This window comes from Exiguobacterium algae, assembly GCF_018617875.1.
GTDB lineage: Bacteria > Bacillota > Bacilli > Exiguobacteriales > Exiguobacteriaceae > Exiguobacterium > Exiguobacterium algae.
In genome coordinates this window covers 1-57499 of sequence record NZ_JACSKZ010000001.1, presented here as the reverse complement: position 1 = coordinate 57499, position 57499 = coordinate 1, and the positions used below count along the sequence as shown (strand labels likewise).

At 48.3% G+C, this 57499-nt stretch carries 57 protein-coding genes and 1 tRNA gene; 25 read left to right on the top strand and 33 right to left on the bottom strand.

Annotated elements, in window-relative coordinates; translation table 11 throughout:
• Positions 1-82 precede the first annotated feature (82 nt).
• Genes KNP03_RS00280 through KNP03_RS00270 form a run of 3 tightly spaced genes read left to right on the top strand, consistent with a single transcriptional unit; the run spans position 83 to position 2995 of the window.
• On the top strand, positions 83-991 hold the full coding sequence (locus KNP03_RS00280; RefSeq protein WP_214823725.1) for an AAA family ATPase: 909 nt from the start codon (positions 83-85) through the stop codon (positions 989-991).
• A gap of 1 nt (position 992) precedes the next feature.
• Positions 993-2018 (top strand): DUF58 domain-containing protein, encoded by a 1026-nt coding sequence (locus KNP03_RS00275; protein WP_214823723.1) that lies wholly within the window; start codon positions 993-995, stop codon positions 2016-2018.
• Entirely contained in the window at positions 2018-2995 is a 978-nt protein-coding gene (locus KNP03_RS00270) for a hypothetical protein (RefSeq protein WP_214823721.1), read from the top strand. Before KNP03_RS00275 ends, KNP03_RS00270 begins: the two co-directional genes overlap by 1 nt.
• A gap of 43 nt (positions 2996-3038) precedes the next feature.
• Here KNP03_RS00270 and cls read toward each other — a convergent pair whose 3' ends face one another.
• On the bottom strand, positions 3039-4505 hold the full coding sequence (cls, locus tag KNP03_RS00265; protein WP_214823720.1) for a cardiolipin synthase: 1467 nt from the start codon (positions 4503-4505) through the stop codon (positions 3039-3041).
• A gap of 114 nt (positions 4506-4619) precedes the next feature.
• On the opposite strand from cls, the gene KNP03_RS00260 reads away from it, so the two are divergent.
• Positions 4620-5849, top strand: a complete 1230-nt coding sequence (locus KNP03_RS00260; protein WP_214823719.1) for a cation:proton antiporter — start codon at positions 4620-4622, stop codon at positions 5847-5849.
• 47 nt (positions 5850-5896) lie between these two features.
• Here the strand turns inward: KNP03_RS00260 and KNP03_RS00255 are convergent, their stop codons facing one another.
• Positions 5897-6679: a LysM peptidoglycan-binding and 3D domain-containing protein gene (locus KNP03_RS00255; RefSeq protein ID WP_214823718.1), complete on the bottom strand. Its 783-nt coding sequence runs from the start codon at positions 6677-6679 to the stop codon at positions 5897-5899.
• 208 nt (positions 6680-6887) lie between these two features.
• Here KNP03_RS00255 and KNP03_RS00250 point away from each other — a divergent pair, with 208 nt between their 5' ends.
• Entirely contained in the window at positions 6888-7148 is a 261-nt protein-coding gene (locus tag KNP03_RS00250) for a DUF1294 domain-containing protein (RefSeq protein ID WP_240544391.1), read from the top strand.
• A 138-nt stretch (positions 7149-7286) separates the two neighbouring features.
• The gene (locus tag KNP03_RS00245; RefSeq protein ID WP_214823717.1) at positions 7287-8102 is read left to right on the top strand and encodes a helix-turn-helix transcriptional regulator; all 816 of its coding nucleotides are present in this window, start codon (positions 7287-7289) and stop codon (positions 8100-8102) included.
• A gap of 35 nt (positions 8103-8137) precedes the next feature.
• Here the strand turns inward: KNP03_RS00245 and KNP03_RS00240 are convergent, their stop codons facing one another.
• The 6 genes from KNP03_RS00240 to bglA form a co-directional block, all read right to left on the bottom strand.
• Complete coding sequence (locus tag KNP03_RS00240) at positions 8138-8896, bottom strand: glucose 1-dehydrogenase (RefSeq protein WP_214826128.1); 759 nt, start codon at positions 8894-8896, stop codon at positions 8138-8140.
• Between the two features lie 112 nt (positions 8897-9008).
• Positions 9009-9818 (bottom strand): CPBP family intramembrane glutamic endopeptidase, encoded by an 810-nt coding sequence (locus tag KNP03_RS00235; RefSeq protein WP_214823716.1) that lies wholly within the window; start codon positions 9816-9818, stop codon positions 9009-9011.
• Between the two features lie 18 nt (positions 9819-9836).
• Entirely contained in the window at positions 9837-10823 is a 987-nt protein-coding gene (locus tag KNP03_RS00230) for an alpha/beta hydrolase (protein ID WP_214823715.1), read from the bottom strand.
• Position 10824: 1 nt separating this feature from the next.
• Positions 10825-11367: a helix-turn-helix domain-containing protein gene (locus KNP03_RS00225; protein WP_214823714.1), complete on the bottom strand. Its 543-nt coding sequence runs from the start codon at positions 11365-11367 to the stop codon at positions 10825-10827.
• A 141-nt stretch (positions 11368-11508) separates the two neighbouring features.
• Entirely contained in the window at positions 11509-12318 is an 810-nt protein-coding gene (locus KNP03_RS00220; RefSeq protein ID WP_214823712.1) for an MBL fold metallo-hydrolase, read from the bottom strand.
• 97 nt (positions 12319-12415) lie between these two features.
• A complete protein-coding gene (gene bglA / locus KNP03_RS00215; RefSeq protein WP_214823705.1) occupies positions 12416-13852 on the bottom strand; it encodes a 6-phospho-beta-glucosidase BglA in 1437 nt (478 codons plus the stop codon).
• A gap of 138 nt (positions 13853-13990) precedes the next feature.
• Here bglA and KNP03_RS00210 point away from each other — a divergent pair, with 138 nt between their 5' ends.
• Entirely contained in the window at positions 13991-14701 is a 711-nt protein-coding gene (locus KNP03_RS00210; RefSeq protein WP_214823703.1) for a GntR family transcriptional regulator, read from the top strand.
• Positions 14702-14773: 72 nt separating this feature from the next.
• Here the strand turns inward: KNP03_RS00210 and KNP03_RS00205 are convergent, their stop codons facing one another.
• A complete protein-coding gene (locus KNP03_RS00205; protein WP_214823701.1) occupies positions 14774-15487 on the bottom strand; it encodes a hypothetical protein in 714 nt (237 codons plus the stop codon).
• A 506-nt stretch (positions 15488-15993) separates the two neighbouring features.
• Here KNP03_RS00205 and KNP03_RS13535 point away from each other — a divergent pair.
• Entirely contained in the window at positions 15994-16116 is a 123-nt protein-coding gene (locus KNP03_RS13535) for a hypothetical protein (RefSeq protein ID WP_276313786.1), read from the top strand.
• Positions 16117-16308: 192 nt separating this feature from the next.
• Here the strand turns inward: KNP03_RS13535 and KNP03_RS00200 are convergent, their stop codons facing one another.
• The 4 genes from KNP03_RS00200 to KNP03_RS00185 all read right to left on the bottom strand — a co-directional run bounded on the left by KNP03_RS00200 (position 16309) and on the right by KNP03_RS00185 (position 20054).
• Entirely contained in the window at positions 16309-17814 is a 1506-nt protein-coding gene (locus KNP03_RS00200) for a PH domain-containing protein (protein ID WP_214823699.1), read from the bottom strand.
• Complete coding sequence (locus KNP03_RS00195; protein WP_214823698.1) at positions 17811-18335, bottom strand: PH domain-containing protein; 525 nt, start codon at positions 18333-18335, stop codon at positions 17811-17813. Before KNP03_RS00195 ends, KNP03_RS00200 begins: the two co-directional genes overlap by 4 nt.
• Positions 18336-18403: 68 nt before the next feature.
• A complete protein-coding gene (locus tag KNP03_RS00190) occupies positions 18404-18877 on the bottom strand; it encodes a GNAT family N-acetyltransferase (protein ID WP_214823697.1) in 474 nt (157 codons plus the stop codon).
• An 82-nt stretch (positions 18878-18959) separates the two neighbouring features.
• On the bottom strand, positions 18960-20054 hold the full coding sequence (locus KNP03_RS00185; protein WP_214823696.1) for an FUSC family protein: 1095 nt from the start codon (positions 20052-20054) through the stop codon (positions 18960-18962).
• Between the two features lie 187 nt (positions 20055-20241).
• Between KNP03_RS00185 and KNP03_RS00180 the strand changes: the two genes are divergently transcribed.
• The 3 genes from KNP03_RS00180 to arr all read left to right on the top strand — a co-directional run bounded on the left by KNP03_RS00180 (position 20242) and on the right by arr (position 24877).
• Positions 20242-20862, top strand: a complete 621-nt coding sequence (locus tag KNP03_RS00180) for an NAD(P)-dependent oxidoreductase (protein WP_214823695.1) — start codon at positions 20242-20244, stop codon at positions 20860-20862.
• Between the two features lie 16 nt (positions 20863-20878).
• The gene (locus tag KNP03_RS00175) at positions 20879-24265 is read left to right on the top strand and encodes a dynamin family protein (RefSeq protein WP_214823694.1); all 3387 of its coding nucleotides are present in this window, start codon (positions 20879-20881) and stop codon (positions 24263-24265) included.
• A 195-nt stretch (positions 24266-24460) separates the two neighbouring features.
• A complete protein-coding gene (gene arr / locus KNP03_RS00170) occupies positions 24461-24877 on the top strand; it encodes an NAD(+)--rifampin ADP-ribosyltransferase (RefSeq protein ID WP_214823693.1) in 417 nt (138 codons plus the stop codon).
• 181 nt (positions 24878-25058) lie between these two features.
• On the opposite strand, the gene KNP03_RS00165 is transcribed toward arr, so the two are convergent.
• Positions 25059-25427, bottom strand: coding sequence for a PH domain-containing protein (locus KNP03_RS00165; protein WP_214823691.1), 369 nt, complete (start codon positions 25425-25427; stop codon positions 25059-25061).
• 120 nt (positions 25428-25547) lie between these two features.
• Between KNP03_RS00165 and KNP03_RS00160 the strand changes: the two genes are divergently transcribed.
• The 4 genes from KNP03_RS00160 (at position 25548) to KNP03_RS00145 (ending at position 27955) form a co-directional block, all read left to right on the top strand.
• Complete coding sequence (locus KNP03_RS00160; RefSeq protein ID WP_214823690.1) at positions 25548-26744, top strand: cation:proton antiporter; 1197 nt, start codon at positions 25548-25550, stop codon at positions 26742-26744.
• Positions 26745-26888: 144 nt separating this feature from the next.
• A complete protein-coding gene (locus KNP03_RS00155) occupies positions 26889-27185 on the top strand; it encodes a hypothetical protein (protein WP_214823689.1) in 297 nt (98 codons plus the stop codon).
• A gap of 27 nt (positions 27186-27212) precedes the next feature.
• On the top strand, positions 27213-27683 hold the full coding sequence (locus KNP03_RS00150) for a helix-turn-helix transcriptional regulator (RefSeq protein ID WP_214823688.1): 471 nt from the start codon (positions 27213-27215) through the stop codon (positions 27681-27683).
• The gene (locus KNP03_RS00145) at positions 27680-27955 is read left to right on the top strand and encodes a hypothetical protein (protein ID WP_214823687.1); all 276 of its coding nucleotides are present in this window, start codon (positions 27680-27682) and stop codon (positions 27953-27955) included. The genes KNP03_RS00150 and KNP03_RS00145 overlap by 4 nt, the downstream gene beginning before the upstream one ends.
• A 485-nt stretch (positions 27956-28440) precedes the next feature.
• Here KNP03_RS00145 and KNP03_RS00140 read toward each other — a convergent pair whose 3' ends face one another.
• The 11 genes from KNP03_RS00140 to KNP03_RS00090 all read right to left on the bottom strand — a co-directional run bounded on the left by KNP03_RS00140 (position 28441) and on the right by KNP03_RS00090 (position 41112).
• Positions 28441-29130 carry a VOC family protein gene (locus tag KNP03_RS00140; RefSeq protein WP_214823686.1) on the bottom strand — a complete coding sequence of 230 codons (690 nt, stop codon included), beginning with the start codon at positions 29128-29130 and terminating at the stop codon, positions 28441-28443.
• A gap of 136 nt (positions 29131-29266) precedes the next feature.
• Positions 29267-30313, bottom strand: a complete 1047-nt coding sequence (locus KNP03_RS00135; RefSeq protein WP_214823685.1) for an ABC transporter permease — start codon at positions 30311-30313, stop codon at positions 29267-29269.
• Positions 30313-31173, bottom strand: coding sequence for an ABC transporter permease subunit (locus tag KNP03_RS00130; RefSeq protein ID WP_214823684.1), 861 nt, complete (start codon positions 31171-31173; stop codon positions 30313-30315). The genes KNP03_RS00135 and KNP03_RS00130 overlap by 1 nt, the downstream gene beginning before the upstream one ends.
• Positions 31174-31575: 402 nt before the next feature.
• Positions 31576-35265 carry an ABC transporter permease gene (locus KNP03_RS00125; protein ID WP_214823683.1) on the bottom strand — a complete coding sequence of 1230 codons (3690 nt, stop codon included), beginning with the start codon at positions 35263-35265 and terminating at the stop codon, positions 31576-31578.
• Positions 35258-35956 carry an ABC transporter ATP-binding protein gene (locus KNP03_RS00120; protein ID WP_214823682.1) on the bottom strand — a complete coding sequence of 233 codons (699 nt, stop codon included), beginning with the start codon at positions 35954-35956 and terminating at the stop codon, positions 35258-35260. Before KNP03_RS00120 ends, KNP03_RS00125 begins: the two co-directional genes overlap by 8 nt.
• A 199-nt stretch (positions 35957-36155) precedes the next feature.
• The gene (locus KNP03_RS00115; RefSeq protein WP_214823681.1) at positions 36156-37016 is read right to left on the bottom strand and encodes an aldo/keto reductase; all 861 of its coding nucleotides are present in this window, start codon (positions 37014-37016) and stop codon (positions 36156-36158) included.
• A gap of 14 nt (positions 37017-37030) precedes the next feature.
• On the bottom strand, positions 37031-37420 hold the full coding sequence (locus KNP03_RS00110) for a MerR family transcriptional regulator (RefSeq protein WP_214823680.1): 390 nt from the start codon (positions 37418-37420) through the stop codon (positions 37031-37033).
• Position 37421: 1 nt separating this feature from the next.
• The gene (locus tag KNP03_RS13625; protein WP_214823679.1) at positions 37422-38156 is read right to left on the bottom strand and encodes a carboxymuconolactone decarboxylase family protein; all 735 of its coding nucleotides are present in this window, start codon (positions 38154-38156) and stop codon (positions 37422-37424) included.
• Between the two features lie 113 nt (positions 38157-38269).
• The gene (locus KNP03_RS00100) at positions 38270-39031 is read right to left on the bottom strand and encodes a DUF817 domain-containing protein (protein WP_214823678.1); all 762 of its coding nucleotides are present in this window, start codon (positions 39029-39031) and stop codon (positions 38270-38272) included.
• 8 nt (positions 39032-39039) lie between these two features.
• The gene (locus tag KNP03_RS00095) at positions 39040-39900 is read right to left on the bottom strand and encodes a metal-dependent hydrolase (protein WP_214823677.1); all 861 of its coding nucleotides are present in this window, start codon (positions 39898-39900) and stop codon (positions 39040-39042) included.
• 201 nt (positions 39901-40101) lie between these two features.
• On the bottom strand, positions 40102-41112 hold the full coding sequence (locus tag KNP03_RS00090) for a helix-turn-helix transcriptional regulator (protein ID WP_214823676.1): 1011 nt from the start codon (positions 41110-41112) through the stop codon (positions 40102-40104).
• A 116-nt stretch (positions 41113-41228) separates the two neighbouring features.
• Between KNP03_RS00090 and KNP03_RS00085 the strand changes: the two genes are divergently transcribed.
• Complete coding sequence (locus KNP03_RS00085) at positions 41229-42074, top strand: alpha/beta fold hydrolase (protein WP_214823675.1); 846 nt, start codon at positions 41229-41231, stop codon at positions 42072-42074.
• Positions 42075-42091: 17 nt separating this feature from the next.
• Here the strand turns inward: KNP03_RS00085 and KNP03_RS00080 are convergent, their stop codons facing one another.
• The 3 genes from KNP03_RS00080 to KNP03_RS00070 form a co-directional block, all read right to left on the bottom strand.
• On the bottom strand, positions 42092-42508 hold the full coding sequence (locus KNP03_RS00080) for a YhfM domain-containing protein (RefSeq protein ID WP_214823674.1): 417 nt from the start codon (positions 42506-42508) through the stop codon (positions 42092-42094).
• A 370-nt stretch (positions 42509-42878) separates the two neighbouring features.
• On the bottom strand, positions 42879-43355 hold the full coding sequence (locus KNP03_RS00075; protein WP_214823673.1) for a GNAT family N-acetyltransferase: 477 nt from the start codon (positions 43353-43355) through the stop codon (positions 42879-42881).
• An 87-nt stretch (positions 43356-43442) separates the two neighbouring features.
• Positions 43443-44306 (bottom strand): cation diffusion facilitator family transporter, encoded by an 864-nt coding sequence (locus tag KNP03_RS00070; RefSeq protein ID WP_214823671.1) that lies wholly within the window; start codon positions 44304-44306, stop codon positions 43443-43445.
• Positions 44307-44487: 181 nt separating this feature from the next.
• Here KNP03_RS00070 and KNP03_RS00065 point away from each other — a divergent pair, with 181 nt between their 5' ends.
• From KNP03_RS00065 to KNP03_RS00045, 5 genes are all read left to right on the top strand, one after another.
• Positions 44488-44799, top strand: a complete 312-nt coding sequence (locus KNP03_RS00065) for a hypothetical protein (protein WP_214823669.1) — start codon at positions 44488-44490, stop codon at positions 44797-44799.
• Between the two features lie 39 nt (positions 44800-44838).
• Positions 44839-45630, top strand: a complete 792-nt coding sequence (locus KNP03_RS00060) for a class I SAM-dependent methyltransferase (RefSeq protein WP_214823667.1) — start codon at positions 44839-44841, stop codon at positions 45628-45630.
• Between the two features lie 136 nt (positions 45631-45766).
• Positions 45767-48154: an immune inhibitor A domain-containing protein gene (locus KNP03_RS00055; protein WP_214823665.1), complete on the top strand. Its 2388-nt coding sequence runs from the start codon at positions 45767-45769 to the stop codon at positions 48152-48154.
• Between the two features lie 103 nt (positions 48155-48257).
• Positions 48258-48328: transfer RNA gene (locus KNP03_RS00050), tRNA-Thr, on the top strand.
• 123 nt (positions 48329-48451) lie between these two features.
• Positions 48452-49147, top strand: a complete 696-nt coding sequence (locus tag KNP03_RS00045; RefSeq protein WP_214823663.1) for a queuosine precursor transporter — start codon at positions 48452-48454, stop codon at positions 49145-49147.
• A gap of 33 nt (positions 49148-49180) precedes the next feature.
• Here KNP03_RS00045 and KNP03_RS00040 read toward each other — a convergent pair whose 3' ends face one another.
• Positions 49181-49426 (bottom strand): hypothetical protein, encoded by a 246-nt coding sequence (locus KNP03_RS00040; RefSeq protein ID WP_240544389.1) that lies wholly within the window; start codon positions 49424-49426, stop codon positions 49181-49183.
• 155 nt (positions 49427-49581) lie between these two features.
• Between KNP03_RS00040 and KNP03_RS00035 the strand changes: the two genes are divergently transcribed.
• The 3 genes from KNP03_RS00035 to KNP03_RS00025 all read left to right on the top strand — a co-directional run bounded on the left by KNP03_RS00035 (position 49582) and on the right by KNP03_RS00025 (position 50982).
• Positions 49582-49938: a PilZ domain-containing protein gene (locus KNP03_RS00035; protein WP_214823661.1), complete on the top strand. Its 357-nt coding sequence runs from the start codon at positions 49582-49584 to the stop codon at positions 49936-49938.
• A gap of 87 nt (positions 49939-50025) precedes the next feature.
• The gene (locus KNP03_RS00030; protein ID WP_214823659.1) at positions 50026-50673 is read left to right on the top strand and encodes a hypothetical protein; all 648 of its coding nucleotides are present in this window, start codon (positions 50026-50028) and stop codon (positions 50671-50673) included.
• Positions 50674-50712: 39 nt separating this feature from the next.
• The gene (locus KNP03_RS00025; RefSeq protein WP_214823657.1) at positions 50713-50982 is read left to right on the top strand and encodes a hypothetical protein; all 270 of its coding nucleotides are present in this window, start codon (positions 50713-50715) and stop codon (positions 50980-50982) included.
• A gap of 44 nt (positions 50983-51026) precedes the next feature.
• Here the strand turns inward: KNP03_RS00025 and KNP03_RS13530 are convergent, their stop codons facing one another.
• Both KNP03_RS13530 and KNP03_RS00020 read right to left on the bottom strand, forming a co-directional pair.
• On the bottom strand, positions 51027-51155 hold the full coding sequence (locus KNP03_RS13530) for a hypothetical protein (protein ID WP_276313785.1): 129 nt from the start codon (positions 51153-51155) through the stop codon (positions 51027-51029).
• Positions 51156-51221: 66 nt separating this feature from the next.
• Positions 51222-53885 carry a cation-transporting P-type ATPase gene (locus tag KNP03_RS00020; RefSeq protein WP_214823649.1) on the bottom strand — a complete coding sequence of 888 codons (2664 nt, stop codon included), beginning with the start codon at positions 53883-53885 and terminating at the stop codon, positions 51222-51224.
• Positions 53886-54102: 217 nt separating this feature from the next.
• Between KNP03_RS00020 and KNP03_RS00015 the strand changes: the two genes are divergently transcribed.
• The gene (locus KNP03_RS00015) at positions 54103-55137 is read left to right on the top strand and encodes a PTS sugar transporter subunit IIC (RefSeq protein WP_214823647.1); all 1035 of its coding nucleotides are present in this window, start codon (positions 54103-54105) and stop codon (positions 55135-55137) included.
• A gap of 34 nt (positions 55138-55171) precedes the next feature.
• Here KNP03_RS00015 and KNP03_RS00010 read toward each other — a convergent pair whose 3' ends face one another.
• Together KNP03_RS00010 and KNP03_RS00005 are read right to left on the bottom strand one after the other, a co-directional pair.
• On the bottom strand, positions 55172-56212 hold the full coding sequence (locus KNP03_RS00010; protein ID WP_214823645.1) for a lipid II:glycine glycyltransferase FemX: 1041 nt from the start codon (positions 56210-56212) through the stop codon (positions 55172-55174).
• A 187-nt stretch (positions 56213-56399) separates the two neighbouring features.
• Positions 56400-57398 (bottom strand): Gfo/Idh/MocA family oxidoreductase, encoded by a 999-nt coding sequence (locus KNP03_RS00005; protein WP_214823643.1) that lies wholly within the window; start codon positions 57396-57398, stop codon positions 56400-56402.
• Between the last annotated feature and the right edge of the window lie 101 nt (positions 57399-57499).

Sequence of the window (57499 nt, the reverse complement as noted above, 5' to 3'; positions counted from 1 at the left end):
TTTTTGTTTTACGTTCCCCGACAGTATCGGAGTGTGCTATCATTTTTATAAATATTCAGAAAATAGATGGGGGAACTACATTATGGTGCAATCTTGGACGACACATTTAAACGATCAAGTGATCGGTCAATCGAAGGCAATCAAACTCGCCTCAATCGCTTTACTCTCTGGTGGACACGTTTTGCTCGAAGACCGTCCGGGCACGGGGAAAACGACACTTGCCAGAAGCTTGGCGACGTCTGTCTCTGCGGATTTTCAACGGGTACAGTGTACGCCGGACACGCTTCCGAGTGATATTTTAGGAATGGAACTGTTCAACCCGACAACCGGTTCGTTCGAACGACGGACCGGCCCGATCTTCACATCGATTCTTTTGGTCGATGAGATCAACCGGACGACGCCACGGACGCAGTCGGCTTTGCTCGAGGCGATGCAGGAGCGACAGGTGACACTTGGGGATGTGTCACAAAAGTTACCTGACCCGTTTTTCGTCATCGCGACGCAGAACCCGTTTGACGGGCAAGGGACGTTTCCTCTTCCACAGGCACAGCTCGACCGTTTCTTGTTCAAACTGACACTCGCCCCGCTCTCACGGGACTCGGAGCGCCGGTTGATTCGAAATGAGCACTTGCAGACGGAACCGTTCACATTGCAGCGCGAGGAGCTGTTGAAGATGCAGCGGGAAGTACGGGACGTGAAGTTGCATGAGGCGATGGAAGATTATTTGCTCGACCTGATGGAATCGTTGCGTCACCATCGCGACATCGAGGTCGGACCGAGTCCACGGGCGACCCTTGCCTACACGATGGCTGCCCGGGCACACGCTTATATGGAGGGACGGGATTATGTATCACCAGAAGACATCCGTTCCCTCGCCTTACCGATCCTCGGTCACCGGATCGTGTTGACGGTTGAAGCCTCATTGAAGACGAAGCCGTCCAAACTGATCAAATCTGTCCTCGAGACCATCCCGGTCCCATCCGAGGTGTGACATGCAACTTGTCAGCCCGCGCTATTTAGAATCCGGCTATATGTGGCTCCTGTTCGTCGTCGGTGTGTTCACGGCCCTCTACGGGAACGTGTTGATTGCAAGTGTCATCATCGGCTTCAGCGTCTATGCCCTCGTGATGCCTGCCTTCATGTTTCGTTTGGCTGAACACGTCAGGATCGAACTGACGGATGAGCTGAAGCTGTTCCCGGAAGATGATGCGGATTATGCGATTCGTTTGATCTCGACGGCTCCGGTACCGCTCGGTGTCGTCAGACTCTCCGGTTATCTTCATCCGACGGTCGAGTCAGACGGGCATGCGTTTTGGCGTCAAGAGAATTTCGTCGCAAGCCGCAGCACCGTTCCGTTTACGATGCCGCTTCATGCCAAAAAACGGGGACCGGTGCGATTGGAGGCGATCGGGATGGAGATTCGAGACCCGCTCCGCATGTTCTCGTTGTATAAAGAAGACCCGCTTCCTCGTATCGGCTATGTCTTTCCCGAATTTTCGCCGTATCCGATCCCGAAACGTCCGCCTACCCTGCCCGGGGAAGAGATGGTACGACATAGCGCCTACCGGGACCCGGAGACGTTTCAGTCGGTCACCCCGTATCATGGTCAACCAATGCGACAATTGTATTGGTCGGCCTATGCGAAGACGGGCGAACTGTTGGCACGGACCGAGCAGCCCGTTCAGGCGAATGAATATGTCATCGTCCTCGATTTGTTGACGAAAGACGGGCGGGCACTCACGTACCAAATGGAGCGACTCATCTCACAGGCTGCAGCCCTTTGCCGGGATTTTGAGAAAGAGAACGCCAGTTACGGACTGATCGTGCCGACCTTGACGAAAGACGGAATCACGTACGATTTACCACCGGGTAGTGGTGAGGCGCACTTCCGGAAGATCATGACGACGTTCGCCTGTCTGTCCGAGAGTGATTTTCCGCTCTCCCGTTCCCTGTTCGAACGAAAAGTGTCGAAGTATAGCGGCAACCAGTCCATCCTGCGACTTGGGGGTGATGCGTGATGAGATGGTTATGGTGGGTGTTTGCCGCCTTTTATATCGGTCATGTGTATCCGCTCCTGTTTCTGGCAACACTCCGGTTGTCCCGGAACGTCCAGCTCATTGTTCAGACCCTCCTTAGTGTGGGCGCTTTGTACTTCTCCTATGAGATGAGTATCTTATTGCTGTTGTTCACCTATGTGCATGCCTTCATCCGGACGCTCGACTGGACGGACCGCTATGCGATGGCGAGTATCCTGTTCCTGATCACGGACTGGCTGTTCCCTCCGGCGACTCAGCCGCTTGCCATGGTCGCCTTCCCGTTCCTGTTTTTGATTTGGCAACGTAATCTCTACTATCGTCGGGACTACAAGCGGATGGTGACGACGCTTTTTGCAGGGCTCGGTCTTGGTTTACTGGCCGCGCTATTGATTCGCACCGTAAAAGAGCTTCTGTTCGGGAACGTCATCTTATGGATCCGTCCGTTCTTCCTTTGGATCGGCAGCTGGTTCGATGGGATCGTCCTGGACCCGAATGACCGGGTCAATCGGTTCTTGATGCCGAGCAATCCGAACTTGGACGGGGAAACGATGTCTCAGGAGACCTTGCTCGAATCCGCATCCAACGAGACGTTGTTCCTGATCGGATTCTTCCTCTTCGCACTCGTGATCGGGGTGGTGTTGTTCGTCTATCTGCAAAAACGACGGGATATCCATGAGGAATTGATCATCCCGGTCCGAAAGCGACTCCAGACAGAATCGGAGAAGCGGGTCGTCCGCTCTCCGCGGCATGTCCGTTTGCTCGAGACGGCCCGGAAATTGGAACGGTCCCACCCTCGAAAGCGGGAGGAGACGGTATCCGACTGGTTGATGCGCATCCGCTTTATCGATTACGCCACGTACGCGGAATGGCTCGAGGCGGCTGAGTATGGGGAGAAAGAAGCCCCGCAGGACGTCACCGAATCATTCGAGCGACATGTGACCCAAATGAAGAAATCATGAATTCAGCCGATGATTCGGGGTAACCCGGACCATCGGCTGTTTTTTATAAGATCGGACTTAACAGGCGTGAGACGCTTTCCTTGAAGCGGATCCAGCGCGTTCGCGTCTCGTAACGCTCGACCGTCAACTGTTCGGACCGTTCCTTGTCCCGTTCAAACGCATCGATAACAGACTGGGCGACATCCCGGTCGAAGACGAGAGCCGAAATCTCAAAATTCAAATGAAAGCTCCTCGCATCGATGTTCGTCGTCCCGATCGAGGCGACCTCGCCGTCGATGACGAGTGTCTTCGCATGTAAGAACCCTTCTTCATACGTATACACGTCTGCGCCGTAGCGGACGAGCTCTGCCGCGTTTGCATAGGTCGCCCAATATACAAACATGTGGTCCGGCTTGTTCGGGATCATGAGGTTGATTTTCGTTCCGGCCATGAGCGCGATACGACATGCGTCGAGAAAACTCGCATCGGGGATGAAGTATGGGGTCTGGATGTAGATGCTGTCCTTCGCCTCGGTGATCATTTTGACGAGCATGTTTTTTAAATGCTCGGTCGAGGAATTTGGACCGGAAGTGACGACCTGTACCGGTGAGTCGTGCGCCTGGATGTGCTCTTCTGGCCAGACGAAAGCTTCTTTTTCCTCTTTCGCTTTCGTCGGTACCGAGCGGTTCCAGTCGAGGAGGAAGCGCTCGAGCAGTTCCCGTACGGCCTCGCCGTAGATGCGTAAATGGACATCCCGCCAATAGCCGAAGTGCTCGTCTTTCCCGAGATACTCATCGCCGACGTTAAACCCTCCGATATAACCGAGCGACCCGTCAATGATACATAATTTTCGGTGGTTCCGGTTGTTGACACGAAAGTTGATGCCCAGTTTCGACGGGAAAAAGGATTTGACTTCCCCGCCATGCTCGAGAAGGGTCTTGAAATGCGCACGCTTCAGTCCCCTTGAACCGACCGCATCATACAGGAGTCGAACCTTCACCCCTTGTTTCGCCTTTTCGGTCAGAAGTCCAATCAAGGATTGGCCGAGCGGATCGTTTTGGATGATGTAATATTGGATGTTGATTTCCCGTTTCGCCGCATCGATATCCTGAAACAGCTGTTCGAACTTGACCTTCCCGTCATGGATGACGGTGATATCGTTATGGAACGTCATGAGTGCGTTCGTCGAAACGAGATTGAGACGTGATAACCGGCGGTGCTTCAATAAGAGAGGATGATGGAACGGCCCGTCGGTTCGGTCGAGTTGATCCAATTGAGATTCGACGTGGTGATGGTACGCCTCCCGTTTTTCTTCCTCGACCTCATAAAAGTTTTGCGATTTGATCAGACGTCCGAAGAAGATGTACACAAAGAATCCGATGAGCGGCAAGAAGAACAGTACGAGGAGCCAGGCCCATGTCGTCCCAATGTCCCGCCGTTCAAAAAAGATGATGGTGATAGCAAATGTCAGATTGAGCAGTAATATCAACCATGTCAGAATGATGATGATGACGCCGAGTGTCACTTCCATCGCGATAACCCCTCCCTTTCTTTCAATTCTTACCCGAAAATGGACAAGCTTAGCAGATGAATTGTGACGAAAGGGGTATACATTAGTGTTGTGCTTATGAAATGGGGTGACGACATGGAAGATATGATGATCGGCTTTAGCTTGCTCGTCTTAATTGGTGCACTCTCGCAACTTGTAGCATGGCGTTTTGATTTCCCTGCCATCCTCATGATGACCTTGTCCGGTATTTTGATCGGACCGATTTTTGGCTGGCTCGACCCGGTCGAGATCCTTGGGGATACGTACAGCCCGCTTATCTCGATTGCGGTCGCTTTGATCTTGTTTGAAGGGAGCCTCAGTCTGGAATTTCGTGAGATCGATGCGTTGCGCCGGTATATTTTCCGGCTGGTCACGGTCGGGGTGTTCATCTCATTTATCACGAGTTCGCTGATCCTGATCTTTGTAGGGGATCTGCACTGGCTGCCCGCGTTCACGCTCGGGGCATTGTTCGTCGTGACCGGGCCGACCGTCGTCATCCCGCTTCTTCGACAGGCGAACCTGCAACCACGAGTCGCGAATATGTTGAAATGGGAAGGGATCATCGTCGATCCCCTTGGTGCGTTGCTCGGTCTGTTCGTCGCACGAATCGGCTTTATTTTTTATCAGAATGACGGTCTGTCGAGTCACCTTCCTTTTTTCTGGTCCTGTTTCCTCGGTATATTCTTTGGGATCCTGGTCGGTCACCTGTTGATCCGGCTTTTCGGGAACGAGAAGGTGCCTGAATATTTGCGGACGACCTTGACCTTCAGCGGGGTATTGATCGTCTACTCGATGAGCGAATGGGTCATGCATGAGGTCGGGTTACTCGCCGTGACGGCGATGGGACTGACGATGGCCAACTCGAAGTATGGGCATGCGCGGATCCTGAAGCAACTGCGTGAGTTCAAAGAGAATATCTCTATCCTACTCGTCTCGACCGTCTTTATCATTCTGACGGCGAGCCTGTCCCCTGAGAGCTTAATCGACTTGATGGACTGGCCGCTCTTGTTGTCGATTGGTGCCATCTTGTTCATCGTGCGTCCGTTATCCGTTCAGCTGTCGTTACTTCGTTCTCCGCTCACGATTCAGGAACGTGCATTGATCAGTTGGATCGCCCCGAGAGGAATTGTTGCCATGACCGTTACGGGATTTTTCGCTCAGGAAATTACCGAGCTCGGGATTGAAGATGCGGATAAGATGCTTCCGCTCACGCTTGGTCTCGTCGTCTTATCGGTCGCTTTACACGGATTGACCATCAAACCGCTGGCGAACCGTCTCGGCTTGACGAAAATCAAAAATCCATGGGAAACCAACAATAAATCATGACAGCAAAAAAGACACCGCCCGATGGCAGTGTCTTTGATGAGCTTGAATTAGTTCAAGACTTTAATTGTGATTGTTTTACGGCCGAAGTTGAGCGCTTGCTCTTGTGTCGGCATCAAGATATCGATACGGTTCCCTTTGATGGCACCGCCAGTATCTCCTGCGATTGCTTCTCCGTAACCTTCAACCCATACTTTAGAGCCGAGCGGGATGACAGAAGGGTCGACCGCGATGACTTTTTGGTTCGGGTTCGAACGAACGTCGATTCCTGTAGCTGTGATACCAGAGCATCCAGCACAGTATGGTGTATAAGCAGTTGCTTCAACAGTCAACGTTTTACCTGAAGCAGGTGCTTGCGTTTGTGTTGTAGATGCTGCTGTTTTCGTTACTGGTTTAGAAGTTGATGTTTTTGGAGCAGTTGTCGCTGCGTCATTGGCGACTGAAGCTGCTTTGGCACCCTTCACAGAAAACTCTTGTCCTGGGAAGATCAAGTCAGAATTAAGACCGTTCCAAGTCATTAGTTGGTTTACTGTGATGTTGTGGTTCAACGCGATGCGATAAAGCGTATCACCTGATTTTACTGTATACGTCTCAGACGAAGATGAAGCTTTCGCTTGTGATTTAGCAAGCTTCAATACTTGGTTCGGATAGATCAAGTTCGACTTCAATCCGTTTGCTTCTTTGATAGCATTCACTGAAGTGTCGTTGTTAATAGCGATTCTATAAAGTGTGTCACCTGATTTTACTGTGTGTGTTGATGCTGCCGAAGCTGGAGCAGCGACTCCGAAACTAAGGCCAGCGAGTGCCGTTAGTGTCAATAGTGGTTTTTTCATAAGAATATTCCTCCCTTTTCTAACGCCCCCTTACTGTAACACCTCTATATTTCACAGCGATTACAGGCTGATATGAGTGTGTTATCAGTTCAGTTACAGAACATTTTGAGTGGATTAGAAGTTTCAGAATATTGTTTTATTCTTCATAAATGGCTTTATAGAGCCATTTCAAGATATAATAGAGGCAGAGAGAAGGAGGTTTTGGTCTTTGGAACTATTACTGCTTTATTACATTGTGACCAATTTACTAGCGTTTATGTCATTTTTAATCGATAAACGGAGGTCTAAAGTCGGGGCGTGGCGAATTTCGGAACGGTCTTTGTTGACTTTTGTCTGGATTGGTGGGGCTTTTGGGGCTTATCTTGCGATGCGTCTCTTCCGTCATAAGACACTGAAACCAAAATTCTGGATCGGAGTGCCGCTTGCGATTCTCGTTCATGCCGGGTTGACCGCTTGGATGATCTTTTGAGGTTCATCCACCCCATTATATAGAAGAAAGTCGTTTTGATTCATGTCAAAAATGTTCGATTCGTCTCGTCAAAGGATGAATTCGAGGTATCGGTCCCGTGAAATGAGATAGAAAATGTTATTTGATTGAGGTGTAAGGATGGGAATAAAAAAATCAAATATCCACTGCCGAGAATGGAGAGGTGAGCAAGCTTACTTCGCGAAGATTCAGTTTTCCTCCCGCTTCATCATGTTTTACCTAAAAGATGGGCAAGCGATTCTCTCAATAAACGGTATAGAGGTGACGTTACGACAAGGGATGGGACTTCTACTTGCGACCGATCAATGTTACCAGGTGCGTCGTTTGAGTGAGGAGGCATACATGATCGGGTTGGAGGTAGAGCCGAGCCATCTGTTTGCTCCTGAGTTGGCCGCTCATTACGTCGATCCATTTTTACGGTCGAATCGAAGTCACTGCCTGCTAACAACTTCCGACCGCGCACAACATTCGATCTTGAAGACGATTGAGAAGGCAATCCGATATGTCGGGTCGGACGGGCCGTTTTCCTGGATGGATGCGACGCTTCAACTTGCGGTCGTATGGAGATATTGGATCCAGCAACCCGTTTCATCTGAAAGAAAGCATCGTTCGAGCCATCTTCAGGTCCATGCGATGGTCACATATATCGAGGATCACTTATCAGAAAAAATCACGTTGACGCAGATATCCAAGGCAGCCAAGCTGAGTCGGAGTGAATGTTGCCGAATCTTTGCCCGCTATTCAGAAACGTCACCGCTCGCATATGTACAAGGATGCAAGATGGACCGTGCCGCCAATGAACTGCGACAGACTGACACCTCTGTCGCAACAATCGCGAAACGATACGGGTTCAACAGCGCCAGTCACTTCGTCCAGTCGTTCAAGAAACATCACGGGCGGACCCCGCTTGCCTATCGAAAACTTGAATCTACATAAAAAAAGAGTCGACCACGTGTCGGCTCTTCTTTGATTTATCGGGCAGTCCAACCACCGTCTGCCTTCAGGACGTCACCGTTCACGAAGCTCGAGTCATCGGAGGCGAGAAACAAGGCGACAGTGGCAATTTGTTCCGCCTCACCCATCGGAGCCTCCCCTGCCCCTTGGATGGCTTTCATCCCAAGCTCACTTGGGGCGGTGATGGTGGCACCGATATTTGTGTTGACACCACCTGGTGCGATGGCATTTGCCCGAATGTTTCCGAGTGTCCCGTACGTGGCGGCAATGTTTTTGGTGAGTCCGATGAGCGCGTGTTTCGAAGCGACGTATGCGGCCCCGCCGCGGGTCCCGAACAGTCCGCCGACCGAGGCGTTGTTCACGATGACCCCGCCGGTCTCTTGTTTTTCCATCACATGGATCGCGGCACGGGCGAGTTTCATCGGTCCGGTCAAATTGACCCCGAGGACCCGGTCCCATACCTCGTCGGTGACCTCCCCGACGGTCAAGAAGTTATCCATGATTCCCGCGTTGTTCACGAGGATATCGAGTGAGCCGAACGTTTTCGTTGCCATCTCGACCATGCGATCGATATCGTCTTGTTTCATGACGTCCCCGGTCACGCCGACGACATCCCCGCCCGTTTCTTTGATCTCGGATACGACCGCCTCGACCGAATCCCCGTTCAAGTCGACCGCGACGACCCTGGCGCCTTCCTTGGCGAACAAGTTGGCGATGGCCCGTCCCATTCCCGATCCTGCCCCAGTGACGATTGCCGTTTTACCTGATAATTTCACCATTCATTCCTCCCCATTACCATGAGTGTGTGCAACATGTTCAGCGAGTGATAGGTGTTCGTCCCAACACATATCACTTCTTTATACCCGAATTCACGCACGAATGATGAGGTCAATCAGTTGGGGAAGCCATGTGTTCCTTCGTTTGTATCGGGTGGAGTGTGTATAAGGAGATGCACCCGAGAGCGAGCAGGGCGAAACCGATCCATCTCCCGATGTCCGTTTGCCAATATGGAAAGAGAGCGGCGGCTGTATTGGCGATCGCGTGCAAATAAATCATCAAGACGAGATTTCCGCGTGTCTTCATATATAGCCAGGTGTAGTAGAAGGCAAGGAGCGTGTTTTGCAATAGGAACTGCCAAATCGGAATGTTCGATTGGACCGTGCCGCTCATAAAGAACAAGGGGATATGCCAGAAACTCCAAACCACGCCGAGCAGGAGGGTGGCTCTCAGAGGAGATGTCTGTTGTAACAGTCTCGGCAATGCGAACCCTCTCCAGCCGAATTCTTCCCCGAGCGCCCCGCCGATGAAGAGGATTTGCAGGAACACGAGCGGTGCCATCTGCCAAGATAGCGGACGGATCGGTTCGAAGTTCGGCAAGAAGAGGAGCATCAGCCCGTAACTGAGTCCGGCCGTCGCAAAAAAGAAGACGGGGATGGCGAGCAACCATCGTTTTGCGAAGTTCAGGCTTAGTCGTGTTCTCAATTCTTCTTTGAACGATGCGCCACCGCGAAATCTTCTCTCGAGCGATAGTCCGACGATGCTCGGTGTGAAGCTGGCCATCAGCGAAACAATCAGGAGGACGCTCGGTACGTCTCGGCCGTTCGAGTCAAAGACAGCCGGCGTCCAGAGAGTCCACGTGACGATCATCGTGATGACAAAATATAACGTCAGTTCTCGCTTCGTCCTTGGTTTAGACATCTCATGGTCCTCCTCAGTTCATAATGGATTGGATTGTAAAACGGGATGGTCGATTCGAATTCCGTTCTTGAGTGACCACGATGCGATCGACTGGATCAGTTCGGGATGGAGCGGTTGACCGATCTCGTTCCGGTATTGCTTTTTCACGTCTAAGATGCTCGTTCGTCCGGTAAAAGACTTCAGCATATGGTCCATGTCGGAAATGACTTCCGTCTCAATCCATTCAGAATTCAAGTCGTCCACCTTTTCAAGATTCCGGTAGTCCGTCTGGACATCTTTCTGCCCGGTCACGGCGAGTATCGGGATCGTGACAGCCTTCATTTTCATCAGCAGATCTTCATCCGAGTAAGTCAAATGTTGTCGCAGCCACTTCGCCGGGAATTTCACGAGTTGTATGCGAATCGTGTCCTGATCGGTCGCCGTGACCCGCTCGAACAATTTCTGTTGCTTTTGGACGACTGCCTTCTCAGTTAATACACGGGACAACAACTTGCCTTTGAGCCCCTTCGTTTCCTGTACTTCTTTCAACAAGAACTGCGCCTGTTCCTCCATACTTGTTTTTAAAGACGCACCGGCACCGGATAATAAGATCAATCCGGCAACCGACTCTTGCTCCGCTGCTAACGTGGCCAAAATCGCCCCTTCACTATGTCCGACGAGAATCACCCGGTTTGCGTCCACCCCGTCCTGCGTTTTTAAAAACGTGATGACGTGCTTGAGGTCCTCCACTAATTCAGTGACACCGGCCGTCGTACGATTCCCTCCGGTCTTTCCGACGCCGCGCTTATCGTAACGGAGGGTGATGAATCCGAGCTCCGTCAATTCCTCTGCCAAATCGCGATACAGGTTCATCTTGAAGCCGACCCCGCTCCCATCTCGATTCATACTGCCTGTCCCGCCGATAATCACGGCTGCCGGATACAGTTCTTGAGCCGCCTCCGGTTTCGTGAGGGTGGCCCCGATCGTCACTTGCCCTTGGATGAGTACTTCTTGATTGTTTGTCATCTTATGACTCCTTTTCGTTTACCGGCATGAATGCGTAAGAATACTTTCGAAGCGTTCTGCCTTCGTTTGTTTCCTGATGCATCGACTCCTGAATCAACGCATGCATGTTTTGAATGAACTGATTGCTCTCTTCATCCGTCAGATAGAGCGGGATACTGCGAAAACCGACTTTGTCCGCCTGTAGATCGATCGTGTCCCGTTTCAGATAGGATCCGAAATCCATGAGAAGTGACATCGCGAACGTATAACAGATCATGTACAGTTGCTCGCGGTCCCCTTCGTCGACGATTTTGTTGACGGCGGCAAGCGGGTTGTTTTGGATTGCATACACCTTTTCGTACACGCCTCGCACCTTGTTCTCGGAAACGACTTTCAAGATCTCGTCTTGGACCATCTTGTTGACATGACGATAGAGGCTTGCTTGCGGAACGTCCGGTAGTTCATTGGCGATCTGCGCTGTTGTCGCATCCGGATTCATCAAGACGAACTGAAAGATTTTCATCCGGACTGGATTGAGCAGGCTCTTTAACACTTCTTGGTTCATCATCACCCCTCCTTTGTTATCACTATTGATAATGTTATCGTTATTGATAATATTATCTGTTCGTTGATCCGAAGTCAAGGAATCACGAACAAAAAAACACCACGATGCCGAAGTGTGGACATCAGTGGTGTGTGAATACAGTCATCGGACGTGATTCGAACTCTCCGTCAAAATACTGCGGATCATGTGGCGTGAGTCGTAATCCCCATTCGAGATGCGGACTAGCGGGGAAGGTTCCGGGAACAAGCGACGGTTGATTTCGTCGACCGAATCCCCTTTTCGTACGGCATCCTGAACCTGGTCTGTCAAGTGTTCCAAATAATCCAGTTTTTTTGTCAGCTCGACTCGCCCGTCTTTCAAATACCCGGCATGTTGACAGTAGACTTCCTCGAAATCAAGGGCGAGTACACGCCGCAGGGAGCGGATCTGCTCTGGGACAGACTCCTCAGGAATCATCACCTTCGGATAAGGATAGACGAACAAATCGCCTGAGAACAATCTGCCGTGCTGTTGATCGTACAAGACGACATGATGCGGTTCATGACCCGGTGTATGGATCACCTGATACGTGTGATGCTCTGACTGGACGGTATCCTGTTCATAACCGATGGGACGGAACGTTTCCGGTGAACCCGAGAACAAGGCGCGATATTTGGGGATATCGAGACCTTGACTACATAGATCGATGGCCGATTCGCGTATGTAGATGGGCATGCCGTATTGCTGTTCTAGCCAGGCGGCGGTCCCGATATGGTCTTCATGCGGGTGCGTGATACTGACCAGATCGATCGGGACGGATTGATAAAACGTTTTTAGCTCGTCAAGCATCGTCCGCGTGCCCGTGTCGATGAGCATGCCGTCGATGTAATAGACATACATGTTCATACTGAACGGTCCCCGTTTCACATGTGCCTGAACCGCCGTTACTTCCCCGTGTGTAGCAAGCTTCATTTCATTTCCCCCTCCACTGACCTATCTGATTTCAGTATATAGGAAAACAGCGAAGAACCTAATGGAAAGTTTAGGTCTTCGCTGTATCATTCAATCTTTAGAGGTCTTCCCCGTTCGTTGCGATGACCCGCTTGTACCAGTTGAACGAGTCTTTCTTCATCCGTTCCATTGAACCGTTCCCTTCATTGTCACGGTCGACGTAGATCATTCCGTATCGTTTCTTCATCTCTCCTGTCGTGAACGAGACGATGTCGATGATGCCCCAAGGTGTGTACCCAATCAAGTCGACCCCGTCATAGAGGACGGCCTGCTTCAATTGTTCGATATGCGCCTTCAAATAATCGATTCGGGCTGCGTCATGAATCTTCCCGTCGACAATCTCATCGACGGCACCAAATCCATTCTCCACAATGAAGAGTGGAATTTGGTACCGGTCATAGAGTCGGTTGAGCACATAGCGGAGACCGACCGGATCAATCGCCCAGCCCCAGTCACTCGATTGGATATACGGATTCTCAACACCGTTCGGTAAACCACCGTTCACGATATCTCCGCTGTTGTCCGCAATGACGTCACTTTTCACGGTCGTCGACATATAATAGCTGAAGCCGAGGTAATCGACCTTTCCGTTCTGTAAGATTTCTTCGTCCCCTTCAAGGATTGGGATGTTGTACCCTTCCCGCTCGAACTCGTTCAAGGCGTAACTCGGATAGAACCCACGTACTTGAACGTCCGGGAAGAAATAGCGTTGACGCATCATCTCTTCTGCGAGCATAACATCGTCCGGGTTTGACGAGTACGGATAAATCGGAACGTGAGAGACCATGGCGCCGATCTCAAAATTCGGATTGATCGCTTTCCCTTTGGCGACGGCGAGGGCGCTCGCAATCAGTTCGTGATGTCCGGTCTGATACATGACTTCACGCGCGTTCTCCCTTTCCTCTAGAAGGACACCGGAATTCGTCCAGAGGAAGAGCGGATTGTTGACGTCCATCTTGTTGTTGATCTCGTTGAATGTCATCCAATACTTGACCTTGTCTTTGTAACGGTCGAAACAGACCTCTGCAAAACGGACGAAATGCTCGACGACCTCCCGATTTCGGAAGCCACCGTATTCACGGGCAAGGTGGAGCGGCATCTCGAAATGAGAAAGCGTGATGATCGGTTCGATGTCGTATTTGAGCAGTTCGTCGAATAGATCGTCATAAAATTGGAGACCCGCCTCGTTCGGTTCTGCATCATCGCCGTTTGGGAAGATGCGACTCCAACCGATCGAGGTGCGGAGGCACTTCAATCCCATCTCGGCAAAGAGCGCCACGTCTTCTTTATAACGATGGTAAAAATCGATTGCCTCGTGGTTCGGATAGAACGTGTCCGGTTCAATCTCGTCTGTGATGCGTCGAGGCACCCCGTGTGCACCGGCAGTCATCACATCGACGACGCTCGGTCCTTTCCCGTCAGCATTCCAACCACCTTCGAATTGATGGGCGGCAAGGGCGCCGCCCCATAAAAAGTCTTTCGGTAAAGTCTTCACTCTCTGTTCCTCCTTTTCGAATCATACACGTCAAGTATAATTGTACCGGTACAATTATACAAGGTCGGTATATTTAGATCCTTGTTCACATCGTGTCATGCTATAATGGTACCAGTGAATATAAAGCGAGGAATGGCCATGTTAAAATACCAGCAAATTGCAGACGAGATCGAACAGTACATCAATCAACACGATTTGAAACAAGGGGATAAGTTACCCGTGCTCGAGCAACTGATGCGACAATATGCGGTCAGTAAAAGCACGATCACCAAAGCGCTAGAACTGCTCGAACGAAAAGGCGTCATCTTTCAACTTCGGGGAAGCGGGATTTTTGTGCGCCGACATAACCGGCCAGGATATATGAGTTTATTCTCCACGCAAGGATTCAAAAGGAATCTCGGCGACCGCGTCCTGACCTCGGACGTACTCGACCTCTCCATCATGAAGCCGGATGAAACGGTGTCTCAAAACCTTGGGATTTCAACAGAAGCCGATGTCTATCACATCGAACGGATCCGTTACGTCGACGGCGAATTGTTCTGCGTGGAAGAATCTTTTTATGTGAAAGAAATCGTCCCATACCTGAATCGGGAAATCGTGACAGACTCCATCTTCGATTACATTCAAAGCGCGCTCGGCATCACGATCGGGTTTTCCGACATGTATATGCAGGTCGGGCGATTGCAGGAGAAAGAAGCGAGGTTGCTTCAGTTGAACATAGGTGACCCGACTTTACGGATCGAATCCATCTTTCACTTATCCAATGGGACACCCTTTGACTATTCCCGTATCACGTATCACTATGAACATTCCCAGTTCGTCATCCAGGCGAACGGACCCTATCTATAAAAAAATCCCTCATGCTGTGGCATGAGGGATTTTCATAATATATGTTGGAATCATCGAGTCTGATTCCTATGTTCAAATCGTTTTTCGTCTCCGGTACACCAAATACCCGAATGGCAACATCGCAAGAAATGCGAAGCCAAAGTAGCGAGTTGTGTTCGACTCAGAATTCGTCTCTTCCGAACTAGTCGATCCACCCATCATTCCCTCTTCAACCGTTCCTGTCGGATTCGCTCTCTCTTCGATCAAGAAGGACTGGTAGTCTTCGACTGAGATGGCGTCTCCTCCGATTACTTCTTTCGATTTGGACGTCAGGGCCGTTAACGTGTCCCCGTCAAAGTCGAACCAGGCAGACTCTTTCGCGTCTGAGATCAACTTCCCTTTTACATCCATCAGCGCTGCCGGTGTCTCTTCATCTGAACCAAACGTTGAGAACGCATATGTATCCGCTGATTGTTCGTACGTGCCGATGACGTTCACGGGTTCACCATCTTGTAAGACGGTAGCGACAAATTCTTTCGTCGGGACGAATGTACAGGTTTCTCCGGTATTATAACAAGCAGACGACGGGATATACGTTTCTTGAAGCGGCCCGAATGCAATCGCTTCACTGTCCGTCATGTGATAACCTGTCGGGTCATCGCCATGGATATGATCTAAGACGATGTCTTTAAAGTATTTCTTTGCAAACCGTTCTGCGGAAGTCTCCGTCATGTCTGCAGATGCTGGGGCGGTTAGACAGAACGTGAGTCCGAGTGCTCCAATTGTGCCAAATAATGCTCGTTTCATCATTTTTCCTCCTCATTCTTGATGACTTTTTCAGTCTGTCAAAAAGTCACGTTTAGAAAAATCTTTAATGACGCATTTTTAGATTGGTGGTTGCCGATCGGGTCATGGATCAAAATCGAATCATGTCACTTCTTTTCGCATAAAATTGACGGGTTCACGTGAACGACTCATAAATTGTGAAAAGGTGTTGATTCAGTATATATTATCCACAACGGCAACGCATTTTCTAGATTAAGGCAATTATATCATATAATACTTTTACAGAATTGAATTTTCTACATATTCTGTCCTGTGCATGCTGTAGAACGGGTCCGTGTATACACGCTACGCCTTTCTACCTAGCTTGGCTACTGACTCCATCGAAAGGTTCATTTTACAAAACAAGAACAAACGTTCTCTATTTTAACGCATTTTTTCCTTCGAATCTGCTATAATGAAAGGGCAGGTTAACGCAGCAATAGTGGGGTCAGCCGCCAAGTCCACGATGGAGGAAGGCGGTGGTGCGGATGGAACAACTATGGACCTGGGTCGGGGATTATGTCATGATCCCGATCCTCGCTCCGATCATCGTTCACTTGGTTATCCACCAATCATCCGATCGTGCAACGTCTGAACGCACAAAAAAATGACCCCCTCGGCGCAATGAGATGGGTCACTTTCTGATTCACTAACCATTGTGGCGGCTGAGACCACTCTTAAAGTGGTAGCCTGTAAGCCAGAGGTCGGTGTGTCCAGCACCGGTCTCTTTCTATTTGCATCATACCATACTTTATCCTTGATTTCAGTAGTAGAAACCTTATTTGAACAAGAATTCATATGGCTCAACCGTGGTTTTCTTCCCCCTCATGTTTTATGGGTTGTTCGGTATATCGAGAGAACCACTCGAGCATAGCATCGGCATCCTCTCTCGGGATGTCCGCGATGGATTCGGTCGACAACAGTCCGCCGCGAGTCGAGAACTGAACATCACACAAGTTGAAGCGACGCTGCAAAGGCGTTTGTGTCACCTGAATCTGTTCGATCCGTGGTTTGTCGGTCAAGAATGAACGGACATTGAACGCCCCGCTTCTTAACTGGATGTAGTCTCCGGTGCGTGCGTATTTGGTCGTGACGTAACTTAAAAAACGGCCGCCGATGATGATGCCCCATAAGAAGAGGAGCCACCAGCCGTATTCGCGATAGAAAAAGAGGACGACCCCGGTGACCGCGATTCCTATCCAGCTCATCCGAAACAGTTTGATCCAAAGGGATCGTCTCGGTAACCGTTGGAGCGTCTCGGACCATTGGAACTGATCAAAATGTTCCCGGAGCACCTGTAACGCGTTTTCGCGTTTTACAAAAGGCAAGATTGTAGAGGATTCATTTTTCACTTCTTCCATCGTACCCGCTGCGACAAGTTCTACCCCGACGATATGGAACCAACGACGGATGAACGTCTCTTTGATTCGGATGGCCTGAATCTTGTCATACGGGATTTCCTTCGCTGAACGATTCAACAGTCCTTTTTCCACCCGGATTCGTTCCCCTCTCCGTTCAAGTCGGAAATTCCCGTACTTCAACAAATTAATCGCCATCCCGATGACGACTGAAAAGATCAAGATACTGATGACGAGAATCCCGATCCCGATGATTGAGGCATGGAGGACATAGTCTTCGACCTGATTGAATGCTCCGTCCAAATTGATGAAATCATCGATCGATGTGATGATTGTAGACGCCACTGGAAAGATGGCAAACACCGAAAGAGATGTGATAGAGGCGATGATGATCTCACTGATCGACAACGAATACAAGAGACGACTCTCCGGTTTTTGAGTCGGGATCGCCTGTGTACCATCCTCTTCTGACGTTTCGGTCCGATCACGACGTACACGTGACTGCTCGAGCAGGTTCTCTAAGCGTTTCGCCTCATTTGGGAACACACCTGCCAATTTGAACGATGCATCGTCACTGTTCGCATTCGTGTCAAAAGTTAACTCGACGACTCCGAGCAGTCGATAAAAGAACGGACTATTGGAATGGACACTTTGTATCTTATAGAGCGGAAGTGACTTCTCCCGTTTGATCCAGTTCCCTTCTGTCACGTACATCGTTTTCTCATCGAGGGCATATCTGAAGTTGCGCCATCCGAAAAATTTTTGAAGCAGGTCGATCCCCAGAAAGACGATGACCCCGATTCGGATCAGGATCCCGAACGTAGATTGCCAGTCATTGTTCAAAACGAACAGAATCACAAAAGGGATGGCGACAGATTTCAACGTGTCAATGACTCGTAATAAGTAGACGCGTTTCGGGAGTCGGCTCCATGAGAGCGTCGCCTCGGTCATACGACTTCCTCCTCTTCGATCCGGGCATACATCGCGATTTGCTCGCGTAGTGACTGGGCGAATGTTGCTTCGATCGCATAGATGTCATGCGAACCTGCGGCTGTGCCAATCGTAATGGTCTGGAGACCAAATTTTCGTAGCAATGGTCCCTGCTTCGCATGAACGTACTGTACTTTCGTCATTGGAATCAAAACATCATGTGTTATCAGGACTCCGTAATGCAGGCGAACCTCCAGCGGTTGGACGACATACGAGAAGCGTTCCTGCTTCCATTTTTGTAACCAGATGAAATCGACGAGACTGTAAACCAGGACCAAAGCAAGCAATCCAAAAAAGATCGATTGTAGCCAAACCGGCCACTCAAACACGATCGAAGTGGTGACGAGGGCGATTGTCGCAATCACCCCCAATAGATAGAAGATGCTATTTGTGATCCGGAAAACAGATCGGGCCTGGGTTGGAAGCGTGCCACTGATGACCTGCGAAGTCTGTTGGTCCGGTGTTGTTTCTGATTCAGACATATTGAACCCCTCTTTCAGTTAAAGATAATGTAGCTTTACTAATGTTACGGTATGTATCGAAAAAAGATTCAGTCAGCGGACACATCGAGTCGATAAATCGAATCGTCATGCTCCATTTCTACAAATTGAAATCCCAATTTTTTCAGTAACTGCTGCGATGCCATGTTGTCACGGTGTGCCCCGGCTAGTATCTCGTTGGCTCCGAGTTTTTTTAATGAACGGATCAATTCGGACACGACTTCCCGGACATACCCTTGCCGCGAATAAGTTGGTGAAATCGCAAAACCGATCCAGTAAGACGTCCCGACTTGTAATACATACAGATCTCCAATCAGCTTATCCGATGCTCGATGAATGATTGCCAGTTGTCCACCATTTGTTAGATCAAATTCATCGAGTAACGTTGAGATGTACGACTCGTAAGACAACCCTTTGAACCCTTGATAGCGCATCCAGTCTAGATCGTTTCGGTATGTCATGAACGCTTCGATGTCACGAAGTTGAAACGGTCTCACCTGACAACGTTCTGTTAAAAATTCCATCTCCTCATCCTTTGCCTGTAAATATTGAACTCTCCTTCTACTTTACTAGAAGAACAACAAAAAAACCGCCAAAAAGGCGGCTTCAATCTTCAAAGAACCAACGTTTTCTCGGTTCGACCTTTAAATTGTCCCCGTGTTTCTTCATCTCGGTGACCAGGTAGCGCTCGAGTTCATTCATCGCCTTGACCCAATCCGTCATCGTGGCGACGAGCGGTACGACGGTTAGAATGAGTTCTTCCTCTTCTGCACGCATCTTCTCGATCATCAGTTTAGCGAAATCAAAATTCTCATGGATGAGATCCTCTTCTCGATCGATGATATGTTCGTTTTCTAATTCGTATGCGGAGAAGAGTCGCTCATGTCGTCGCAACAAGTGACGAATATGGCGATACAACTCATCCCGTAATTCCGTCGGCAGTTGTTCGATTGTATGAAAATCATGGTCGAGTTTTTCAATGACATGAAGCGCTGCCCGGTTTGTCTCGATCATTTTTGATTTCAATACGGCTCTCCTGTAGATGGGTGCCTTTTTCTTTTCGAGCCAACGATTCGCTTTGATCTCTTCTTCGAAATACGCGTAGGTCTGTTTCGATTCATTATGCATTTTTTTCGTATCAGCCAACGACTCGAATGAGGAGCGACCGCCATCCGTCTCAGCGAACAAACGCGCAATGCGAACGACCATCTGGAACACATCCGTCACCTGCTGCTCCAACTTTCTTTCATATCGAGGCGGTAACAACAAGGCGTTGACGAGCAAAGCCACCGTGACCCCCATCATGATCAAAAGATACCGCTCCCCGGCGAACCGCCAAATCGGCATATCCGATTGACTGGCACCTTCCATGATCAGGATTGTCGTCAAGATGACAGTCCGTGTCGTCGATTCTAAATTTAAAAAGAGAAGGATGGAGATGGCGATGATGATGACAAAACCGATCGCAATCGGCGTCGGATTCGGTGTCAATAACAAGGAACCGACAGCAAGGAGTGCCCCAATCAAGTTCCCTTTCATCTCTTCGATCAAGCGAAGTCCGGTCTGATAGACAGACGGTAGTAACGCCAGCGAGGCGGCGAGTGCGGGCACGACGATTTGTTGGAATTGAAATGCTTCTGCGATTAAAAGTACGATTGCGACCGATAGCCCGGTCTTGATAGTTCTAGCCCCAAATTTCATGCGGTGTCGACACGTCCGTGTCTTCCTCCTTTACACCTGACCTATTCATTTTTTGCCAACATCTTCACTCATGAAACGTCTCACTGACTTTTCAAGCGGAAATAAGCCATTTGTAGCAGTTTTGTGAACGCTTACGTGGTATGATGGCGTTGGATATTTTCTTTCATCTTGATGGGGAGGGGTTTACTTGTCAACCATAGCTTTATTCGGAGGAAGTGGCCGTACGGGGAAACGCATCCTCCAATTGCTGCTCGAAAAAGGGCACGATGTCCGGCTTTTATCGAGACATCCGATCAACGAACTTGAAAACATGGTCGAAATCATTGGGGATGCGACCAATCCGGAAATGGTGCATGAGACCGTGCAAACTGCCGACGTCGTCATTTCCGCTCTAGGAACGGACAGAGATCGCGTACTCTCACGTTTCACACCGCTCGTCATAGATGCGATGAAACAGCACAAGGTCAAACGCATCATCACCGTCGGGACTGCTGGAATTCTAAAGGCACAGGATAGCAATCACTACCGGTTCCAAACGAAAGAATCGAAGCGGTCGATGACGACTGCTGCCGAAGACCATGCGCGGGCATATGAATTACTAGAAGATTCAGGCTTAGCCTTCACGATTGTGTGTCCGACCCAGTTGATCGAGGAACCGTCGACAGGTAACCTGATCATCACGCAGGATGTGCTCGGGACAATGCGCTCGGGACCGGTCTCAAGAGATGACGTGGCAAACCTCGTGATTTCCTGTTGGGAAAATCATGAATACATCGGTCATCGTGTCGGAATCACGACGGAATCATAAGTAGGGGATGGGGATTATGTACGAACAGAGAGAAAAATTGGCGCGACTCGCGCACTGGTTTGAGCAAGAACAGATGATGGATGCGGCACGTTTAGCGCGTACTGCATTACGTAAGGTGTCTCGAGACGAAATCTGGATCGCGGTATGTGGACACTTCTCAGCCGGAAAATCGACGTTGTTGAATGATTGGCTCGGTGATGGATTTCTCCCGACCAGCCCGATCCCAACGAGTGCGAACATTGTCACGTTACGCGGTGGAGAAGCTGCTGCATCGGTTGCCATCAATGAAACGGACTGGATTCAACTCGATGAGTCAAATTTGCTCCAAATTAGTGATTATTGCAAGGTAGAAGAAATCAAAGAAGTCGAATATACGATTGAGTCCTTCCCTTTCAGTGACCGTGTAGTCCTGATGGACACCCCAGGGATTGACTCGACGGATGAACGACACCGTCAGGCGACAGAACAGTCGCTATTTTTGGCGGACCATCTTTTCTTCATGATGGACTACAACCATGTCCAATCCGAACAAAATATCGCACTCATGAAACAGTTCAGTCGTGAAGAACGTCCCTACTCGATCATCATCAATCAGATCGATAAACATGATGAGACGGAACTATCTTTCTCTTCTTTTAAGCAATCCTTGGAGAAGACGTTTGCTCACCATGAAATCGAGCCTGACGAAACGTTCTACATCTCACTGCGTGAGCACGACCATCCGGAAAATGAAGTGGAACGTCTGCGAGAATATGTGAACCACGTCATCAACATCTCGGAAAACCAAAAAACTGAGCGTGCCGAGAGATTGATCGACACGTTGCTCGTCCGGAATAAACAAGCAATCGATGAGACACTCGCGCAACTGCCTACTTTCGAGAAGAATCCGAAAGAGATGCAGTCCCGCCTCCTCCGTTTGGAGAGAAAACGTGAATGGTGGACTAGTTTTCGCCGGGAGTTCTTTAAACATCAGACCCCAATCGTCGAAAGTGCCCCCATCATGAATTATGAGTTCCGGGAGCTCCTCCGGGATTATTTAGAAAGTTGCTCCCCTTCTTTTAAAGTCGGTCTGTTCTTCTCCAAAGAGAAAACGAAACAGGAACGGATGCAACGTGAAGACATCGTCCATAAAGAATTGAACCGGCTGATCGATATGAACCTACGACCTCATCTGATCAAGTATGCAGAAGACATCGTCCGTGACCTGAAACTCCCGGAGACGCTCTTGCCAAACGGCGATGTGCTCCCGTTTGCCCCTGTCTCATTGATCAAGGACCAGGTAAAAACAGGTGCTTCCCTTAGTGGGGATACCGTTCTTCAGTTCAGTCGTGATATCGAATCGGCCCTCTCGATGTGGGTGACGAAAGTGTCAGAACCTTGGGTGATTCAAGTCGAGGAGTTCTTGGCAACAGAATTGTCAGCACGATTGAAAGAATTTTCTTCTGAGGAAAATGACCTGTATGAAGCGCTCGATACGCTTGCGTTGCGTCAACGATTGAATGAGCGTTTGAAATCTATTCAACACGTCGATCAAATTCAATTGTCGGATGAAGACAAGCTACGACTTGAGCAACGGCACTATGTAGCAACACAGTTGCTGCCTCAAAAACCAGAGGATGAATCGGAAAGAGAGCTTGCCTCGACTTCCCTTTTGAGTGATACTATCGACTCTTCTTTATTTAATTTTTCTTATGAGTATGCGGTATGTGAAATATTTAAAGACCATCCCTTATTCCGTAACCGTGTCGCCTCATTAAGAAAGAAAATCCAGCGGGCCGAGCATGAACGGTACACACTCGCCGTATTCGGTGCGTTCTCGGCCGGAAAATCATCGACGCTCAACGCGTTGTTCGGTGAGACCGTTCTTCCGACTTCCCCGAACCCGCTCACTGCGTCGATCACAAAAATCGTGCCACCGGACGGTCGAGAGCATAAGACGGCACGTATCACCTTCAAATCGGAAGAAGAGCTCGAACAGGAGTTACAAGGATACGGCGCGACCCTTCATTCGCTGCAAGTCGATCATCCATTTGTGAACGCGGTCAGACACGCCCCCCTCTCCTTCCTCGGGAAGACGGAGATGGTCGACTATGAGACGTTTTGTGCATACGTGTCAGAAGAAGTGAACAGCTGTATCGTCAAAGAAGTGGAACTTTACCTCGATTCCCCATGGGCAGAGCGAGGAATCGTCTTCGTCGACACGCCAGGTGCCGATTCACAGTTCAACCGCCACAGTGAAGTTCAATTCGGCTATATGCGCGATGCCGATGCCGTCTTGTTCGTCACTTACTACAACCACGCCTTCACCGAGGCGGACCGGGAACTCGTCATTCAACTCGGACGGGTTCAAGGTACAGGGGACCATGAGATGTTCTTCCTCGTCAACGCCTCTGATTTGGCAAAAGATGACGAGGAACGCTTGAATGTCACGGACTACGTATCCAGTCAGCTGACAAAACTCGGCGTCCGAAAACCGACGGTGTTGCCGATTTCCAGTCGAAATGCGATGAGAGGACAGGATGCGGGATTCGATCGATTCGTGTCCACGCTCGAACGTTTTATCGATCATGATTTACGGCAGACGAACGCCTTACGAATCAAAGAAGAGACGGCGAACCTCCTCGAGTCGTTCGACCAGGTGTTGCGCGAGGCTGAAGAAGACGCCGAGCATAAACAAATCCGTCGAGACCGACTCGTCAAACTGCTCGACGCCCCACCCCGCCTCCCTGTCGTCTCAATGGTCGACGTGTTCGAACGGGAAGCCAAAGAGCTGCTCGCACATCTCGAGACACGCTCTCTACTTCGCCTTTCGGATTTCGTCAAAGAAACGTTCCATCCGGTCGAGGTAGACGGGTCGAAAAAGAGCCTGGAGCGTGCTCTCGGGCGAACGCTTGATAAATATGCCTATGATATCCAACAAGAGCTTCAGGTGTTCCAGTACCGTCTGGAACGGTTCTTGAAACGGGAGCTAGAAGAAATGATCAAGCGCGTCTCGCTCGGATTGCACCCGGTCGTCCCGACACTCGAATTTGAAACGGAGCTTGACCTCGAATGGTTACGTGGAGCGGTAGAACCGGTTCAGTTTGAGACGACACCGTTCAAGCCGGTCTTGAAGCAGTTTAAAAACGGTAGCCAATTCTTCGAAGGAGACGGTCGGACGAAATTAAAAGATGAGTTGACGGCACTCCTTCGCACAACAATTCGAGATCGTCTCGAACGAATCGCCAGTCGACAGGTTGAACGAGCGAATGAAGAACTCACACACTCCGATGCCTTGATCAATCAACAATGGATGGACCAGCTTCAGGAAGTAGCCGAGGCGGAACTATCCCTTTTCACCGATGATCATGCGTTCGATGAGATCCGTACACAATTAGAGGCAATCCAAAACGCTTCATTGTGATGGCTAGTCGTTATCCGATCTATGGCAAAGGACCACAAGACATGTCTTGTGGTCCTTTTTCCGTTAGGAGCAGCCACAACATGACTGCGCCTCCCCACTATAAGTATATCCTGAACTTAAAATTCATAACAGACTGTAATTCAAATCCGACACGGGATATACTCGTCCTATCAAAGGAACAAAGGAGCGAGAAAGATGCCAGAACAGTCGAATACACTTGATCGTGCCCCGTTCTTTCATGGGACGAAAGCCGATCTGACAATCGGAGACCTGCTCGAGCCTCTACGTCAGTCGAACTATCAGGAGAAGTTGTCGAACTATGTCTATTTCACTGCTACATTGGATGCGGCAAAATGGGGAGCCGAACTGGCCAAGTCGGGCGCACGAGAACGAATATACATCGTCGAGCCGACCGGATCATTCGAGAATGACCCGAATCTGACCGATCGGCGTTATCCCGGGAACCCGACGCGCTCATACCGCACAAAAGATCCGCTACGAATCATAGCCGAGCTCGGTATATGGGAGCGCCATACGGACGAACTGATTGAGCAGATGAAGGAGTCGATTGAAACATTGCGACAATCCGGAAAAGACGTGATCGATGACTGACTACCTGTTTCAATCATTTTATTTATTTTAATTATGGTAATTGAAATAATATCATTTTCCGTACATGAACTACGTAACCATCACTTCAACATTTGCACACCATTTGGGCATCTACTTTGTGAAACAGGCACACGGTATTCGTAAACAGTTAAGAGACCGAGGTATGCCTCGGTCTCTCACTTTATAGAATCGCTTCAGCCAAAAGTCGGTCAAACTTTCTGACGTCGACTTTTTTGTTCAGATTAATTTTGATCGTCCCCGCTCGCGTGAAGAGCTGCACCTCAGAGTTCAGGTCAAACATCCTCCCCGCATTTTCGGTCGAGTACATATTGATTGCCCCGTAAGGCAACGAATAGATTTCAATTTTCTTACCTGTCATGCCTTGCGCGTCCCGTACGATGAGGCGTTTATTCGTGAAGACCGCCACATCCCGCACCGTCTTGTATGCCGCAACGGCTTCCTCCCCGTCAATGAATGAATCGGTAATTTCTTCTGGCACCTCACATTCAGAATAAAACGTCCACGACAAATCACTTAATGGATTGCTCATCTTCATTCCTCCCTGATTTGGAATATGAACCTACTTCCTACATTCCACGAAATTCGTTTCATTCAACCTCGAATGGGAACATTATGACTAGAATACATGCTACGTCGAGGAGGAAGAAGAATGATCGCCCAGCTGATCATGATATTACTTGCCATCGGATATTACATCTATCTGATTGATTCCAAACGAAATTATTTTCCTGTACCAGTCATTCTTGTTCTGATCGGGATTGCCTTATCTTATGTACCGTTTTTTGATTCCATATTCATCACAAAAGACATGATTTTCGAGGTGTTCTTACCTGCGTTACTCTTCACCTCAGCTTACCAGTTCCCGTTCAAAGACCTGAAAGACAACATCGGGATCATCGCCATCCTCAGTACGATTGGACTCATTTTGACGGCACTGCTCATGGGGTACGGGACGTACCTGATCAGCGAGTGGTTTATTCCGCTCACACTGGTCGCCTCGTTTCTCCTGGCGTCGATCCTGATTCCGACAGACCCCGTGTCGGTCACGGCCATTCTAAAACGCAGTTCCGGTGAGAAACGGATCGCCGATGTCGTCGAAGGTGAATCGATGGTCAATGATGGAACGAGTGTCGTTATTTTCACCATCTTCCTGACGATGTTTTCGACAGGTGAATCGTTTTCACTCGTTTGGTTTTTAGAAGAGTTTCTCATCGTCTCCCTCGGGGGAATCGGGATCGGTGTGGCGTTCGGCTTTCTATTGAAGACGTTGCTCGTTGTCAGCTTTAAAAAACATGAATTGGTCATGCTGACCATCGTCGTCGCCTACGGCGGTTTTTATGTAGCGGACGCTCTCGAGGTATCCGGTGTACTGGCCACGGTCACGTCGGGAATGATGCTGTCACATGAGCTCGGAAAAACGAAAGAAAATGATTCGGTTAAAAAGCATTTGGACGGTTTTTGGGACATCGTCATCCCAATGCTGTTAGCCCTACTGTTTTTACTGATCGGCGTGGAAGCGACACAATATCTTTCGCCCTCTCTTTGGGGTTTTGCCGTTATCCTGTTTTTCCTGTCGATTCTAACACGTTTTCTTGTCGTCGGCGGGCTCGTCTATACCGTCCCGGCATGGCGAAGAGAGTTTCAAAACGATTTGACCGCTACTTCCCTACTCACCTGGTCTGGAATTAAAGGAACGATGTCCATCGCACTCGTCCTCTGGCTCGAGGCAGAAAAAATCGATGGCTCCGGAGAAATGATCTCCCTCGCATTCGCGGTCATCTTACTTTCTCTCATTTTACAAAGTATCGGTGTCTATCCTTTGACGAATTTTTTGAATCGAAAATAGACTATGTCAAATCCGTGCTTCAAAAGAAGGACGGATTTTTTATGGATTGACACGCTACAATTTAAGTGTAAAATTACACTTAAGGGAACATATGACATCACAGGTCGAAATATAAGGGAACGATGACACTGTAGGAGGGCTGAAATGGAAAGTCGGAAGATTCCAATGATTTTTACGATCATCCCGCTCACAATCGCGCTAGCGGGTTTGGCATTATGTTGCACGCCGACTGCAGTTCGAATTGGCGCATTGTGGCAATTGTTCGTTTTTGCTGTAATTGCGATGGCCGTCTATAGTTTCACGTATCAAATTTATGTCACAAAACGATTTACATATCGCCGCTACGTCTTATTTTTTATAACCTGTAACATCACTCTCTATTCATGCTTCCTACTCATTTCATGGTTTTTGCTCATGCTGAGTACGGTCGACTGGACGTAATCACTTTCAAAAAAGAGGAGGAAGAAGATGAACAAATCTGCATTCATTCAACTCGTCTCGAAAAAAATCAAACTGGTCCGTACGGAGTATCATTATTCGCAAGATGAGATGGCCGAAGCGATTGGCGTGTCGAAAAAAACGTTGATCCAAATTGAAAAAGAACGGATTGAAGCGAACTGGAGCACGGTCGTCACCGTCTGTGCCTTATTTAACGAGAGCGAAATTTTAGTCAATGCGATCGGAGATGACCCGATTGCGTTTGTAAAGCTCATTGCAATGGAATCGTCATTCGAACCGCAGTCAAGAACGCTTGGTGGGAAGGTGTGGTGGAAGAAAGTTCGACAGGAAGGGCAGTTCGTCTTGCAGCAAAACTTAATCAGCGGTCATTACCGTATTTTAGATTCAGAGCATAGACGCTGGTATAGTTCGTTTGACTTTGAAGACGCCGTTCAAGCGTTGAAAAGAATGAATGAGGAGACGGGACGTGTTACAGAGTGAGGAAAGTGAGAGCCCTTCCCTATACGTTTATTTTTTTAGCGTTGAGTCTTGTCATCATCGGACTAAATCGGATCGGTCAAGATGATAAAAATATTTTGTTGATCTATCTGAATCCGATCTTAAATCATATTGTCTATGAAGAACCTTATCGTCAGTTGATTTGGAACGACGGACCAACGTTGTATATGTATCTCGCCCATTTGCTCACATTCTTGTTATTCGGGGGAATCATTGATTTGATCAGACATTTATTTCTTTCCAAGGGGAACTAGGCAATCCCCTGTTTTTTCTTTTCACTGCGTGGGTTGAGTGATCTTTGAACCACCTCGGTTGTAATACATTCCGAACATGACTTTGAGTAGAATGACATTCATGAAATAACGGGTGAATTTCACACCTTTAAGGAATTGAAAAAAATCATCGTGCCTTCTTCAAGTTTTGATCGTATTTTGGGGATTTGTTGCACTGTGTCTCGGCCTGGCGCTGGCGAATTTAGGGTTTAACTTAAACTGGACAATCGTTTTTTCCTCATTCCGCCAACCCTCATCGCGTTTGGTCCACTGCACGGGCTGACGGGATTTATCGGTCCACAGCTTGGTATGAACGCTTTCTGTGCCTGGGTTAGGTTTAGCTTTTGCGGGTTTTGGATTGGAAAGAAGCTTCGGGATATCCGACACTCCAGAAAGCCACGAATACGAATCAGTAGTCGCTTCCATCGATAAAAAAATGGTCTGTCTGACTGAACAGGCCATACATCTCATTCGTCACGTTTTTGAACAGTCATACGCCCCTCCTCGTCCATATTCAAGACAATCCGCCCTTCGACTTCAAGTTGAATCGGGCTTGGAATCGCTTTTTTCGGAGAGAACAACCAGAGACGACCTGATGGCACTAATAAGAGATACGTGTCATCGTTCGGAGCACCGAGGAAGTTGAGCTGATCAGGGTCGACGTCTTTTCCGTCACTCCGCTGAATGGGTATGGCGGATAGTTTACGGGCAACAGCTAACGGGTCGTCCGTCGTCACACTCATTTCCGCGATCCCAAGCAGGTCACCCATTGAAAATCCATCTGATTGACTCATCGGATTGACAGCATGTCGCGCAATCAACTCGACAACATTTTCGTCTGCATCATAGAAATAAAGAGACGTGGCGTCCATCCCTTTAAAATAGATTTCATCTGCCCCACCTTCCGTTAAAAGAGGAACACGTGATTGGATCCAGTGCTTTGCCTCATTAAAACGATTTGCCGGGATATTGATGGCAAAATGATATTGTCGCTTCTGATTCGTTGACGCCTGTTGAAAACAGAGGATGTCCTCACCTAAAGCGACTTGAAATCGCGTCGCGTGATCACTGATGACGGTAAATCCAAGACGCTCTCGATAAAACTGCTTCATTGCATCAAGTTGATTCGTGAATAGTGTCGCTTTAGCAATCCTCATCAAAATCCCTCCGCAGTTCTCATAACTCTACATGATGACTTTTCAGTTTTCTACCCTGATTGACTTTGTGATACACCCAATTGATTGTTCCTTTCCTCACTCAATTGATCAATAAAGCGGAAAACATCAGGTGATGTCATCCGCTTTTGTCTTTCTTATCATGTTCAATCGACCCCTTCATGTGAACAAGGGTAAACGGACCAGCGAGTGAAGACGAAGCTGCCTCAGTTTGAGAAATCGAGACTTCTGTGACCGCGTCTTCTTGTCGTCTTAGTCGAAACGCCCGTTCGACCCGGCTCGTCAAAAGATTCACCAGGAAAACGAGTGCCGCAAGAGCAATCGCCGGAACAAGAAATAGATGATTATTCATCCAAGTGGTAGATGAAAACTGTTTGAAGTAGTAACCGAACATAGAAGACCACTCAAACAGTGCCGGCATGATTCCTTCAAATATGATGACCGTTCCTCCGAAAAATATGCCGAACAGAGACAAATGAATGAGAAGCATAAGCGTTTGCACAAACTGCTGCATGAACACGATCACTAATGTCGGGATCAGATGCGGCATCATATGTAACCTCACGCGATGCAATACGCTCCCGCCCAATGTCTCGGCGACAATCATGAATTCTTGCTTTAGCAATTGACGGACCTCCGTGATAAGATACAGCGTGACCGCGGGTAAACCTAATAAGACAAGGATGAGGATCTCAATCGTAACCGGCTTGAATAAAGGCGGGATCATAGTCGAATCGGCATAAATAAAAGAAGGATAGAGCAGCATCAAAGCAACCAATGAAATCGGGAGAATCAAAAAACCTTCTAAAACCATCTTGAAGTAATGGTTCAACCTGTCACTTCGGAATGCGAGCGGGATCCCGACCACTAACCCAATCAGCATTCGCCCGAAGGCGACAACCGCACAAATGCCTACCGTCCATTTAAACCCTTCAATCATCATTTGAAACAAATCATTCCCTGCGCGATCGGTGCCGAGCCACTGATCGAGAGAAGGCTTCAAGGGAGATACAGCAATCAACTTCCCTTCGTCAGAATAGCGGATCATAATTTGAGCGACTTCTCCATCTCGAAATATCGTATTACCGATACTCAATAACAGTAAACTGGTGAAGATAACAAACCCGATCAGAAAAATAGGGTCACGAATCAGAACACGTCGCATCAAACTCCTCCTTTCCAAGCATTCGGAATCAACCATTCAATCACTAAGTCCAACAGAAAGATCGGAATATAAATAATGAACAAAATGACGAGCAAAATCTCCATTTGCGGGTTGATTACGGCGAAACGGAACAAACCCTGTACGTTATACAAATATTCGACGATCAGGAGACTCGATAAGATCGTGATCATGTTCGAACGGAAGAAAAGATAAAAACGGTAAACCAAATTCGGCAGCAAATGCTTCCAAAAGATACTGGTCGGCCGAACCCCCTTCGCTCGGGCAAGTTCTAAAAACGGTGTCGTCTCCTGTTCGAGAACATGGAAGGTCAACCATTTGATAAAGAAAAAGAGAATTGTCATGGTCAATGTCAAGATTGGCAACAATCGAATGTACTCAGCAAATCCGCCGGCAATCTCAATCCTTGCAAACCGATTCGTTCGATTTAACGTGAGGGCGAGAAACTGTAGAAAGACAAGCCAAAACAAATCGGGCACCATTTCGAGCGTCTGACAGATTGTCTGTAAGACGTTTCGAACGAGTTTCCCACTTCGATAAAAGAAATAGGCATAAAACAAGGCGATCAACGTCGAAACGATAAGTGCCGTCGCAAAAATAATCAAGGTTTCCCGGATGAACGGCGCTAAATCCGGAAGTAGCGGTAACACTTGTTGAGAAGTCCTGTTATAATACGTAATTTCATCCAATTGACTGAGCTGGTGGAATTGTTGTAGAAGCGCATCCCAATAGTTCATCGGTACAAATTTCAATTCTACGATGAGTGACGGTAAGGCACTAATCGCGAGGAGTATAAAGAGCGTAACGATAAACTGAACGGATTTTCTCGCAAAAAAGATCATTCTTTCCCCTCCTTCATTAAGGACAGTTTGCAATGCAATCACTGTTAAAACGTGACTACATGAACCGTTTAATCAAAAAAAGTTGATTTATAATGCATTATATAAGTACACGATGTAAGGATCATGTACTTTTTTGATTTTACCACATGAATAATGGAAATAAAAACATTATTCTGAAAATAACAGACGATAACATACGCGACCTAAATGATTCGCTCGGACAAACTTAAAAACGGTATAGATTTTTAGAGAGCTATTCTTTATTCCAATTTCATTTCATGTAAAAGCTTCAAAGATTTTTTATCGTTCTCTCCAGAACGCATCATGTCGTCTCAAGTAAAATAAAAACGTGTTCAAAGTACAAACCCCACTTTGAACACGCATCCAATCAGCCTTTAGTCTTTACTCCATATCGAAAGCAATCACGTATTCCGCTGTGACGAGGTCCCCGTTCACAATGAGTGCGGCACGGTTAGAATCTTCTGGAACCTCGTACGTTAAGATGATCAAGGACGTGGACGGGATACGTAACCAGGAATTGTGTTCCCAGCCTCCCCGTTCCACTACTGTGAACGACTTCACTTTATGTTCTTCCCCCTTGACGTCCATTAATTTAAAACCAGGCGGATAATATTTGATCATACTCCCTTCTGAATCACTGTCCGATTCTGGTGTGTTTCCGCGTACCGCTAAAGAAACCAATTTGTATCCTGGCTTGGCAGGTGGAACCTCTTCCGGCGACTCGACAATCTTTTCGATGCTGACGAGTTCGTCCCGATAAGCGGGATCGTCAAATTCATAATAGCGGTACGCTTTCTCTCCTCGCTTATCGATTTCTTGAGCGGGATTCAATAAAGAATCTGATACGTTCACACCGATCACATACTCACCGGCCAAAATCTCTCCATTGATGATTAGCGCGGCCCGCTCTATATCCTTCGGAACTTCATAGGTGAGAACAACTTTCGTTACTGTAGGGATCCGTAGACGAATCTTGTGCTCCCACCCTCCCCGTTCGATTACAGTATGCGCCACTTGCTTATATTGAACTCCATCTTGATCCAGGAGGGGATAGCCTTGTGGGAAGAAATTGACATAACCGCCTTCCTCCTCCTCATTTTCAAAGGATATATCCGCAGTGAGCGGAATCGAGATCAATCTATTTCCTGTCGAGGCAGAAGGAACACCTGGAGGCGGATCGACAGGATTGCCGATCGTGAAAAACTCCTGGTCATAGGCAGGGTCGCCTGCCACGTAATATCGGTACGCCTCCTTCCCTCTCTCTTCAATTGCATCGTTACCTGATGTTGGCTTTTCCTCTGTTGTCTTGGATGGCTCAGACACCAGATCTTTCAATTTTTCTCCGGAAGTACCTTGGACGGTTTCATTTCTCCTTTCCTCTTTAAGAGGGGCTGCACCCTCAGGGAGCGCAAAGAAGAATAGCGTCAGGACGGTCGCCCCGAGCCCACCTGCAACAGTGCCAAGAATCCATTTGAAACGTTTTTCAGTACGTTTCGTGTTCACTTGGGTACCGCGCATCGCCTGGTAAGGCATGACCTTGACGGCCATCTGAGCCGGAAGGAATGCCCCGACAAGTCCCGTCAGAATCGGAACGAGAAGTGTCGCCGTCAAGAACAATACCTCGGTGAAAGGCAGTGAACCGTATACGTTCCAGACGAGGGCTCCTGCGACCATCAAACCAATAACTCCGGCTAAGAGACCGAGCAATCCGCCTTCGACGAGGACAAGCCCCCTTACGTACGAAGAACGCCACCCGGTCGCCTTGAGTATTGCAATTTCACTTCTGCGTTCGTTGATGTTTTGCCACATGACCTCCGTCGTTGTCAGCACGGCGATAAGGAGTGACACACCCATTGCGACATAATGCATCATCCCGACCTCGAGTGCGACATACTCACCAAGGAGCGAGGTGAACATGACACCTTGCAGACGGACCGAGACGAACAGGAAGAACATGAACAGGCTCGTCGGCACTGCGATTGCGAGAAGAGTCAAAAGTGTGCGCTTCCATTGCGTCACAAGTTGGTTGAAGGCCATCCCGAACACTCCCTCGGACCGAACAAAGCGCAAACCACGCGTCGTCGCACCGGAGCGTAACGCTTCGTACGGTTTGATTTGACGAATCATCACCATCGGGACAAGGGCGCCACAGAGATAAATGCTAAGCCCCGCGCATCCGATCAATATGACACGCAAACCGGTTGTCGTCGTATCTCCGGCGAGGAGAAACGAGCCGAGGATGGACCAGGAAATGAGCGCTACGACACCTCCGAGCAGGGATGCCTCGATCAAGAGAAGACGCGATAGTTGACGAGGTCCCCAACCGAGTGAGAGCAGTACAGCGAACTCTTTCTTCCGGGCATACAACATGATGACGTTCGAGGTGAACACATACAGAATCGCAACAAGAATGACACTCGCGATGACGCCGCCCATACCCATCTTCGTCTCCTCAAAGATTGTGAACGAGGAACCTAAACGGATCCACGGCTGCTGAACCCAGCCGAGTGCCTCACCTTCTCTGAGACCCGGCAGATAGGTCAGTGCCATCTGTGGAGACGACCCGAGCGTAATATCGGTGATGAGCCCCGTCTTCTCCTCGATCTCCTCGGCGACGGCCTGGAGTGTTGCCTCACTCTCCTCGTTCAGCTCATCGACCCCGCTTACGTTGACACGGATTGCCGAAATCGGTTTGTCGCCTATGATGGCCGCGGCCGCTTCGAGTGTCGTCAGGACAAGCGGCGGTCGCGTGAGGAACCCACGGTCGTTGTTGAGCGGTAACATCTGTTTCACCGGGTTGACCGGTTCGTCATTGGCATCGATGACCCAGTCGGCTTTTGCAGGAAAATAGGTTTCCATCGGCAAGTCGGTGAGCGGATCACGTGCCATGTCCAATTTGCCTGGATCGAAGACCCCGATATAGTTCATATTCACTTTCGGCCAAGTTGCGCTCGTCTCCCCGAACATATTGAGTGGACGATACAACTGCTTATATGGATAGATACTGTCTTTTGGCACCTCATATGGTTTTACCTGATAGGCGAACGGCCAACGGTCTGAATAGGGACTTTTCACAGGTTCATAATCAAGACTCGACGGACGAAACGCCAAAAAATCAAATCCACCCGATTCATTGGTTAAACGAAATCCGTCCTTGTTCATAAAAGACTGGATCAATTTCTCGTGCAAATCGCTTGTATTCATTTGATCGAGGCGATTCGTTTCTATTCCGGGAAGTGTGTCTAGGAAGGCCTCTCCGCCAGCATCCCGTACTTTGTCTGCAATCTCAGTCGTGTCCGAGGTGTCGAACGGAAGTTCTACCTCCTCAAGACGATATTCCATCGTCGCATCCACAAACATCTCAGAACTCATCAAGGCAGGGATGTGAATGATCCCCTCTTGGACCTCTGTCTCACCTGACTGTTCAAAATAGCGACTGATTCCTTCTTTCTCGATGATCGCCTCGTCTAAACCGACAAGTGCCGCTTCGGCAGCGGGATCGATTCCAGCAATCATAAAATTCGACCCATAGGCTGCCACAAATTTCCCTCCGGGCATCGTGGGACTGAGACCATAATTCGGATCAGCCTCCGTCGGTCGCCAGCCCCCTAAAAAGTAAGTGGACGATTCCTCGGTTTCAACCTTCGCCCCTGTGTTCGTCCGTTCAGTGAAACGGACTCTGTACACAACAGGTTTACTCATATCAAACTCGCCAAAGTCTTCAAAGTAATGATGGGAACCGATCATCGCAATCGGTGCCGCGACCTCGATGTCGCGGATTTGTTTGATCTGTTCGTATTGTTCGAGTGTGATCCCACCATCCAGACCACTCATATAGTTTGGTTCGAGGAGATTCATTTCCTCGGTCACACTTCGCGTTCCCGGTGGTCGGACGACGATATGATAAGATGACTTCCATCGCTTCTCGAGTTCGGAGACGACCGTCCCTTTATTCGACTCCGTGAGTCCGACAAGGTACGATAACCCTGTACTGACGATCAAGACGCCGACGAGGAGCAGAATGAACCGCTCCTTGTTACGCCACCAGGAGTTCCAGATGAACTTAAGCATGTCCCGCCAACCTCGTGTCGATCACCTCGATGATTTTACCGTCCTTCATCCGTACCTGAACTTCAGCCCGTTCAGCGATACTCGGGTCATGCGTCACACAGATCACCCCACACCCTTTTTCTCGATTCAACTCGCGTAACAAATCGAAGATGACCTCGCCTGTCTCCGAATCAAGATTTCCTGTCGGTTCGTCCGCGAACAACCATTCCGGTTCATGGATAAGTGCTCGCGCGACAGCAACTCGCTGTTGTTGACCACCCGACAACTGTGAAGGCAGAGCATCTGCTTTTTCGCTCAACCCCACTCTCTCTAATAGACCGAGTGCCCGCTCTTTCGGGTCATAGTCAACCTTCCGACCAAATAGCGGTGCCATCACGTTCTCGATTGCTGTCAGCGTCGGGATGAGGTGGAACTGTTGGAAAATGAATCCGACTTTCTCAAACCGAAAATCGGCCAATTCTTTGGCGTTCAACTGATTGATTATTTTGCCATTGAAAAATAATTCCCCTTCGGTTGGAAGGTCCAGAGTACCCAGAATACTCAAAAGCGTTGACTTCCCGGAACCTGAAGGACCGGTAATCGAAACCAAATCTCCCTCTTGAAACGAAATTGATATGTCTGATAAGGCGTTTGTGGTAACCCCGTCTCCTGAAAATGTCCGTGTTATATTTCGGCATCGGAAAGAGCCCATATTTTTCCTCCGTTCCTTACTAACTTTATTTTCCACTTAAACAGATTATAACAGCTATCAATCAAAACATATCATTATATTTTGATTATTCTGTCATTTAAAGGGTGATGATTACTTTTTCATTCATATGAAGAATGAACAGGATGGCATACAAAAAGCCAGAGATATAGAATGTCTACATCTCTGGCTCTGCAAAAATTTATTTGAGTTTACCGCCGAATACCGGCATGACGCGTGCCTCGCCGTAATCTTTGATTTTTTCGACGTGCTTCAATGTTTCCATATCCTCATCCGAAATCGTAAAGTCCAGTATTGCATTTGTTTTTAAATGCTCAACCGTCTTCGTCTTCGGCAATGGCAGGAGACCTAACTGCTGGTCATATCGGATACAAAGCTGCGCCACCGAAACATCATATCGGTTTGCCATCTCAACTAATTGTTCGTTGTCAAGAACTGCCCCATGAGCAATTGGAGAATATGCCTCAACGAGAATTCCTTTAGATTGAGTATAGTCGATTAGATCGAACGGGGTGTTGCTGATATGAGCGAGCACTTGATTGACCATCGGTGAAATGGATCCGTTCTCGAGCAAGTTGTCCAAATCTGTCTCAATGAAGTTTGATACTCCGATCGCGCGTAATTTTCCATCGCGATAGGCTTCCTCGAGCGCCTTCCATGCCTCAAGGTTGCCTTCATAAAAGCGATCTTCTTCGCCAAATTCCATCCAAGGCTGCGGGCTGTGGATGAGCATGAGATCAATATAATCGAGACCCATTTTTTGAAGAGATTCGTCAATCGCTGCTTTTGCTTCCTCGTATGATTTGATTTCTGCAGCAAGTTTCGTCGTCACAAACACCTCGTCTCGCGCAATACCGCTCTCACGAACGCCACGACCGACCCCTTCCTCATTTTGATAGGCTTGTGCCGTATCGACGTGTCGATATCCAAGTTTCAGCGCTTGTTTCACGACCTCTGTCACTTGATCATTGTCAATCATCCACGTACCGAGCCCCAGTTTCGGAATCGTAATCCCGTTTGATAATGTGTATGTTTCATGCATGTTGATTCTCTCCTTTATTCGTCGTGATTTGCTAATTTCTCCGTTTGAAAGGCTAACATATTCTCTTCATAGCCTTCGATCTTTTCATCCAACTTCGCAAGTGTCTCCTGCATGACTCTGATTTTCTCAACCAACTCATTTCGTTGATCAATCAAAATCTCTTTTCGTGTCGTAATGCTGTCCGCGCCTTCCTGAAAGAGCGACACATATTCAATCAGACTCTCGACGGACACTCCTGCCTCACGCATGCATTTAATAAACGAGACCCAGTTCAAGTCGATTTCAGAATAATCCCGATAGCCGCTCTCATTCCGTGTAACAGGGGGAATGAGTCCGATTCGTTCGTAATAACGCAACGTATCCGTCGTCAATTCGAACTTTTCCGCAGCTTGTTTAATGTTCATGTCAACCTCCTGATTCTAGTGATCCATAGATTGCCTCGCTGACCGGTTCTAACCACTTGGCTTGCCCTGTCGTGATTGCAACATGCTCGAACCACTGATCCGATTTGGCCCCGTGCCAATGTTTCACCCCGTCTTGTGTCAGGATGACGTCACCTTTTCGCAAGGTCTGCGCCTCTTTACCTTCTTCCTGATACCAACCTTCACCACCCGTGACGATCAAAATCTGATAGCCAACGTCATGGATGTGCCAGTTGTTCCGCGCCCCTGGTTCAAACGTGACGTTCCCGATGCTTAAGCCGATCTCCTTGTCAAACTGAACAGGATACAAATAACTCTTTCCTGTGAAAAACTCACCATAAGGGTTTGGTTCGCCCGTGTCGAACAGTGTACCAAGGTCTTGTGGTATGTCCATCTCCTCGTCTTTGAAGATGTCTTTTGCCAGCATGAACGCACTCCAGGCTTTTGGCCACCCCACGTAAAATGAAAGATGGGTAATCGACTCTGACACTTCTTTCCCTGTCAAACCGTTCTCTTTCCCGCGTTGTAAGTGAACAGGCAGTTGTTCAAATGCACCGGACGCAATGAGTGCTGTAATCGTGATCAGACTCCGGTCCCTTGCGGACAACACCTCTTCCCGACTCCACACCTGACCGAACAAGACATCATCATTCAACTCCGCGAACTTCGGTGCGAACGCTCCCAGTTGTTCTCGTCCTGCTGTTACTTTCTTTCTCATTACGGCTCCTCCTTCAATCCAATTGATTACCTTACACGTTGAGCCTACACCTTGAAGTTCACTTCAAGGCAAGAGAAAAATTAAAAAAACTCGACAACATGTGTCGAGTCTGTTCATCCTGAAGTTGTTTTAATCCGTTTCTGCCACGCCACCAGGAGGATACTGATGATGACAAGCAAGAACCAGGACGAGAGTTTTCCGAGGTCAACGATAGACCAGCCGTTCAATTGACCCGGATAGGCCCAGCCGTTATAAAACGTAACGATGTTTTCAGCCAGCCAGATAAAACAGGCGATCAGGAAGAAGGCGAGAACGACCGGCATTCGAAACACGCGATCGTCGAGACGGTACGTCACAACCGCACGTCCAAAAGCTAGGAAAATCAGTCCAATCAATAGCCAACGTAAATCAAGCCAAATGTGATGCCAAAAAAAATTGAAGTAAATGGCTAAGCCCAATCCGAAAGCGAGCATCGGAGGGGGCATCTTCGTAAATTCCAAATCAAGGCGACGCCAAGATTGCACGACGTAACTCCCAACACTCGCATACATGAAGCCTGCATATAGCGGGACGCCCCACACCATCGTGAACGCCTCATCCGGGTAACTCCACGAGCCCATCTGTACCTTGAACAGTTCAAGCCCGAGACCGATCACATGAAACCAACTGATCACTTTCACTTCTTCCATCGTCTCGAGTCCTGTCTTCACCAAAATCACCTGAACAAGCAAACACCAGATCAATAACACGTCATAACGCGGAATTGGAAGGTCCACCCATTTCGTGACCGCGAGCGCACCGAAGATGGCAACAGGGAAGATGCAGCTGAGTGCCTGCTCATAAGCGAAGATAAAGAGATACCGTATACGTCCCATCGGTTGCCCTACCTTTCTATGTATTCATACAGGAATGAAGATTCCCCGTCGTAAAAGCGCGGGTCAAATACACCAAGCCGTTCTTCGTTCGCCACAATGACAACGAACGGCGACCACTCCGATAAAGTGAGCGCTTCTTTGTTTGCCTCAAACAACGGTTCTAAACTGACCTGTTCGTCACTCATCAACTCATATTTCAAGGCGGCATCTTGATAAACCGAATCCTGGTAGAGCGATACGTTCTCGCCTGTCTTCGTGATGACGGTGAACCGTGTCGGGATGAACGACGCCGAGAGTGCCACCTCGTCATGCTCGTCTGCGTATGACTGATACAGGTAGGTCCCCTGTGCACTCTGGATGAGGACATAAGCGACAAGTGCAGCCCATCCGTAACGGTATACATGATGACGAACGTCTCGTTTACGTGCAAGCAACCACGTGACGAGGAAAATCATCCAAAAGACGAAATCGACGATGGGGATGACGCCGAATGTCACCCGGACGTCTGAAACCGGCTCAAAATAACCTGTCCCCCACGCATTGAACAAATCGGAAGTATTATGTATGAACACTGACAGGAGCGCCCACCAAAAGTATCGTGAGTCCGTCACACGAAATAGAAGGCGTACCAGTATGTAAATCAGAAATGCAAAAATCGGGACGAGAAAAATCGAATGCGTAATCCCGCGATGCCACATCTGATACATCCCTTCTGTATCCCAAAGTCGTGAAATCACATCGCTATCCGGGATTTGACTCCCGACGAGCGTCGTGACGAACAAAGCTCGTTTTTCATGTTGTTGTAATTCACGTTTATCGGCTGCTCCATATAGAGTCAAGCCAAACAACGTATGCGTAATCGTATCCACGTCCTACCTCCATAGCGAAAGAGACACCTTCCCAAAATACGGAACGATGTCTCTTACTCGTTAATTCTCTTTATCCATTTTCATGGCACGTCTTGCGACAATGGTTACGAAAATGACAGCGACAATCGGAATGATCAAAGGCATCCAGTTCAACATCCGCCTGTCCCCTTTCAATAAGTGTCGCAAGCAGTATAGCACAACTCAACGTTCCATGGATTCGTGGATGCTCGTTTTCGCGTATGTGTCCGCCATTGCTTCGACGGTTTCTTTCATATGGTCACGTAACGAGAGCGGTTCGATGACCTCGACCTGTGTCCCGAGAGATAACAACCAATAAATGAACCCGTCCGAAACCGCTGCGTCAAAGCGAATGAAGAAGCGGTCATCGTTTTCAGAGATGGATACGTCTTCACCGAGTTTGTCAAACAGGACCGGCAACACCCGCTCATCAACTGACAGCACGATTTCCTCGTCCATCCCATTGTACATGTTGAACGATTTTTGATAGTAGTCCTCTGGTAAATGGCGCTTCGGACGAACCAGGCCGTCTTCAACGATTTCAGAGTTGACGATCCGGTCGACACGATAATTTCGGATCTCACCGATGGACTCATCGATCCCGATCAAATAATATTGTTCATGATTCCAATGAAGGTCGATCGGGTTGACGATATAACGTTCCCCATCCCGACGGAGCGGGAATTTCCGTTTTGCCACGTCAAAACCGACCACGTCCGTATATTGGAACGAGACGGCTTTTCGCTCATGGATCGCCCGCTGGATCCGGTCGATATGATATGGGATTTGCCCATGTTTTTTCTTCGGCGTCTTAATAATCGATTGGAGAGTCTTCGCTTCCTCGTCACTCGTCAGCATTTGAAGCTTCTCGACGATTTGGTCCGTCACTTCCTCTGAAATAAACTTCGCCGCTACAATCGCATCGACCATCATGCGAAGCTCGTGGATTTCAAACAGACGTGCAGAATGCCAATATTTTTTGGCGAGTCCATTCTTTTCGAGTTCATCCTGAACCTCAAACCCCGAATCGTTCAATGCCTGGATGTCGTCTTTCACCGATTTTTTTGCTAACTTAGAAGTATCTCCGATTGTTGACAAATATTCGAGTAGGTCTTCTAACGTCTTCGGATGCGCTTCATCTGTTTTCCGTTCAAAAAACCGTCTCACTTCAAGTAACCGTTCTCGGTTCTTCACGGTCTTATCCCCTTTCATTTCTATATGTAAATTATGTATAAACTGACATTATCATTTTATTTCCATGAAATAAAGTTATTTTCCATTACAATCTGTTTAAGGAGGCGAATCGTACGTTGAAATACTATGCACACGTTGGCGGAGCGAAAATCGAATATATCGACAGAGGTCAAGGACCTGCTATTTTACTGATTCATGGTACGCAGTCCTCCAGCCTAGAGCCTTACCACGTGGATGGTCTTGTTTTGGCCGGTTTTCGTGTCATCGTTCCTTCACGTCCCGGATATGGGGAGACGCCTTACTCCTTTTCCGCGAGTCCGCAACAGTTCGCAAAACAGTTACGGAGTTTGATGCATGTGAAAGGTGTACCGAACTATCACGTGTACGGGATTTCAGCCGGCGGGCCTACGGCGATCGAACTCGCAGCGGACAACCCTCGTGCCATGAGCCTCACGCTCGCAGCGGCGGTGACGAGTGAAGTTGACTTCCCTTATCGAGACTATATCAGCCGAAACATCGCGCAGCCTGCGTTTATCGCCTTCCAGTATGTCATGAAGCAGTTTCTATCCCGTGCCATTCATAAACACCCGTTCGAGGCGACGGCACGGATGATCCATTCCACGAGTGAATTGGCACTGGAAACGATTCGCGAAGAGGTATCGCCTTATGACATCTTTTTACTGAAGCGTGTAGCGAACCAAATGGCTTTTGGTCTTGGCGCACAATTTGATTTAAGACAACATGTCCCGGATACCGCATTGCTCGGTGTATCCTGCCCGACCTATATCATTCATTCGAAACATGACCGAGCCGTCCCGGTCCGTCATGCCTATCACGCAAAACGATTGATCCCACACGCTCAATTGTCGATTCTAAACAGCCCTGGTCATTTGATCTGGGTGGGACGTCAAGCACGAAAGAATGAACGGCACATCGAACGGTTCATTCGCATGAATTCATGACAGAACAATTTTGTCCCCTATTCCTCTACACCGAGTACGTTGATTAACCGGTTCGTCACATGCGCCGGGACTCGATAAAGAAGGTGTCGATGTTCGGCGTTCTGTAAACGACTCCACTCGTCTTTTCTACCGAGCCATAAATGATACCGCTCGTGCATGTTTCCTCTCCAATGCAGTTCGAGGTCAAAGTCCGGATTAGCAGTCGTATTCGCTTCGTCTGATTCAACCGTACTCCGTAACATTTCAGCAAATACCTTGATGTCATGAAATTGCGTATAAGTGACTACAAATTGAGCATTAAAGCTACCGGGACCTGTCGACTCGGCAATTTCGACCCGTTCCATCTCCTCAAACTCTAAAGCCACACTCCGATTACCACCATACGGCTTGGTGATGGATCTAATCGAAGTGATGATACCAAGCAATCGACTCATTGTTCTTCACGCTCCTTCTCATATGATTTATTACGACCAAATCGAGAAAAGGTTCCAAAAAAACTGAGAAATTGCTCATCACAGGTAATAAACGAACACCATTTTGATCAGCACAAGCAAGTCGATGCTCGGGCGTCCCCGATTTCCGAAATGTATCCCCTATGTATTCTACTCTCTATTAAAAATGAAGGAGGGGCAGAATGAAGGGTGAACACGGGCAGGCGAAACTCCTGAAGGGACAGCAAACAAAGAGAGACCCCGCACGCGGCTCCCTACATGCCTCTAGGAAAGCGAGCCTTGCCGGATTGGGCACAAAAAAAGACCGTAGACCCATGCTTTGTCTACAGTCTGAGCTGAGCAAATGCTCAGCTTAGTGGTTTACAACATATCTTTTTTTGAAGTTCAAATAGTAGAGGCCATGACGTTTCTCGAAACCATTCTTCTCGAGAACACGGCGCATCGCTTCTTGATGCGGGCTCGTCGGCGGAATACCTGCGCGGACGGTATGTCCCTCTGTTAAGTCGGACTGTTCCAATGCGAGGCGCAGTCCTTCTGTCGCGTAACCGTTTCCTTTATAGTCATCAAACACCATTAAATCGAGTTGATAAACTCGCGCCAGCTTCAAAAGTAATACTTTTCCGACCAATTGCTCTCCGACGAACAAGTCGTAATAGTAGTCCTCGCCATAGCTGTGCTCTTCCGCATGATAAAGATGCTCAGTGCCCATCTCGACAAAAATCCCTTTTAATTCTTCGGCTGAAATGCCATATGAGTTCTCCCCATACTTTTTAAAATGTTCATATTCGATCTCGTCGATTTGACGAATAGGTTGACGCACGATTCTCATCCCGTGCCCTCCTTAGCAATTAGTCCAAAATCTATCCTCATTCATTATAAACGAACGGGGTCACAGAGCGCAAAACATAACCTGATTTTAGATCGGTTCGATATGGATATGGACCGAGTCGACGGCATGCTTCGTATCCAGCTCACGCTCGATTTCGTCACAAAGCGCATGGGCGGCATCGACTGTCAGTTCTCCGTCGACGGCGATGGTCACGTCGAGCATGACGTGATTCCCGAGATGTCTTCCTTTGATTTCGCGAACTTCTTTCACTTCTGTGAACTGTTCGATTGTGAGTTCGTACGATTCCACGAGTTGCGGCGGGAATCCGTCAGACAGTTGATGGGTCGCGTCCAGAAAAATTTGTACAGCCGTACGTACAATCAATCCGGCAATGAGTACGGCGAGCACCGTATCCATCCAAGGGAGACGGAAATACGCGAACAGGACGCCAAGCGTCGCACCAAGCGAGATGAGCGCATCCGCCAAATTATCTTTTGCTGCCGCTTTTAAAGCCAACGATTTTGTCTGTTTCGCCAACGACAGGTTATACCGGTGGACCCCGAATAAGACGACGGCACTAAAGAATGCGACAACAGCAGCAATCGGGTTCGGTTCTGCATAGGCCCCATTTATAAGGTTTGAAAGACTGGTAATAAAGACGAACACCCCGACTGCCACCATGATCAAAGAAGCCACGAGTGCGGAAATCGTCTCCATTTTGGCATGTCCGTATTTATGTTCGGCATCTCTTGGAAGTGCTGCCACCCGAATTCCGATATACACTGCGACCGATGCGATGATATCGGTCGTATTGTTGAAACCGTCTGCGAGAACGGCTTCTGAATCATACACGTACCCGACGAATACTTTAATCATAGATAATAGGATATAGGCCGTGATTGATACGATGGCGCCTTTAAGCGCCTTTGGCGGATGATTTGCGGTTTCCATCCCACCACCTCCTTGTTAGCTCAGTTAGTATAGCAGGTGAACTTCATGTGGGCATAGAGAAAAAGTGTTTCACTCCCTCAAAATAATTGGGATATATTTCCGGTAGTTTCGTAATCCATTTTTTATGGTAAAGTAAACAGGAAGAGACCCTAGGGTTAAACCGCATGAAGAGGTGAAACAGATGTTTACAGAACGAGATGGAATCAAATTACGTTTGGAACAAATTGACAGATTGTTGATCGATTTAAATCGTGAGGCAAAACAGTTGATGGCTCGTCTCCGCGAATTAGATGCAAGTGGCGAAAACCCACCAGAAGTGACATTGAAACCTGAAGAACGCGACACGTTGAAATCTTCAATCGATGAAACGTTAGAAGCATTGCAAAGTCGCTCGAAACGACCAGTGAACGCAAACAATGAGAAGAAAAAAGAACTCGCTTCTCACAAAGCATTGATTGATGAATTGTCGGATTTACTCAGCAAGAAAAAATGAGACGCACCCGCGTCTCATTTTTTATGGAGGAGCAACGATATGTATATTGTAACCACATGCCTGCGCCCGACGGATGAGGTGTTAGCCCGGGCCCATTCTCACGCCGCCACCTACGATATCCGATTCGTGGAACGTCGGAAGCAGTCCATTCAGACCTTGATGGAACGATTCGGTCAAGGTGTGCTCGTCTTTGACAAACGTCGAGTAGAGTTCACACCATATGGTGCTGAAGAACCATTCTTCTTTCACCCTTCAAGTTCAGTCTTCCGCATTAAACAATTGGTACGAGGTGGCCACGATCCGTTGGTCGATGCGGCTAATATAAAAGCGGGGGATCATGTACTCGACTGTACGCTCGGACTCGGTTCGGATAGCATCGTCATGAGTCACGTCGTCGGTCCGACTGGAACCGTGACGGGATTAGAAAGTGAGTTTATAACTGCACAGCTCGTCCAGGAGGGCTTGGCCGTCTGGGTCGAAAAAGACAACGCCGTCAACGAGGCGATGCGACGGATTCAGGTGATCCACCGAGAGGCTCTTGACTATTTAAAGACGTGCGAAGACGGACAATATGATGTCATCTATTTCGATCCGATGTTTGAGAAGACGATTTCAGAATCCGTTCATCTCAATCCACTTCGCGCAATCGCGAATCCGACGCCATTACATGATGAGGTCATAAACGAAGCGTACCGTGTTGCCAAAAAGAGAATTGTATTAAAAGCCCATTTTGAAAGTGAAGCGTTTGAGAAATATCATTTCAAGAGATTAATTCGCAAAACTTCCAAATTCCATTATGGATTTATCGACATCGAGTCTTCGCCTATTTAGTCATCTAGCACTAAATAGGTCTAAAGACTCTTTTTTTGAATATTATTTTCTGAATATTGACATAAATCAGACAAAAGTCTAACATTTACATCAAGTTCACACATTTTCCCATTATTTCTTTTTAGGAGGTTCACAGATGAAAAAACGTTCCATTCGTCGTACGACGCTTGCCGCGTTGATGACGTCCGCGATGACGGTCAGCATCGTGCCGACAGTTGGCGCTGCTCCTCTCGCCGTCGCACCAACGACATCGACAGTCGGTGAGCAAGCACCTTTTGATCACAACATCATTGACGAGGACAGACTGGCGAAGGCACTCGAAGAACGCGGTGTCATTGCGAAAGGATTGTCTGCCACAGAACGCACGAAAGCGGTCAAGGCATACATCGATCAAAAGCAAGGAGCTGCAAAACTGGCTCACAAAGATGAACTAAACGAAAAAGCTGCTGCTGCCAAAGAGAAGATACATACACAGTTCGAGAAAGAAACGAACCGTCTCCTCGATAAAGCGCAAAAAGGCCAAGCGAACTACCGTAAAGGAAAACCGACCGGTCAAGTAAAAGTTGACCCGGCGAAACAATCCTCTTACAACGGAGCTGTTCGCGAAGACAAAGTACTCGTGCTTCTTGTCGAGTACAGCGACTTCAAACATAACAACGTGACACAAGACCCTGGTTATATGTACAGCGACAACTTCTCTAAAGAACATTACGAGCAGTATATGTTCGGCGATCAGGAGTTCGAGTTGTTCAACGGCGATAAGGTTCAAACGTTCAAGCAGTATTATGAAGAGCAATCCGGCGGCAGTTACACGGTCGACGGTGAAGTTTCTGAATGGCTCTCTGTTCCGGGTACAGCCGCTGATTACGGTGCGGACCGTGCATCCGGCGGACACGATAACGCCGGTCCGGGACCACGCCAGTTGGTCAAAGACGCTTTGAACGCGGCGGTCGCCTCCGGGATTGACCTTGCCGAGCATGACCAATACGACTTGTATGACCTTGATGGTGATGGCGACTTCAACGAGCCGGACGGCTTGGTCGACCACTTGATGATCATCCATGCCGGTACTGGTCAAGAAGCTGGTGGCGGTGCACTCGGTGACGACGCTGTATGGTCACACCGTTGGGTACTGAACGGTGTTTATCGTGTCGAAAACACGACAGCCGCTGTTCCTTATTGGGGTGGTAAAATGGGGGCATACGACTACACAATCCAACCTGAAGATGGTGCAGTCGGCGTATTCGCTCACGAATTCGGTCACGACCTCGGTCTTCCGGATGAATATGACACAGTCTATTCTGGTCAAGGCGAACCGGTTCAATCATGGTCGATCATGAGTGGCGGTAGCTGGGCAGGTAGCATCGCCGGTACACAACCGACGAGCTTCTCGCCACAAAACAAAGAATACTTCCAAAAAGTAATGGGCGGTAACTGGGCAAACATTACCGAAGTCAACCTTGAAGACATCACAGCTCAAGGATTTGTATCGAAACTCGACCAATCGGTAACGAAATCGAAAAATCCAGGGATCATCAAGGTCAACCTTCCAGACAAGCAAGTAAAAGGAATCGAACCGGCTTACGGCGATTACTACTACTACTCGACGAAGGGTGACGACATCCATACGGCAATGGTGACACCGAGCGTGACACTAGGTGCGGACGGCGTGCTTGCCTTCGATACACGATTTGAAGTGGAATCAGATTATGACTACTTGTACGTGGTTGCGAGCAGCGGCGGTCAAGATGTCCTCCTCGACGTCATCGGTGACGATGTCAACGGTGCGAACGAGTCAGGATACCCTGCTGAGACGACAAACGGCGCATGGGTCAACAAATCGTACGACTTGTCTCAGTTCGCTGGACAAGACGTTCAAATCATCTTCGAGTACATCACAGATGGCGGTGTAGCGATGGAAGGATTTGCAGTCGACAACTTGTCGATCAAGTCTGAAGGGGCTACGCTCTTCGCAGATGATGCTGAAGGTGCAGAGGCAGTCACACTTTACGGCTTCGAGAAGTCTGACGGTTTTGACTCAAAACCTCACTACTACTACCTCGAATGGCGTAACCATGCCGGATCAGATATCGGTCTCTTGAACGGACGTGGAGTGAAATACAACACTGGTCTCGTCGTTTGGTATGGCGATGACTCGTTCTCAGACAACTGGGTCGGCATTCACCCTGGTGAAGGCTTCCTCGGAGTCGTTGACTCACACCCTGAAGCCATCATCGGGAACTTGAAAGGTCAAGAAACAGTTGCTGGCAGCACACGTTACCAAATTTCCGACGCGGCGTTCAGCCTTGACGATACACTCGCTTGGTATGTCGATTCGCCAAGTCGCGGAATTTATGACTATGCTTCACAACCTGGCGTTAAGCAGTTCAACGATGCGAACTCTTACATCAACTCGCTTATCCCAGACGCTGGACGTAAGCTTCCGAACTACGGTCTCGTCGTAGACGTAGTCGGTGAAGCATCTGATAACTCAGGTGGCGCTGTTTGGATCCGTAAACAATAATTCTTTCCATAAGGTCTGCGTTGTTCTTTTGAACAATGCGGACCTTATTATTTTAAAAAAGCTTGAAAACCCGCCCGATCCTGTGTAACATAATACGTGTAACGCCTCTGTAGGTTAGTGGCAGACCTCAGCAATGGTAATGCTGCAGCACGAGTTCGATTCTCGTCGGAGGCATTTGATCAGCGACCTTCCCTGTTCAGGGAGGTCGCTTTCTTATGCTTTCTTGACAAGATTTCGGAACGTCATTAAACTTGTAAAGTTGAAATCATTTAGTTTACTAAGGAAGGAGCATGATTCATGCTAAACGAATGGTTATGGATTCCTTCTGCCTTGCTCACTCTCGGTCTCCTCGTCCTAAGCTATAAGCTGTTTGGGCGGGTCGGACTGTTTGCGTGGATTGCGATGGCCTCGGTCGTCGCCAATATCCAAGTGACGCAACAGATTGTAATCGGTGGATTTATCTTCACGTTAGGAAATATCGTCTATGGATCGCTTTATTTAGCGACAGACATCTTGAACGAGAAATATGGGAGAAAAACGGCACGTAGAGGGGTTTGGCTCGGATTCTTCATTTTAATCGTGTCCACGATCCTCATGCAGTACGCCCTTCTCTATGAACCGTTTGAAGAAGCACTCTTTATGCACGATAGCTTTGAAGCGCTCTTCTCGATGTTGCCGCTCATCACCATCGGTAGCCTAAGTGCCTATCTCGTGTCGCAGCTCTTTGACGTGTTTGTCTATTCAAAGATCCGTGCAAAAACTGGAGACAAAAAGCTTTGGTTGCGTACGACCGGCTCGACCGTACTTTCTCAACTTCTTGATACCCTCACCTTCTGTATCATTGCTTTTTGGGGGATGGAATGGGACATCTGGTGGAACATCTTTATCACAACGTATGTCGCCAAGTTCATCATCGCATGGATGGCTACTCCATTCATGTACTATGCGAAACGGACAAAACCGCAGGAAGATCCAGTGGAAGAAGCAGCCTAATCAAAAGCCGTGGTCATTCGACCACGGCTTTTCCTAACGATTGATTTGGATCTTCACGGCATACGGACGTGCATCCTCTAAGGACGACGCTTCCCGGCAAACTGTCAGTGCTTTATATGCGTCAATGGCGACTGCTTCAATTCGTTCGTCGGTCGTCTTGATTTCAAGTATGGTATATGGAGGTGGTTGTTTATGCTCAATCCAGGCTCCATCTGCTGTTCGTTCGTAGATGACTGGGTCTTCAATCGAGAAACGCCGGAGCAAATCATGCATATTCATCAGATTCCCTCCTCTTTCGAAATCGTACACCTATTATAGAAAGCGATTTCATTTTTGTAAAGGACGTTCAATTTTCAAATTATTCCTTAAACGACTTCAATTTCCAACATCTTGAACCGATAAATGAGTTGTAGATTAAGAAATGGGGTGAATCGATGCGTTATCGCCGACAGGAGACATTCCGCTATATTTTGCCGCATCCTCGCAGTATTCCTTTCCGGCTCGTTTGGGAAGAGAAAGAATTACATGAGGGAGAAGGATTGCTCCTCAATATGAGCTCACGCGGTTTGAAACTGCGTTCAGATTATTTGTTCCCGCTTTCCGGAGAGCTGAAAGTACATATCGTACTCGACCTCGTCCCGTCCCTGCAGCCGCTCGAGGTGATCGGACAAGTCCGTCATCGCAGTCAAATGGGAAACACGTATGACTATGGGATTCAATTGGAAACAACCTCAGACGAGATACAGCAACTTGTGACGATGATTAAGTCTTATGCCCGAGACAATAAGTGAGAAAGTGTCCCGAAACACTTTCTCATTTTTTTGTGACTTCTAAACGGGGTATACTATATACAACAACGTCCGACGCGAGGTGATCATATGACAAGAAAGTTTTTATTAATTCCATGGGCAATCGCCATCGCTCTTGCCATCCTTGGTCCTAACCAGCCGTTTTCCAGTCGATTTCTGCTCGACTTTTTGACGTATAACACAGATGCATATGAAGGGTATGCCCTTTCGCTGTTTAGTATTTTAGGTGTTTTTCCGTTAGCGCTGTTCCCTTTACTCTGGTCAGAAGTCAACCAGCTGAAGCCAAATCCGCTACTTCCGGCAATCAGTAGTTTTTTCGTCGGTGGCTTTTTACTCGCCCCCTATTTGGCTTTTGCCCGGCAATCGCCTTATCCGACACCGGTCAAGCCGCTGCCGACCCGCATTTTTGGTGTGATTCTTTTGATTGTCACGATTGGCTTATTCATCGCGGCTGCGAATACCGGCGACGTGGCGACGTATTGGTCTTATGTCGAGAACAACCAGTTTGTGCGAACGATGACAGTCGATTTCTTCCTGCTCGCCAGCATCCAGATCACCCTTATGAACCGGGATGCCAAACGGTATAAGATGAGCCTTTGGCCATTACCTTATATTCCTTTGTTCGGGCTTCTGTTTTGGCTCATCATTCGTCACCAGAAACCGTTCAATGAGGCACCGCAAAAACGTAACGTCGCAAATTTTACGGTAAAACATTAATCAAACGAATCGAATGAAACGGAAAGAGAGTGGACGCTCATGAGACTATTCCAAGTGACGACCTACACGACGGTCAAAAATGAAGAGATTGTATTAGAAGAGTACGTCAAAGTGCCGAATCAAAAGGCAGAACAATTTTTAAAAGATACGTTAGAGCTCGATTTGTACGATGAGAAAATTCCATTAAAAGAATGCCAAGTATCCAAGAATCGCTGGGAGTGTCCTGTTGGCGACTTCGTCGTAACGGAACATTTCAACGAGAAAGCTTTTAACAAGTTAAAAAACAGTCGATCAGTCGCCTCAAAATAAAAAAATGGACAATTCACATCATGACGTGAGTTGTCCATTTTTCATTAAGATTCATCCTCTTCTTTCAGATCCGGGTCCGGGTGCTGCGTCGGTGCCGGTTTTTTAGCCGGATCGGACTCGTCATCCGGTATCGGATCCGGGTGCAAACCTGGTTGTGATTCGTCGCGTTTCATCCATTTTCCTCCTGTTCTGAATTCACGTTCGTATATCTATCCCACAAGACCGGCTCGTCAAAACAATCAATGAATCGCGTTTGTTTTGATCACACGTCGTGAAACCGCTTTTTCCACTTCCACGATCCCAAACACCAAGATGCCAAACAGGATCGGGTACGTCCAGTCGTTCCACGCGAGTGGTGCCGTACCGAACAACGTATGCATAAACGGGACATACGTGATGAAAAGTTGGAGGGCGATCAGTAGACCGGATACGAGAAATACAAGTTTATTCTCAAAGAAATGGCGATTAAATGCGGGAGCCAGTTCCGTTCGACAATTGTATAGATGGAATAACTGTGCCATGACGATGGCGTTCAACGTGATCGTCTGTAACGCTTCTGGTGAGTAATTCATGTCATCAAGCATATAGTTGATGGCTAAGCTGCCGCCTCCGATCAAGATGGAGACGAAGGTTACCCTGAAGATATAGTATCGACTGAGTAATGGGACATTTGACGGTCGAGGCGGTCGTTTCATCGTTTCTTCCTCTAACGGTTCAAAAGCAATCGCTAAAGACAGCGTGACCGCGACAACCATGTTCACCCATAAAATTTGTACAGGACTGAGCGGTGCTGCGGCCCCTAACAGAATACTCATCGCGACAAGCAGTGCCTGTCCCCCGTTCGTCGGTAATAAGAACAGGATAGTTTTTTTCAGATTGTCATAAACTCTTCTTCCTTCACGGACCGCATTATAGATTGTCTTAAAATTATCATCGACTAGCACCATTTGTGACGCCTCTTTCGCCACCTCTGTCCCTTTAATCCCCATCGCCACCCCGATATCCGCTCGTTTCAATGCAGGAGCATCATTTACCCCATCCCCGGTCATCGACGTGATGAGTCCATGTTCTTGGAGACCCTTCACCAGACGAAGCTTATCATTTGGACTCGTGCGAGCGAACACATCATTGTGAATCGAAGCTTCATGGATCTCTTCATCGGACATGTTGGAGAGTTCCCGTCCTTCGAGGGCTCCCTCGACCTCCATCCCCAGTTCATTTGCGATGGCGACGGCAGTATCTTTGTGGTCCCCCGTGATCATTTTGATCCGAATTCCGGCATCACGACAAGCGGCCACCGCCTCAATCGCCTCCTGTCTCGGTGGATCAACAATCCCGAATAGCCCAAGGAACGTCAGACTGTTTTCTACATCCTCATGGTCGATCGATTCCTTCGTCGAATCGACCCGTTTCATACCCGCCCCGAGGACACGCTGTCCCCGATTCGCAATTTCTTTTCTTTTTTCTTCCCAGTATGAATGATCGAAACTTTCTGAAGAAGCCATTTCAAATAAGCGATCGGGTGCCCCTTTCACAAAAATCATCCGTTCCCCTTTATATTCGACGAGTGTCGCCATGTATTTATAGTCCGAATCGAATGGGATTTTGGAGAGGACAGATAATCGTTCAATCGGAGTCTCGGCTTTTTCCGCAACCGTCAATAAACAGGCCTCGGTCGGGTCCCCGCTGATCACCCATTCCCCGTCCTCTTCATGAAGGTGTGCATCATTACACGTTTTACCTACCGTCAGCAGATCGAGCATCTCCTCATCGTCATCGAGGTCAAACGGTTGACCGTTTAATTCCAGGTCACCCGTCGGGGCGTACCCGCTACCGGATACCTCGATATCATGATGCGACGTGACGATTTGTTTGACGGTCATCTCGTTCTTCGTCAAAGTGCCTGTTTTATCCGTACAGATTACAGATACTGCCCCGAGCGTCTCAACCGAAGGAAGATGACGGACGATCGCCTTTTGATTGGCCATGTTCCGCACCCCTAATGCCAAAATGATTGAAATGACAGCCGGTAATCCTTCAGGAATGGCGGCAACGGCGAGACCAATCGTCGTCAACATCAGTTCAACCGGGTCATACTCGCGCATAAAGTAACCGAACGCGTAAATCAGAACGGAAATGATTAAAATCGCGATCGATACCATTTGTCCAAACTTTGTCGTTTGACGAATCAGCGGTGTTTTGACAGAACGCACCTCTGAGATTGAGGCATTGATTTGACCAAGCTCTGTCCCTTCACCAATTGCGACAACAAGTGCCCGTGCACTACCGGTTGCGACACTTGTACCTGAGTAGACCATGTTTTTCCGATCAGCGAGAACAGCATCCTCGTCTACCACGTCACTTTTTTTCTCAACGGTCGTCGCTTCCCCTGTCAGAGCAGATTCTTCCACTTTGAACTTCTCAGCCAGGATAACACGCGCATCCGCCGGCACTTTATCCCCGGCTGCCAGTATTAACACATCGCCTACTACCAGTTCACTGGATTCGATTTCTTTCTGCTTTCCCGAACGTATGACCGTCGCTTTCGTTTCGAGTAATTTCTTTATTCCTTCTAGCGCTTGTTCGGCTTTGTTTTCCTGTAAATATCCGACAATCCCGATAATCGCAACGACGAGAATGATGACGGTCATGTCGATATATTCTCCTAAAAAGCCGGTCACGACAGCCGCACCAATTAACACAAACACGAGGATATCGTTAAATTGTTTTAAAAATTTTATGATTTCCGGCGTTTTCTCTTTTTCCGGAAGTACGTTCTTTCCATACCGTTCTTGACGCTCTGATACCTGAGACTCCGTCAGTCCCTGTTCAGGGTCGACCTCCATGTCCGCTGAGATCGTTTTTGGTTCAAGTGCATGCCAATTTCGTTCCTCTATCTCCATCTAACGCCCACCTCCGAATAAACTTTATCTGAAAAGACTATTTCTATCTTTCTCTTCCCTCTCTCAATACGAATTACTCGGTTGAAAGCGTTCTCCCAAAAAAGATTTCTTTTGCAACCGATATCATTTAAAAATTTAAGAGAAACGGCTTTACATGTAGCTTTTGATGGTTGAATATAGAGGCAAATTAGGATTATAGAGAAAGAAGGAAGGCAACATGGTTATTATTCAAGGAATCGCACTTTTATTATTGATTCTCTCTTTATTCACTCTATTCAGCTATAAGGCGCCGTCGGGAATGAAAGCAATGGGAGCACTCGCAGGAGCTGCCATCGCCAGTTTTCTTGTCGAAGCATTTAACGCCTATGCCATCGGCGGACTTTTGCCGTTAGATCTTTATGAAGAAGTCGGTAAAGCAGCCGGCACCCTTTCCGGACCCGCCGCTGCTTCACTTGTCGCAATCGCTCTTGGAATCAATCCGGTGTATGCGGTCATGATGGGGGTATCGGTTGCCGGCTTCGGCATCTTACCAGGATTCTTTGCCGGATATATTCTCGCGCTCGCCGGAAGTCGCATCAATCGTCATTTACCGACTGGTGTGGACATGATCTTTTATGTCGTCGTCATGGCTCCACTCGCCCGTTTAATTGCAATCGGAGTAGACCCGGTCGTATCCGGTACGCTTTCTCAGATCGGGGCTGTGATTGAGCTAGCCGCGACACAGAGCCCGATTGTCATGGGACTTGTCCTCGGTGGTGTCGTCACGGTTGTATCCACCTCGCCCCTCAGTTCAATGGCATTGACTGCCATGCTCGGTTTGACGGGCGTCCCGATGGCGATTTCAGCACTCGCATTGACGGCATCGATTACGATGAACTTCTTTTTGTTCCGCCAACTTAAAATCGGCACGAAGAAAGATCAGTTATCTGTCGCGATCGAGCCCTTGACGCAAGCAGACTTGATTTCGGCGAACCCGATCCCAATCTATAGCGTCAACTTCGTCGGAGGGGCAATTGCCGGACTGATCGTCGCTATGACCGGTATGATCAACGACGCGCCCGGTTCTGCTGCTGGTATACCAGGCCTGCTCGTCATGTATGGATTTAATGACTGGACAACCGTGACGTTTACGGCGGCAGGACTACTGGTGCTCGGAACAGGATTCGGATTGTTAGGGAGCCGGGTCTTCCGAAACTTCCCGATTACACGAGCTGCTCAAAAAGAGGAAGAGACCGAAGAAAAAGCCGCCTAAACAAACAACCGATGTCACGCGACATCGGTTGTTTTTATTGGATTTGAGAAAGCTCCTCTGGCGTCTCGATCGGACTTCTGTAAATCGGGAAAAAGTCAGAAGGTCCATACATCTGAATATGACGTTGATTGAGCCGTTGGTACATGTCCGGAATAAGCACCGCTTGCCCGATGCAATAGGATAAGGGAGATTCTCCGGAAAAACTTTGTTTAAAGTCATACAAGGCATCATCACCTGTCGCGCCTCCACCAAAATGAAGGTGTCGTTTCCCTTTTTCTCGGGCACGGCGAATCATCTCACTGAACAAAAAATGGTTCGGTCGTAACGAGAGATAGGCCTTGTTCGATCCTCCTAAATGATAATGAGCGCCTTCCTTCCCATATAAGACAAAGACACCGGCGATGATTTCGTCATCGAGGACGGCGAACAAAAATTCTGCTTCAAACAAATCACTGGCGAACAACTGGTTAAAATACGCTTCTGAGAAGTAATAATCCTCATTCGCCCCTTTTCGCACCATCGTGGCCTCGTATAAACTCAAAAAAGTGTGTAAGTCTTCTCGCCCGGCAACCTTTAGGCTGACCCCATCACGATGGGCCCGTCTCACATTACGTCTTGTCATTTTGTGAAACTGTTTCTCCAATTGCTCATACTCCTCATCTAATCGCACGTGCACGGTCTTCCGAATCGGAACGGCTGTCCCGAACGTATCCTTCACAAACGATTCGGTACGTATCGGATGATAGCGGATCGTTTCCGTCACGGTCGACCGGTTGACAGGTAAATCCAGAAAACGCTTCCGGGCTGCCATCACGTCTTCATCGGTGAACACACCCACCCGAAATGGACCACCGTACCCGTATGCGGTCACCAAATCTTCGTAAGTATCATCAATTCTGCGCCGGATATATGGATAGACCAGCATCCCTTGTTCACGTTTGGCGACGAACAGTTCCGGTGATTCACCCTCGCTGCAGTTTGCCTGAACATAGTCGTAATGGTCGTATACATCGCAATTTGTATCGGTTAACCATGTTTCCCAAGTCTCGCGGTCTTTGATGACATACGTCTCCATCATCTCATCCCTTTCATCAGTAAGTTATTTCCATAACCTCTTTTCCCATTCCAGGATGATTATTCAGATGATGTCTCGATATTTTTGTCGTTAACAATCAAATTGACAATTTGATCAGTTCACAATAAAAAGTTAAAGATTTCATCGAGATAGTAAAAAGACGATCCACTGGATCGCCTGTTACTACCTATTCGCCTACAATGACCGTTTCCCCTGATACACTGGACAAGCGAGCCAGCTCGATCAAGCGCGTCGTCCAAAAGGCGTCTTCGAGCGAGACGATTGGTTGACGGTTTGTGAGGCTCTCCGCAATCCGCTCATAAAACGTCAAATAACTGCCCGCTTCAATTTTCACGGTCTCCGCTGATTCGATTGACAAAATCCCCGTCTCGATCGTATCACTTGTCAACTGTCCTTCCCGCAAAGCAGCCTCTTGCGGGTCCAGACCGTATTTCACGAAGCTACCGGTCGTGCCATGAATCTCAAATCGCGGCAACTCTGCAGCCACGAACGGGTTCGAACGTAAGTAAACACGTTTCTCTCCATAAAATAACGTGATGTGGAAACCATCATCCGACTGACCCCCATCACGTTGAATCATCACATCCGCATGAAGCCGTTCCGGCTTCCCGAACAAAGTAAGCGCTTGGTCGATCAAGTGACTTCCTAAGTCAAACAAAATCCCCGCTCCGGGTCCAGCGTTTTCACGCCAACGATCTCGTACTTGGGGCCGGAATCGGTCGAATCGGGATTCTACGACTTTCCATTCCCCGATTGCGTGCGAATCGACGAGTGATTGCACCGTCAGGAAGTCCCCATCCATGCGGCGGTTCTGATACACATTGACGATTCCGTCGCTTTCTTTCTCAAGTAACATCAATTCGCGCCCTTCTTCAGACGTCAAAAATGCCGGTTTTTCGACAAGGACGTCCTTACCGGAGCGAAGGCATGTCGCGACCATGTCTTTGTGCATATTAGATGGTGTCGTGATGACGTATAAAGACGCATCCGACTGAAGCGCCGCCTCGAGTGACGAGTAGACGGTGACATCCGGAAGAATGGTATGTACGTCGTCCGGTCGTGACGAGACGACACCTACCACTTCGTATTCGTTCATTTCCTTTAAAAAAGGCAAATGGAACGTGTTCGCCGAAAAACCGAATCCGACTAAAATCGTTTTAATCATTTCATGACCTCCTCTATCTAAATTAAGCGAGAGTACTCCCACTTCTAAACGTTCAGGGCGAAGCCCTCGTGAAAGTGGGAGGTGAATCGCCAACCTTCCTT

What these genes read in the sequence shown, in the direction of transcription:
- KNP03_RS00280 (WP_214823725.1), top strand. Translation starts at nt 83, where the DNA reads ATGGTGCAATCTTGGACGACACATTTAAACGATCAAGTGATCGGTCAA.
- KNP03_RS00275 (WP_214823723.1), top strand. Translation starts at nt 993, where the DNA reads ATGCAACTTGTCAGCCCGCGCTATTTAGAATCCGGCTATATGTGGCTC.
- KNP03_RS00270 (WP_214823721.1), top strand. Translation starts at nt 2,018, where the DNA reads ATGAGATGGTTATGGTGGGTGTTTGCCGCCTTTTATATCGGTCATGTG.
- cls (WP_214823720.1), bottom strand. Translation starts at nt 4,505, where the DNA reads ATGGAAGTGACACTCGGCGTCATCATCATCATTCTGACATGGTTGATA.
- KNP03_RS00260 (WP_214823719.1), top strand. Translation starts at nt 4,620, where the DNA reads ATGGAAGATATGATGATCGGCTTTAGCTTGCTCGTCTTAATTGGTGCA.
- KNP03_RS00255 (WP_214823718.1), bottom strand. Translation starts at nt 6,679, where the DNA reads ATGAAAAAACCACTATTGACACTAACGGCACTCGCTGGCCTTAGTTTC.
- KNP03_RS00245 (WP_214823717.1), top strand. Translation starts at nt 7,287, where the DNA reads ATGGGAATAAAAAAATCAAATATCCACTGCCGAGAATGGAGAGGTGAG.
- KNP03_RS00235 (WP_214823716.1), bottom strand. Translation starts at nt 9,818, where the DNA reads ATGTCTAAACCAAGGACGAAGCGAGAACTGACGTTATATTTTGTCATC.
- KNP03_RS00230 (WP_214823715.1), bottom strand. Translation starts at nt 10,823, where the DNA reads ATGACAAACAATCAAGAAGTACTCATCCAAGGGCAAGTGACGATCGGG.
- KNP03_RS00225 (WP_214823714.1), bottom strand. Translation starts at nt 11,367, where the DNA reads ATGAACCAAGAAGTGTTAAAGAGCCTGCTCAATCCAGTCCGGATGAAA.
- KNP03_RS00220 (WP_214823712.1), bottom strand. Translation starts at nt 12,318, where the DNA reads ATGAAGCTTGCTACACACGGGGAAGTAACGGCGGTTCAGGCACATGTG.
- KNP03_RS00210 (WP_214823703.1), top strand. Translation starts at nt 13,991, where the DNA reads ATGTTAAAATACCAGCAAATTGCAGACGAGATCGAACAGTACATCAAT.
- KNP03_RS00205 (WP_214823701.1), bottom strand. Translation starts at nt 15,487, where the DNA reads ATGAAACGAGCATTATTTGGCACAATTGGAGCACTCGGACTCACGTTC.
- KNP03_RS13535 (WP_276313786.1), top strand. Translation starts at nt 15,994, where the DNA reads ATGGAACAACTATGGACCTGGGTCGGGGATTATGTCATGATCCCGATC.
- KNP03_RS00200 (WP_214823699.1), bottom strand. Translation starts at nt 17,814, where the DNA reads ATGACCGAGGCGACGCTCTCATGGAGCCGACTCCCGAAACGCGTCTAC.
- KNP03_RS00195 (WP_214823698.1), bottom strand. Translation starts at nt 18,335, where the DNA reads ATGTCTGAATCAGAAACAACACCGGACCAACAGACTTCGCAGGTCATC.
- KNP03_RS00190 (WP_214823697.1), bottom strand. Translation starts at nt 18,877, where the DNA reads ATGGAATTTTTAACAGAACGTTGTCAGGTGAGACCGTTTCAACTTCGT.
- KNP03_RS00185 (WP_214823696.1), bottom strand. Translation starts at nt 20,054, where the DNA reads ATGAAATTTGGGGCTAGAACTATCAAGACCGGGCTATCGGTCGCAATC.
- KNP03_RS00175 (WP_214823694.1), top strand. Translation starts at nt 20,879, where the DNA reads ATGTACGAACAGAGAGAAAAATTGGCGCGACTCGCGCACTGGTTTGAG.
- arr (WP_214823693.1), top strand. Translation starts at nt 24,461, where the DNA reads ATGCCAGAACAGTCGAATACACTTGATCGTGCCCCGTTCTTTCATGGG.
- KNP03_RS00165 (WP_214823691.1), bottom strand. Translation starts at nt 25,427, where the DNA reads ATGAGCAATCCATTAAGTGATTTGTCGTGGACGTTTTATTCTGAATGT.
- KNP03_RS00160 (WP_214823690.1), top strand. Translation starts at nt 25,548, where the DNA reads ATGATCGCCCAGCTGATCATGATATTACTTGCCATCGGATATTACATC.
- KNP03_RS00155 (WP_214823689.1), top strand. Translation starts at nt 26,889, where the DNA reads ATGGAAAGTCGGAAGATTCCAATGATTTTTACGATCATCCCGCTCACA.
- KNP03_RS00150 (WP_214823688.1), top strand. Translation starts at nt 27,213, where the DNA reads ATGAACAAATCTGCATTCATTCAACTCGTCTCGAAAAAAATCAAACTG.
- KNP03_RS00140 (WP_214823686.1), bottom strand. Translation starts at nt 29,130, where the DNA reads ATGAGGATTGCTAAAGCGACACTATTCACGAATCAACTTGATGCAATG.
- KNP03_RS00135 (WP_214823685.1), bottom strand. Translation starts at nt 30,313, where the DNA reads ATGCGACGTGTTCTGATTCGTGACCCTATTTTTCTGATCGGGTTTGTT.
- KNP03_RS00130 (WP_214823684.1), bottom strand. Translation starts at nt 31,173, where the DNA reads ATGATCTTTTTTGCGAGAAAATCCGTTCAGTTTATCGTTACGCTCTTT.
- KNP03_RS00125 (WP_214823683.1), bottom strand. Translation starts at nt 35,265, where the DNA reads ATGCTTAAGTTCATCTGGAACTCCTGGTGGCGTAACAAGGAGCGGTTC.
- KNP03_RS00120 (WP_214823682.1), bottom strand. Translation starts at nt 35,956, where the DNA reads ATGGGCTCTTTCCGATGCCGAAATATAACACGGACATTTTCAGGAGAC.
- KNP03_RS00115 (WP_214823681.1), bottom strand. Translation starts at nt 37,016, where the DNA reads ATGCATGAAACATACACATTATCAAACGGGATTACGATTCCGAAACTG.
- KNP03_RS00110 (WP_214823680.1), bottom strand. Translation starts at nt 37,420, where the DNA reads ATGAACATTAAACAAGCTGCGGAAAAGTTCGAATTGACGACGGATACG.
- KNP03_RS13625 (WP_214823679.1), bottom strand. Translation starts at nt 38,156, where the DNA reads ATGAGAAAGAAAGTAACAGCAGGACGAGAACAACTGGGAGCGTTCGCA.
- KNP03_RS00100 (WP_214823678.1), bottom strand. Translation starts at nt 39,031, where the DNA reads ATGGGACGTATACGGTATCTCTTTATCTTCGCTTATGAGCAGGCACTC.
- KNP03_RS00080 (WP_214823674.1), bottom strand. Translation starts at nt 42,508, where the DNA reads ATGAGTCGATTGCTTGGTATCATCACTTCGATTAGATCCATCACCAAG.
- KNP03_RS00075 (WP_214823673.1), bottom strand. Translation starts at nt 43,355, where the DNA reads ATGAGAATCGTGCGTCAACCTATTCGTCAAATCGACGAGATCGAATAT.
- KNP03_RS00070 (WP_214823671.1), bottom strand. Translation starts at nt 44,306, where the DNA reads ATGGAAACCGCAAATCATCCGCCAAAGGCGCTTAAAGGCGCCATCGTA.
- KNP03_RS00065 (WP_214823669.1), top strand. Translation starts at nt 44,488, where the DNA reads ATGTTTACAGAACGAGATGGAATCAAATTACGTTTGGAACAAATTGAC.
- KNP03_RS00060 (WP_214823667.1), top strand. Translation starts at nt 44,839, where the DNA reads ATGTATATTGTAACCACATGCCTGCGCCCGACGGATGAGGTGTTAGCC.
- KNP03_RS00055 (WP_214823665.1), top strand. Translation starts at nt 45,767, where the DNA reads ATGAAAAAACGTTCCATTCGTCGTACGACGCTTGCCGCGTTGATGACG.
- KNP03_RS00045 (WP_214823663.1), top strand. Translation starts at nt 48,452, where the DNA reads ATGCTAAACGAATGGTTATGGATTCCTTCTGCCTTGCTCACTCTCGGT.
- KNP03_RS00040 (WP_240544389.1), bottom strand. Translation starts at nt 49,426, where the DNA reads ATGAATATGCATGATTTGCTCCGGCGTTTCTCGATTGAAGACCCAGTC.
- KNP03_RS00035 (WP_214823661.1), top strand. Translation starts at nt 49,582, where the DNA reads ATGCGTTATCGCCGACAGGAGACATTCCGCTATATTTTGCCGCATCCT.
- KNP03_RS00030 (WP_214823659.1), top strand. Translation starts at nt 50,026, where the DNA reads ATGACAAGAAAGTTTTTATTAATTCCATGGGCAATCGCCATCGCTCTT.
- KNP03_RS00025 (WP_214823657.1), top strand. Translation starts at nt 50,713, where the DNA reads ATGAGACTATTCCAAGTGACGACCTACACGACGGTCAAAAATGAAGAG.
- KNP03_RS13530 (WP_276313785.1), bottom strand. Translation starts at nt 51,155, where the DNA reads ATGAAACGCGACGAATCACAACCAGGTTTGCACCCGGATCCGATACCG.
- KNP03_RS00020 (WP_214823649.1), bottom strand. Translation starts at nt 53,885, where the DNA reads ATGGAGATAGAGGAACGAAATTGGCATGCACTTGAACCAAAAACGATC.
- KNP03_RS00015 (WP_214823647.1), top strand. Translation starts at nt 54,103, where the DNA reads ATGGTTATTATTCAAGGAATCGCACTTTTATTATTGATTCTCTCTTTA.
- KNP03_RS00010 (WP_214823645.1), bottom strand. Translation starts at nt 56,212, where the DNA reads ATGGAGACGTATGTCATCAAAGACCGCGAGACTTGGGAAACATGGTTA.
- KNP03_RS00005 (WP_214823643.1), bottom strand. Translation starts at nt 57,398, where the DNA reads ATGATTAAAACGATTTTAGTCGGATTCGGTTTTTCGGCGAACACGTTC.